Consider the following 57011-nt stretch of genomic DNA (forward strand, 5'->3'; position numbering starts at 1 on the left):
CGCGGTGGTCCTGTTCTTCCGCGGCGGCATCGTCGGCGCGCTGGCCGGGAAGCCCCGCGATGGCTGAGCCTGCGCACGCCCCCGCCCTCGCCGTCCACGGCCTGCGCAAGGCCTTCGGCGGGCTGACCGCCACCGACGACGTGTCGCTGGACCTTCGCCCGGGCGAGATCCATGCGCTGATCGGGCCCAACGGCGCGGGCAAGTCGACGCTGATCGGGCAGATCGCCGGCTGGATCGCCCCGGACGCGGGACGGGTGGAGCTGGGGGGCGAGGACGTCACCGCGCTCGACGTCGCCGCCCGCGCCCGGCTGGGGCTCGGGCGCAGCTTCCAGGTGTCCTCGCTGGCCGCCCCCCTCTCGGCCCGGCGCAACGCGATGATCGCGGCGCAGGCGCGCCAGGGCTCCAGCTTCCGCTTCCTGCGCCCCGTCGCCTGGGATCGCGGGCTGCGCGAGGCCGCCGACGCAGCCCTCGCCCGCGTGGGCCTCTCGCCCCGCGCCCAGGTCCCCGCCGCCGAGCTCTCCCACGGCGAGCGCCGCCTGCTGGAGGTCGCCTGCGCCCTCGCGCTCGGCCCGAAGGCGCTGCTGCTGGACGAGCCGATGGCGGGTCTGGGCATGGAGGGCTCCGCCCGGCTCGGCGACCTGCTGGAGGCGCTGAAGGCCGAGGCGCCGATCCTGCTGGTCGAGCACGACATGGACGCGGTCTTCCGCCTCGCCGACCGGATCTCGGTGCTGGTGGCGGGGCGGGTGATCGCCTCGGGCTCGGTCGAGGAGATCCGCGGCGACGCCGAGGTGCGCCGCGCCTACCTGGGCGAGGACTGAGCCCGCCCGAAGCCGCGCGCGGGGTCTGGCCCGGGGCCTGGCCCGGCGCCGGCGGCGGCGCCTACTCCGGCAGCTCCGCCGAGGGGATCACCGGGAAGAACTCCCCGCGCGAGCGGACGCCGAACCAGCTTTCGCCGTCGATCTCGCGATGCTCGCAGATCTCCACCAGCCGGTAGAAGCTCTTGCGGTCGATCAGCGCCTCTAGGTCGGCGCGCACCAGCACGTAGGGGCTCGGCTCTCCGGTCTCGGGGTCGCGGGCGACGCGGATCGGGTGCTCGGGGCCCGCCGCGGCCTCGTCCTCGACGTTGGTCACGAAGGTCAGGGCCTGGTCGGGTCCGCCCGGATCCTCGACCCGGAAGTCGACCGCAACGAACGGCGCGTCGTCGACGGCGATGCCGACCTTCTCCACCGGGGTGACGAGGAAATACTTGTCGCCGTCCTTGCGCAGCACGCCCGCGAACAGCCGCACCAGCGCCGGCCGCCCGATGGGCGTGCCGAGATACCACCAGGTCCCGTCGCGGGCGATGCGCATGTCGAGATCGCCGCAGAACGGCGGATTCCACAGGTGCACCGGGGCCGGTCCGCGCTTCTTGCCGAGCGTCTGGATCGATTTCGCCAGCCCGTCGGCGTCGGGCGCCCCCGATTTGGCGTCGGATGACGGACGCCTCGCGAGGTCTTGATCCGTCTCGGCCATGGTTCTCCTCCCGTTCGCGGCGCCGCGGCGCCGGCGCTCTTGGACAAGCTAGGTCCGGCGCTTACTCTTTTCAAAGGAAGTCGCGGTCAGGATGCCGAATCCACCGCGGCGCAAGGACGACGCGGTTCGCGCTCGCCCCCCAGAACGGAGAGGCCCCATGACCGACGCTCCCGCCCCCGAGCCGACCGGCGACCTCCTTGCCGAGATCGAGGCGCTGGGCGCCACCCTCTCCCGCGCGCGGGAGCAGATCGGGCGGCGCGTCATCGGGCAGGAGACGGTGGTCGATCTCGCGCTGAACGCGCTGCTCTCGGGCGGCCACGCGCTGCTGGTGGGCGCGCCGGGCCTCGCCAAGACACGCCTGGTCGAGGCGCTGGGGACGGTGATGGGCCTCGACGCCGCGCGCGTGCAGTTCACCCCCGACCTGATGCCCGCCGACATCCTCGGGGCCGAGGTGCTGGAGCAGGACGCCCACGGCGGGCGCGCCTTCCGCTTCATCCAGGGCCCGATCTTCTGCCAGCTGCTGATGGCCGACGAGATCAACCGCGCCTCGCCCCGCACCCAGTCCGCCCTGCTGCAGGCGATGCAGGAGAAGGAGGTGACGGTCGCCGGCGCCAACCGCCCCCTTCCGAAGCCCTTCCACGTCCTCGCCACCCAGAACCCGATCGAGCAGGAGGGCACTTATCCGCTGCCCGAGGCGCAGCTCGACCGGTTCCTGCTGCAGATCGACGTGGACTATCCCAAGCTCGACGCCGAGCGGGCGATCCTGATGGCGACCACCGGCCTCGACGACGCGGAGGCGGAGCCGGTGTTCGACGCCCCCTCCCTGATCGCCGCGCAGAAGCTGATCCGCCGGATGCCGGTGGGCGAGAGCGTGGTGGACGCGATCCTGACGCTGGTGCGCTGCGCCCGCCCGGGCGAGCCGGAGGCGACGCAGGCGGTGAACCGCTCGGTCGCCTGGGGCCCCGGCCCGCGCGCGGCGCAGGCGCTGATGATGGCGGTGCGCGCCAAGGCGGTGCTCGAGCAGCGGCTGGTGCCCTCCGTCGCCGACGTGGTCGCGCTCGCCCGCCCGACCCTGAAGCACCGCATGGCGCTGACCTTCGCCGCCAAGGCCGAGGGCCAGACGATCGAGGCGGTGATCGACGGCCTCGTCGCCCACGCCGCAGAGCGTGAGGCGGCCGCGTGAGCCGCGCCCCCCAGGCCACGACGATCCCCGACCGGGGCAGCCCCGCCTGGCTCCGGCGCGACGCCGAGCAGATCTCGGGCGCCCTCCCGCCCCTGCTGGCGGAGGCCGAGCGGCTGGCCGCCTCGGTGGTGCCCGGCGTGCACGGGCGCCGGCGCTCCGGGCCGGGGGAGACCTTCTGGCAGTATCGCCAGGCGATGCCCGGCGATCCCGCGACGGCGATCGACTGGCGCAGGTCCGGGCGGTCCGACGTCCATTACATCCGGGAGATGGAGTGGGAGGCGGCGCAGACCGTCTCGATCTGGGCCGATCCGGCGCGCTCGATGGACTATGTCTCCGACCACGCGCCCCGCACCAAGGGCGAACGCGCGCGGCTGCTGGCGCTGGCGCTGGGCGTGCTGCTGATCCGCGGGGGCGAGCGCACCAGCCTGCTGGGCACGCTCGCCGAGCGTCCCGCCACCGGGGAGCCGCAGCTCCTGCGCATGGCCATGGAGCTCGCCAAGACCGCGCCCGAGCCCGAGCGCCCCGACTTCGGCGCCCCGCCGCGCACCGCGCTGGCCGCGGGCGGCAAGGCGGTGTTCCTGTCGGATTTCATGGGCCCGCGCGAGGAGATCTTCCCGGCCCTGATCCACGCGGCCGAGCGCGGCGTCTCGGGCGCCTACGTGCAGATCGTCGACCCGGCGGAGGAGACCTTTCCCTTCGACGGCCGGCTGGTGCTGCGCTCCCTCGGCGGGACCGTGGAGTTCGAGACCCACAGGGCGCGCGGCCTGCGCGAGGCCTATCTCGAGAAGCTGGCCGCCCGGCGCGCGGACCTGATGGACACGGCGCGAAGCTGCGGCTGGCGCTGCCTGATCCATCGCACCGACGAAAGCCCGCGCAAGGCGCTGCTGTGGCTCTACGCCGCCATCGGGGCCTCGTGACCGCGGCGTCCTTCCCCGCGCGGGCGGACGCTCCGCCCACGCGGGGGAGGACGCCGCGACGGCGGGCCCCTGCGCCGGCGGCGGCCGGGCAGGGCGCCCCGCCCGAGGCGAAGGCCGGGGCGAAGGACGGGGCGAAGGCCGGGGCCCGACGGGGCCGGCCGTGATAGGATGCCGGCGGCCGGCCGCGGCCGACCCGGGCGCGCCGCGCAGGGCGGAGCGCCCCAGGCCCGCCCCCCAAGGCGGTGCAACACGACGCGCGGACCCCCGCGCAAGAGGTGACGTGGAATGCTGAGCATCGGCTCGATCGCTTTCCTGAACCCCTGGCTGCTGCTGGCGCTGGCCGCGCTGCCGGCGCTGTGGTGGCTGCTGCGCGCGACCCCGCCCGCGCCGCGCCGGATCAGCTTCCCCGGCGTGCGCCTGCTGCTGGGCCTGCAGGACCCCGAGCGGATGCCGGACCGCACGCCCTGGTGGCTGCTGCTGCTGCGCCTGCTGGCGGTCGCCGCCGCCATCCTCGCCTTCGCCCGCCCCGTCGAGAACCCGCAGCGGGAGTTCGGCGGCGACGGCGCGCTGGTGCTCGCCATGGACGGCGGCTGGGCCTCGGCCCCCGACTGGGAGGCGCGGCGCGAACGCGCGCTGGAGGCGCTGGAGCAGGCCGAGCGCGCCGGCCGCCCCGTGGTCGTGGTGAACCTCGCCGAGCCGCTGCCGGGCGGAGAGCCCCCCGCCGCGCGCCCCGCCGGCGACTGGCGCGGCGCGCTCGAGGCGATGGCCCCCCGCCCCTGGGCGCCCGACCGCGACGCCTTCGCCGACGCCGTCGAGGGCCTGGACGAGACGCTGGGCGGGTTCGAGACCCTGTGGCTGACCGACGGCCTCTCCCACGGCGACATCGGCGACCTGGGCGAGCTGCTGGCCGACGCGGGTCCTCTGACCGTGGTCGGCCCCGACCGCCTGGCGCTGGCCCTTCGCCCGCCGCGGCTCGAGGGCGGCGCCCTGGTCGCGACGGCGCTGCGCGCCGACCCCGCCGCCGGCCCCCGCACCGTGACCGCCGCCGCCATCGGCCGCGGTCCCGAAGGGGCCGACCGCCGCCTCGCCGTGGCCGAGGCCGAGTTTCGCGAGGGCGCGGAGACCGTGGACCTCGCCTTCGACCTGCCGCTGGAGCTGCGCAACCAGGTCGAGCGGGTCTCGATCCTGGGCGAGACCTCGGCCGGGGGCGTGGCGCTCGCCGACGACGCGGTGCGCCGCAAGCGCGTGGGGCTGATCTCGGGCGAGGACGACGCGGGCTCGCGGCCGCTGACCTCCTCGCTGCACTTCCTGCGCAAGGCGCTGCAGCCGACCGCCGAGGTGGTCGAGGGCACGCTGAGCGAGATCATCGAGGCCCGCCCCGACGCGATCATCCTCGCCGACCTGGGCGTGATGACGGACGAGCAGCGCACGGCGCTGACCGCCTGGATGGAGGAGGGGGGCCTGCTGGTCCGCTTCGCCGGCGCCCGCACCGCGCGGGCCGAGACCGAGGCGCTGCGCGACGCGGCCTCGGGCGGCCCGACCGGCGAGGATCCGCTGCTGCCCGTGCGCCTGCGCGCCGGCGGCCGGGCCGTGGGCGGCGCGATGTCGTGGGAGGCGCCGCAGGGCATCCGCCCCTTCGCCGACTCGTCCGTCTTCGCGGGCCTGCCGGTTCCCGCCGACATCGACGTCCGCCGCCAGGTGCTGGCCCAGCCCGGCCCCGACCTCGCCGAGCGCACCCAGGCCGCGCTCGCCGACGGCACGCCTCTGGTCACCGCCGCCGACCGCGGCGACGGCCGGGTGGTGCTGTTCCACGTCACGGCGAACGCCGAATGGTCCTCGCTGCCCCTCTCCGGCCTCTTCGTGCAGATGCTGGAGCGTCTGGCGCTGGCCGCCTCCGTCTCGCCGGAGGCGACGCTCGAGCAGCTCGAAGGCGCGATCTGGACGCCGGTCACGGTGCTCGACGGCTACGGCCGTCCCGCCGACCCGGGCCGCCTGCGCGGCGTTCAGGGCGCGCGGCTGGCCGAGGTCCGGCCCGGCCCCGACGCCCCCCCGGGCGTCTGGCGCTCGGGCGAGCGGACGGTGGCGATCAACCTCTCCGACGCCGAGAGCGAGCTGGTCCCCGCCGGCGCCCCCCCCGCCTCGGCGCGGGTGGAAAGCATGACCCGGGCGGTGGAGCGCGACTACAAGGGCGCGCTGCTCGCCGCGGCGCTGCTGCTGCTCGCCCTCGACGCGGTCGCGGCGCTCGCCGTCGCCGGCCGCCTGCGCCTGCCGCGCCGGGCGGCGGCGGGGCTCGCGCTGGCCCTGGCCGCGGGTCTGGCCGCGGCCCCCCCCGGCGCGCTCGCCCAGTCGGCGGGGGAGCGGGCGGTGCGCGCCCCCGGCTCGGCCGCCGACGAGAAGGCGCTGGCGGCCACGGTCGACACCGTGCTCGCCTATGTGATGACCGGCGACCCGGAGGTCGACCGGATCTCCGAGGCCGGGCTGCGGGGCCTGTCGCGCGTGCTGACCTCGCGCACGGCGGTGGAGCCGGCGGAGCCGATCGGCGTGGACCTGGAAAGCGACGAGCTCGCCTTCTACCCGCTGCTCTACTGGCCGATCTCGGCCGACATGCCCACGCCCTCGGACGCGGCCTACGCCAAGCTCAACCAGTTCACCCGAACCGGGGGCATGATCGTCTTCGACACCCGCGACGCGCATCTCGCCTCGGGCTTCGGGACCGGCACGCCGGAGGGGCGGGCGCTGCGCCGGCTCGCGGCGCCGCTGGACCTGCCGCCGCTGGAGCCGGCGCCCGCCGACCACGTGCTGACCCGCACCTTCTACCTCCTGCAGTCCTACCCCGGCCGCTGGCGCGGCGGAGAGGTCTGGCTGGAGGCCGCCGCCGACGCGTCCGAGACCGACGGAACCCCCTTCCGGCACCTCAACGACGGCGTCTCGCCGGTGGTGATCGGGGCGGCGGACTGGGCCTCGGCCTGGGCGGTGGACGACGACGGGCAGTTCGTGGTCCCCGTCGGCCGCGACGGCGGGCGCCAGCGCGAGATGGCCTTCCGCTTCGGCGTCAACCTGGTGATGTACGTGCTGACCGGCAGCTACAAGTCCGACCAGGTCCACGTCCCCGCCCTGCTCGAGAGGCTCGGCAACTGATGCGCCCCGCCCCCCGGACGCCCGCGACCCGGACCCCTGCGACCCGGAGCCAGGAGACGACCCGAGCATGAACGCCGAGATCGACTTCGCCCCCCTGCTGCCGCTGGAATGGCTCGCGGTCCTCGCCGCGATCTCCGCCGCGGCGGTTGTGCTGTCGCTGGTCCTGCGCTCGCCGGGCTGGGCGCTGCGGGGGCTGGCGGCGCTGGCGCTGCTGACCGCGCTCGGCAACCCCTCCCTGACGCAGGAACTGCGCGACCCGCTGCCCGACGTCGCCATCGTGGTGATCGACGAGAGCGCCTCGAACGCCATCGACGGCCGCGACGCGCAGACCGAGGCGGCGGAGACGGAGCTCGCCGCAGCCCTCGACGCGCTGGCCCGCGACCCCGACGCCCCGATGGAGGTGCGCACGGTGCGCGTCGACCGCCGCTCCGAGAGCGTGGAGGACGCCGACCAGGGCACCCGCCTGCTGACCGCGCTGGAGGGGGCCGCGGCCGAGATCGCCCCCGACCGCATCGCCGGCGCGATCCTGGTCACCGACGGCCAGGCTCACGATCCGGAGGTGTTCTCGAACTTCCCCGCCCCGGTCCACGTCCTGCTGACCGGGCGCGAGGGCGAGTGGGACCGCCGCCTCGCCCTGCAGACCGCCCCCGCCTTCGGCATCGTGGGCGAGGAGGTCGACGTCGCCTTCCGCGTCGAGGCGCTGGGCGACGCGCCCGAGGAGGCGACCCGCTTCGCCCGGGTGGAAGTCCGTCTCGACGGCGAGATCCACACCGTCGTCGACGCCCCCGTCGGGCGCACCGCCACCCTGCCGATCCCGATCGAGCACGGCGGCTCCAACGTCGTCTCGCTGTCGGTGGCGATGCGCGAGGGGGAGCTTACGGACCGCAACAACGCCGCCGTCTTCTCGGTCAACGGCGTGCGCGACCGGCTGCGGGTGCTGCTGGTCTCGGGCGAGCCGCATCCGGGGGAGCGGACCTGGCGCAACCTGCTCAAGGCCGACCCCTCGGTCGACCTGGTGCATTTCACCATTCTCCGCCCGCCGACCAAGCAGGACGGCGTGCCGGTCTTCGAGCTGTCGCTGATCTCGTTCCCGACTCGCGAGCTCTTCATGCAGAAGATCGACGAGTTCGACCTGATCATCTTCGACCGCTACCGCCGCCGCGGGGTGCTGCCCAACGCCTATATCGAGAACGTGGCGCGCTACGTGCGCGACGGGGGCGCGATCCTGATCGCCTCGGGCCCGGCCTTCGCGGGGGTCGAGAGCCTCTATCGCACGCCGCTGCGCTCGGTCCTGCCCGGCCGTCCCACCGCCCGGATCTTCGAGCAGGGCTACCGACCCGAAGTGACCGAGCTCGGCGAACGTCACCCCGTCACCGCCGGCCTCGTGCACGAGAACGCCGTGCAGGCTGCGCCGTCGGCCGAGGACGCCGACCCGGGCGAGGGTCCGACTTGGGGCCGCTGGTTCCGCCAGATCGAGCTGGAGGCGACCTCGGGCCAGACGGTGATGTCGGGCGCCTCCGCCGCGCCGCTGCTGATCCTCGACCGGGTGGGGGAGGGGCGGGTCGCCTCGCTCGCCTCCGACCACGCGTGGCTGTGGTCGCGCGGCTTCGAGGGCGGCGGCCCGCAGGCGGAGCTGCTGCGCCGCCTCGCCCACTGGCTGATGAAGGAGCCGGAGCTGGAGGAGGAGGCGCTGACCGCCGAGGTCGCCGGCGCCGAGGTCACCGTCACCCGCCGCTCGGTCGAGACCACGCCCGGCCGCCTGACCGCCGCCTCGCCCTCGGGCGAGACGCTGGAGGCGGAGTTCGTCGAGGTCGGCCCCGGCCGCTGGCAGGCCACGATCCGGGCCGAGGAGCCGGGCCTGTGGACCCTGACCGACGGGGTGCTGGAGGGCGTCGCCGCCGTCGGCCCGCCCGCGCCCAAGGAGTTCGAGAACCCCGTCTCCACCGGCGCGGTGCTGGCGGCGCTCGCCGATGCGTCGAACGGCGGGGTGATGCGGCTCGCCGACGGGATGCCGGACCTCCGCCGGGTGCGCCCGGGGCGCACGGCGGCGGGGCGCGGCTGGATCGGCATGGCCCGGCAGGAGGCCTACTCGGTGCGCGACATCACCCTGACGCCGCTGGCGCCGGGCTGGCTGATGCTGCTGCTGGCGGCGGGGCTGGCGCTGGGGGCCTGGCGGATCGAGGGGCGCTGAGGCCGGACCGGCGGTCTACAGGCGCCCTGCGGGCGGGCTTGGCTGCGTCGCGCCTGTCGGGAGGCTGCGCGGGATGGCAGAGGGGGGCCTCCGGCGGGCTCCTGACTCACCCAAGAACAGGCCCCGCGCCTGTTCTCCGGATCCGTCTCTCGCTCGGGCTGCCTGAGCGACTCGCCCCCTCCGGTCAAGGACGAGCCGCGCAAGCGCGGTCGCTTCGCGATCCTTGACCGGAGGGGGCGAGTCGCTCGGACGGCTGCCCGCGAGAGACGGCTCCGGAGAACAGGCGCTTTGCGGGGGCGGCCGGCGCTGCGCCGGGGCGCCCCGGGGCGGGCGGTCAGAGGATCTTCTGCATCAGGACGAGGTCGTGGAAGACGCCGAACTTCCAGCCGGCCTGCGGGATGCGGCCGACCTCGGAGAAGCCGAGGCGGGCGTGCAGCGCGATCGAGGCGGCGTTGGTCGCGGTGATCGCGCCGATCAGGCTGTGGACCTCGGTCGGGCGCAGGACCTCGAACAGCGCCTCCATCAGCGGTCGGCCGAGGCCGCGGCCGCGGGCCTCGGGCGCGAGGTTGATCGAGTGCTCGTAGGTGCGCCGGTAGCCCAGCCCCCCGCGGAACTGGTGGGCGGAGGCGAAGCCGATCAGCGCCCCGCCCTCGAAGGCGCCCAGCGCGGGGCCGGGGGCGGCGAGCCACTCGCGCAGGTCGTCGAGCGTCTTCTCGACCGGGTTGAAGGTGATCGTGGTCTCCCGGATGAGCGGGTTCCACAGGTCCGCCACCGCATCCAGATCGTCCTTCGTCAGCGCCCTGATTTCCATTCGCCCCGCCCAGCCCCGGTTGCCTCCGTCCGAAACCCCCTTTACGCCTGCGGGGTGGGCTGGTGAAGGAGGCATGGATGAGCCGGTGGGACTTCTGGATCGACCGCGGCGGCACCTTCACCGACGTCGTGGCCCGCGACCCCGACGGCGCCATCCACACCGCCAAGCTGCTCTCGGAGAACCCCGACCAGTATCCGGACGCGGCGCTCGAAGGCATCCGGCGCTTCCTGGGCCTGGGCTCGGACGAGGCGATCCCCGCCGCGCGCATCAACGCCGTGAAGATGGGCACCACGGTCGCCACCAACGCGCTGCTCGAGCGCAAGGGCGACCGCACGCTGCTGGTGACCACGAAGGGCCTGCGCGACCAGCTGCGGCTGGGCTACCAGAACCGCCCGCGCCTCTTCGACCGCCACATCGTGCTGCCCGAACTGCTCTACGAGCAGGTGATCGAGGCGGACGAGCGGCTGCTGCCCGACGGCTCGGTCGAGACCCCGTTGGACGAGGACGCCCTGCGCGAGGGCCTGAAAGCCGCCAAGGCCGAGGGCATAGACGCGGTCGCCATCGTCTTCGTGCACGCCTACCGCCATCCCCAGCACGAGAAGCGCGCGGCGCAGATCGCGCGCGAGGCGGGCTTCGGGCAGGTCTCGGCTTCCCACGAAGTCAGCCCGCTGATGAAGATGGTCAGCCGCGGCGACACCACCGTGGTGGACGCCTACCTCAGCCCCATCCTGCGCCGCTACGTGGACCGGGTCGCCTCGGCCTTCGACCGGGTCGGAGAGGACGAGGGCGCCGAGGCGCTGGGCGGAAAACTGATGTTCATGATGAGCTCCGGCGGGCTGACCGACGCGACGCTCTTCCAGGGCAAGGACGCGATCCTCTCGGGCCCCGCCGGGGGCGTGGTGGGCGCGGTGCGCACCTCCGAGATCGCGGACGAGCGAAAGATCATCGGCTTCGACATGGGCGGCACCTCCACGGACGTGTGCCACTACGCCGGCGAGTTCGAGCGGGTGCTGCACACCGAGGTCGCCGGCGTGCGCCTGCGCGCCCCGATGATGCACATCCACACGGTGGCCGCCGGCGGCGGCAGCCTGCTGCAATACAAGGACGGCCGCCTCCAGGTCGGGCCGGAGAGCGCCGGGGCCTGGCCCGGCCCCGCCTGCTACGGCAACGGCGGCCCGCTGGCCGTCACCGACGCCAACGTCATGGTCGGCAAGCTGAAACCGGAGTTCTTCCCCTCGATCTTCGGGCCCAATGCGGACCAGCCTCTGGATGCCGCCGCCACCCGGGCGAAGTTCGAGGAGATGGCCGAGAAGGTCGGCCGGGCGCCCGAGGAGCTGGCGGACGGCTTCCTGCGCATCGCCTGCGAGAACATGGCGAACGCGGTGAAGACGATCTCGGTCCAGCGGGGCCATGACGTCTCGAAATATTGCCTGACGGTGTTCGGGGGGGCGGGCGCGCAGCATGCCTGCCGCATCGCCGACCTGCTGGGGATGGAGCGGGCGCTGATCCACCCGCTGGCCTCGCTGCTGTCGGCCTATGGCATGGGGCTCGCGGACATCCGCGCCTCGCGCCAGCAGGCGGTCGAGGCGCGCCTGACCCGCGAGAGCCGCCTGCAGGCCGCCGCCGATCTCGACCGCATGTCGATGATCGTGGGGGGCGAGGTCGAGAAGCAGGGCGTGAACCCCAAGGAGATCACCTACCACCCCCGCCTGCTGCTGAAGGTCGAGGGCACGGACACGGCTCTGGAAATCCCGCTCTCGACCGAAGGCGACATGCGCGAGGCCTTCGCCGAGGCCCACCGCCAGCGCTTCGGCTTCGATCCCGGCGACAAGCCGCTGGTGATCGAAGCGATCAGCCAGGAAGCCGTGGGCCGCGCCGCCGACCTCTCCGAGCCCGCCCACGAGACCGCCGAGCGGGCGGAGACCGACTTCCCCACCGCGCTGGAGGGCGACTTCTTCTCGGAAGGCGAATGGCGAAAAGCCCGCTACGTGAAGCGCGCCGAGATGCGCCCCGGCGACGTGCTCACCGGCCCCGCGGTGCTGGTCGAGCCCCACACCTCGATCGTGATCGAGGACGGCTGGCAGGCGCGTATCACCGCCCATGACCACGTGAAGCTCCACCGCATCAAGGCGAAGGCCCGCTCCGAGGCCGCCGGCACCACCGCCGACCCGGTGCTGCTGGAGGTGTTCAACAACCTCTTCATGTCGATCGCCGAGCAGATGGGCGCGGTGCTGGAAAACACCGCCGCCTCGGTGACGATCAAGGAGCGGCTGGACTTCTCCTGCGCCGTCTTCGACGCCGAGGGCGACCTGATCGCCAACGCGCCGCACATGCCGGTGCATCTGGGCTCGATGGGCGCGTCGGTGAAGTCGATCATCGCGCAGAACCCGGTGATGAAGCCGGGCGACGTCTACGTGCTGAACGCGCCCTACAACGGCGGCACCCACCTGCCGGACGTGACCGTGGTCACGCCCGTCTGGGACGAGACCGGGACCGAGATCGTCTTCTACACCTCCGCCCGCGGCCACCACACCGACATCGGCGGGCTGACGCCGGGCTCGATGCCCCCCGACAGCCGCCGGGTGGAAGAGGAAGGCGTGCTGATCGACAACTGGAAGCTGGTCGATCAGGGCGTGTTCCGGGAGGCGGAGACGCGCGCCCTGCTGACCTCGGGCGACTGGCCGTGCCGGGCGCCGGACACCAACATCGCCGACCTCAAGGCGCAGGTCGCGTCGTGCGAGAAGGGCGCGCGCGAGCTGCGCAAGATGGTCGCCCAGTTCGGCCGCGACGTGGTCGACGCCTACATGCGCCACGTCCAGGACAACGCCGAGGAATGCGTCAGGCGGGCCATCGCGACGCTGAAGGACGCCGAATACGTCTACCCGATGGACCCCGACTACGACGGCGAGGCTCGCGAGATCCGGGTGAAGATCACCGTCGACCAGGAGAAGCGCGAGGCGACGGTGGACTTCACCGGCACCACGCACCAGCTCGGCACCAACTACAACGCGCCTGAGCCGGTGACCCGCGCCGCGGTCCTCTACGTCTTCCGCCTGCTGGTCGAGGACGGGATTCCGATGAACGAGGGGGTGATGAAGCCCCTCAACGTCATCGTGCCGCCCCGCTCGATGATCGCGCCGGAGTATCCGGCGGCGGTGATCGCGGGCAATGTCGAGGTCAGCCAGGCCGTCACCTCCTGCCTGCTGCTGGCGCTGGGGGTGCAGGCTGCGGCCCAGTCGACGATGAACAACGTCACCTGGGGCAACGCGAAGTATCAGTACTACGAGACGGTCTGCGGCGGCTCCGGCGCGGGGCTGCTGCATGACGGGACGGGGCATCCCGGGACCTCGGGCGTGCACACGCATATGACCAACTCGCGCCTCACCGACCCCGAGGTGCTGGAGTGGCGGTTCCCGGTGCTGCTGGAGGAATTCTCCATTCGCCGCGGCTCCGGCGGCGTCGGCAAATTCCATGGCGGCGACGGGACGCGCCGGCGGATCCGGTTCCTGGAACCGATGACGGCCTCGATCCTCTCGGGCCACCGGGTGACGCCGCCGCCGGGACTGCTGGGCGGCGGGCCGGGGGCGCTGGGGCGCACGCGGATCGAGCGGGCGGACGGGTCGGTCGACGAGCTGAGGTCCGCGGACAAGACCGAGATGGCGGCCGGGGACGTGTTCTGGCTCGACACGCCCTCGGGCGGCGGCTGCCTGCCGGAAGAGTGACAGGAGGCGCCCTGCGGGCGGGCCTGGCCTGCGCGCGTGCCGCGCGCGCGGGCGGGCGCCCGCGGGGCGCTTCTGAACTCACCAAAGAACAGGCCCGCGCCTGTCCTTCGCAGCCGTCCGTCGCTGAAGATGCCTGAGCGACTCGCCCGCAGGGGTCAAGGACAAGCCCCGCTTCGCGGGGTCGCTTCGCGATCCCTGACCCCTGCGGGCGAGTCGCTCTGATCGGCATCAGCGACGGACGGCTCCGAAGAACAGGCGCTCGCGGCGGGGCCGGGGGCGCCGGCGTCCGGGGCGGGCGGCGTGCGTCAGGGGCGCAGGGAGGGCAGGGGGCCGAGGTCGATGTCCCAGCTCGACAGTACCAGCTCGCGGCAGCGGTGCGCGATGGTCAGGGCCGGGACGCGCAGGGCGGTCGGATCCTCGCCCGCCGTCCACTTGCGGCGGAAGGCGACCATCGCCTGCTCGACCGGGGCGTCCTCGACGATGGCGAGCTCGCCCCAGTAGAGCTCCTCGAACCGCGCGCCGGCCTTGGCGCGGGCGGCGGCGTCGGGAGAGGTGGCGAGCTGGGCCGCGAGGCGCGAGGCCTCGAAGCAGAGCGTCATCTGCCGCTCGAGGAACGGGCGGCGCGCGGCGAGCTCCTGCGTGGCGGCGTAGTTCCAGGCGCTGACCGCGATGCCCCCCAGCCCGACCGCCGCGGTCACCATCAGGCCCAGCGACTTCAGAACCGGCTCCATCCCCGGACCCTCCCCCACGCGCGCGACCCCCTGACCATAGCACGGAACCGCCCGCTCTGGTAACGCGGGACCCCAAGGCCGAACGCCGGAGGGAGGGAGACCATGCACGCCAGGAACGAGCGGCGCGACCGCGCCGAGGCCGCGCTGCTGGGCGCGCTGGTCGCCGATGCGGCGGCGCTGGGGCTGCACTGGCTCTACGATCCCGTGCGCATCGCCTCGCTGCAGGGGCCGATCGTCTTCCGCACCCCCGACGCCGCCGATTTCGAGGGCGCGGCCGGCGTCTTCGTGCATGCGGGCAAGCGGGCGGGGGAGCTGTCGCACTACGGCGCCGCCCTGCGCACCGCCCTGCAGGCGGTGGGCGCGAAAGGCGGCGACCTGGCCGAGGCGCAGGCCCGCTTCGCCGCCGCCTTCGGGGCGGGCGGCTGGTGGGTCGGCTACATCGACAAGCCCACCCGCGGCACGCTGGCGAACCTGGCCGCGGGGCGGCTCGATCCCTCGGGCGTCGAGGACGACCAGATCCCCGGTTTCGCCCGCCTGCCGGCGCTGGTCTGCCGGCCGGGGGGCGCGGCCGACGCGGTGCAGCTCGCCGCCGCCGTCGCCATGACCTCCACCGGGGCCGCGGCGCGCGACTGGGCGCTGGCCGGGGCGCGCATCCTCGCCGCCGCCCTGATCGGGGCGAGCCCGGCCGAGGCCGTCGCCGCCGGCGAGACCGGCGCCCCCGAGGCCGTGGCCCAGGGGCTGGCGCGCGCCCGCGCCGCCGGACCCGACCCGGTCGCCTTCGCTGGCGAGGTCGGGCGGGCCTGCCCGATGTCGATGTCGGTTCCCGTCTCCGCCCACATCCTGCTGCACGCGCGCTCCTTCGCCGAGGCGGCGGAGATGAACATCCGCGCGGGCGGCGATTCCTGCGGGCGCGCGATCCTCATCGGCGCCGTGGAAGGGGCCATACATGGCCTCGGCGGCGCCGGCGTTCCGGCGCCGTGGCTGATGAAACTGACCGACGGCGCGACGCTCGCCGCCGAGGTCGCGGGCGTGATCGGAGAGGATTGAACGGATGCAGGCATTGATCTGGGCAGGGGCGATCCTGGCCGTGCTGGGGCTCGGCGGGCTGGCCTGGTGCATCCGCGAGGGGCTGCGCCTGCGCGCCCCAGACCGCAAGCCCGAGGAGGTTCGCTCCCGCCTGCGCAAGCTCAACGTGATCAACCTCGCCTCGGTCAGCACCGGCTTCCTGGGTCTGGCGGTGGTCGCCGCCGGCGTGATCCTGAGCTGAGGGCGTCCGACAGGCGCGGTCGGTGGCGGCGGATTCCACGCTTCGGAAATACTTCTGGCGAATCCGTTCAGAAACGTTAACGATACGATCGGGGTTCATTCGACCGTCCCGCGATCTCTCCTGTCGCCGGACGTCGACAGGGGGAGGTGCGTATCATGCCTCGGGGAATCGGGAGCGTCTTCGGACTGGCGATCAGCGGCCTGCACGGCCGCGGCGGGTCGATCTTCGGGATCGATTTCGCCTTCGGGAGCGACGGCGTCGACGCGCTTTACGGGGACGGCGCCGCGCCGGTCGCGGCCGGCTCGCCGCTGGGCGACGACGTGCTGGCGGGCTTCGGCGGGGACGACCTGATCGTGGGCGACGCCGCGGGGCTGGTTCCCGCGGCCGGGCTGACGCCCGCGACGTCGCCCGCCACCTTCGCCGGCGACGACCTGATCTACGGCGGCGACGGGGACGACGTGATCTACGGCGATTTCCAGGCCGACCCGTCCTCGCTCTACGCGGTTCACCTGGGCGACGACGTGATCTACGGCGGCGCAGGCGACGACACGATCTACACCGACGCGGTGGGCGTGCTGGCCGACGCCGTCGGCGACAACCTCGCCTACGGCGGCGCGGGCGACGACCGGCTCCGGGGCGGCGAGGGGATCGACCTGCTCTACGGCGGCGACGGCGACGACGTGATCTACGCCGACGGCCAGTCGGGCACGGCGCCCGGCGCCGCGCCGACCTTCAACCTGCTCGACGGCGGCGACGGGGCGGACCGGCTCTACGGCGGCGCCGGCGAGGACGCGCTCTACGGCGGCAAGGGCGACGACGTGCTCGGCGGCGAGGGCGGCGACGACCTGCTGGTCGGCGGCAAGGGCGCGGACGAGTTCGAGTATTTCATGGGCGGCGGCGCCGACCTGATCCTCGACTTCACGCCCGGCGAGGACCGGCTGGTGCTGATCTCCGACTTCGGCGCGCCGCTGCCGGCGAGCGACTTCGCGGGCATCCTGGCGCTGAGCGTGGACCTCGGGCGCGACCTGCGCATCGACCTCGGCGGCGGCGCCGGCGTGACGCTGGCGCGCATCGACGCGGACGACCTCTCGGCTTCGGACTTCCTGATCGTCGCCTGACCGGCGCGCCCGCGGGGCGGGGGCGCCGCGCCTCTTAGCCGCGCAGCAGGGCGAGCGTGGCGTGGGCGATCTCGCCCGCCTCGTCGGCCACGATCACGTGGCTCGCGGTCTCGTCCAGCCCCGTCCAGCGCAGCCCGTCGAGGATCTTCGCGCGCACCGGCTCGGCATGCTCGCCGATGCCGCCGGTGAAGCAGATCGCGTCCACCCCCCCCATGCAGGCGATCAGCGAGCCCGCGTGGCGCAGCGCCCAGTGGCAGTAGTGCTCGACCGCGAAGCGGGCGGCGGGGTCGTCCCGCTCCAGCAGTTCCTTCATCGAGGGCGTGCCGCCCAGGGCCTTCAGCCCGCTCTCGCGGTTCAGGGCGTGCTCCAGGCTCTCCGGGCTCTCGCCGCCGCGCAGCAGGTGGAAGATCACGCCGGGGTCCAGCTCCCCGCAGCGCGAGGCCATCACCAGCCCCTCCATCGGCGAGAAGCCCATGGTGGTGGCGACGGAGCGGCCCTCGAGGATCGCGGCCATCGAGGAGCCCGCGCCAGGTGGCAGGCCAGCAGCCGGCGGGGCAGGGGGGCGCCGAGCTGCGCGGGCAGCCGGCGGACCATCGAGGCGTAGCTGAGCCCGTGGAACCCGTAGCGGCGCAGGCCGGCGGCGCGCCAGCGCTCCGGGATCGGGAAGGTGGTCTCCTCGGGGGGCTGGGTGGCGTGGAAGGCGGTGTCGAAGCAGGCGATGCGCCGCGCCTGCGGGTAGAGCTCGGCGGCCGCATCGATCACGTGCAGGGCCGGCGGATTGTGCAGGGGGGCGAAGGCGCAGGCCTTCTCGAGCGCGACGCGCATCGCGGGGGTCAGCTCGCCCGGCGCGCGGAACTCGACGCCATGGGCGACGCGGTGCCCGACGGCGAGCGGGGCGGGGGCGAGCCCGCGGCCCTGCGCCATCCCCGCGACCGCCTCGGCGAGGCGGCCGGCGGCCACGGTCATCACGTCGAGCTCGGACATCTGTCCGGCGGCGAGCGCCGCCCCCTCCAGGTCGTAGAGGGCGAGCTTGAGCGAGGACGACCCGGCGTTGAGCGTCAGGATCCAGTGGCGGGCGGAAGAATCGGTCATGGCAAGCCTCGCGGGGGCCGCTTCGAATGCGCCCGCACCCTACCGCGCCCGCCCGCCCGGGGGGGCGCGGCATGGCGTCGGGATCGTCGCGCCTGAAACCGTTCCCCCCGGCGCCGCGCGCCCCGCCTCCACGCGCCGTCCGCGCCAGGACCCGGCCCGCCCCGATCCTGCCGGGAGCGCCTGTTCTCCGGAGCCGTCCGTCGCTGATGCCGATCAGAGCGACTCGTCCCAAGGGGTCAAGGATCGCGAAGCGACCCGGCGAAGCCGGGCTTGTCCTTGACCCCTTGGGGCGAGTCGCTCAGGCATCTTCAGCGACGGAGGGCTGCGGAGGACAGGCGCGGCTTGTTCTCGGGTGAGTTCAGAAGCGCCCTCCCCCTCGGCCTCCCGCGCGCCCGTCGGATGGCCGCGGCATCTGCGGGTCCTGGACCAAGCCCGCCCGCAGGGCGCCCGGCTCCCCGACTGCCCGTTCATCGGACCGGAGCGCAGCGCGTCCTGGCGGCGCCGAGGCCGTCCGGTCCTCGTTCCAGCTCCCCCCTTCGTCTCCCCGACCGTCGTCACCCTGCCGCGGGGCCCTGCACGGCCTCGCCCAGCGCCTGCATCGACATGCGCGCCTTGGTCAGCACCATGCCGACGTTGGCCGTGCGCCGGGTGACGAAGACGGCCGCGTGGTCGGGATGCGAGGGCGCGCGGAGGAACACGTGGATCAGGTTCTCCGACAGCACCAGCATCTCCTTGAAATATCGGATCTCCCGGTTCGGGGGCAGGCCGCGCTCGCGTTTGAAGCGCCGCTCGATCTCCGAGACGGTGGGGCCCTGGAACAGGTCGGCGGTGGCGGCCGCCACCATGTCCAGCACCTCCTGGGGATGGGTCTCCAGCGTGCGCACCGACATCAGCATGCCGGTGCTCATGTCGACGTAGCCGGCCGCGATGCACTCGGGCACCGAGGCCATCGCGGCGGTGATCTGGGCGTCCAGCGACAATTCCGAGCCTCCTGCCCGGCGGGGCGATGCGCGCACCATCGCGGGGCAGGGTTGAGGAAGCGTTACCGTCGCTCCGCCGTCTATTGAACGGCCGGTCGGTCAGGCCCATGATGACCCCGGCGCGCAGACGCCGCGGCGGCCCGGCCGCCGGGAACCAGCCTGTGGGAGGAGCTCCATGTCCGATTCCAGTCCTGCGCGATTCGACGTCGTCGTGGTCGGCGCCGGTTTCGCCGGCCTCTACCTGCTGCACCGCCTGCGCGGCATGGGCCTCTCGGCCCGGGTCTACGAGCGCGCCGAGGGCGTGGGCGGCACCTGGTGGTGGAACCGCTACCCCGGCGCGCGCTGCGACGTGGAATCGCTGCAGTATTCCTACTCCTGGGACCCGGAGCTGGAGCGCGACTGGACCTGGTCCGAGAAATACGCCGCCCAGCCCGAGATCCAGGCCTACGCCGAGTTCGTGGCCGAGCGGCATGACCTGAAGCGCGACATCCGGTTCGAGACCTCGGTGGATGGCGCGGAGTGGGACGAGGCCGCAGGCCTCTGGCGCATCGCCACCAGCCGGGGCCCGGCCGAGGCGACCCACCTGGTGCTGGCCACCGGCTGCCTCAGCTCGACCTCGCTGCCCGACATCCCGGGGCGGGACGATTTCCGGGGCGAGACCTACCACACCGGCCTCTGGCCCCATGAGGGGGTGGACTTCACCGGCAAGCGGGTGGCGGTGATCGGCACCGGTTCTTCTGCGATCCAGTCGATCCCGATCATCGCGGCCCAGGCGGCGGAGCTGGCGGTGCATCAGCGCACGCCCAACTTCTCGATCCCCGCGCGCAACGCCCCCCTGACCGACGCGCAGCGCGCGGAGTGGCTGGCGCGCTCGGCCGAGCGGCGGGAATGGGCGCGCGCCAACACCCGCAACGCCATCGTCACCACGCTGCCGCAGAAGCCGGTGCTGGAGGCCACGCCCGAGGAGCGCGAGGCCGAGTTCTCGCGCCGCTGGGAGAGCGGGGGGATCACCTTCTCGGCCGCCTTCAACGACCTGGCGCTGGACCCGGAGGCCAACGAATACGCCGCCGAGTTCGTGCGCGAGCGGATCCGCGAGATCGTGAAGGACCCCGCCACGGCCGAGGCGCTGTGCCCGCGCGACCACCCGATCTTCACCAAGCGGATCTGCGTGGACACCGACTATTTCGAGACCTTCAACCTCCCCCACGTGCGCCTGGTGAACCTGCGCGAGACCCCGCTGGAGACGGTGACCGAGACCGGGATCCGCACCTCGGCGGGCGAGACCCCCTACGACGCCATCGTCTACGCCACCGGCTTCGACGCGATGACCGGCTCGATCCTGGCGATCGACCCGGTGGGCAAGGGGGGGCGGCGGATGTCGCAGGCCTGGGCCGAGGGGCCGAAGGCCTTCCTCGGGCTTCTGACGGCGGGGTTCCCGAACCTGTTCCTGGTGACGGGGCCGGGCAGCCCCTCGGTGCTGACCAACATGATCGTCTCGATCGAGCACCACGTGGACATGATCTGCGAGCAGCTCTCCCGCCTCGCGGCCCGCGGCGCGACCCGGATCGAGGCCGATCCGCAGGCGCAGGAGGAGTGGGTCGCCCATGTCAACGCGCGCGCCGCGGCGACGCTCTATCCCCGGGCGGCGAGCTGGTACATGGGCGCGAACATCCCCGGCAAGCCGCGGGTGTTCATGCCCTACATCGGCCAGGACGAGTACCGCCGCCAGGTCGACGCGCTGGCCGCGCAGGACTGGCCCGGTCTGAAGCTGAGCGCCGGCCGCACGGCCTCCGACGCCGCCGCCGGCTGAGCCCCGCCCGAGGGCCAGGTGGGCGTCCTCGGGGGCATCGAGCCCCCTCGGCCGCCCGCCGCCTTCCGGCGGCGGCGCCTGCGGCGGGCGCTGCGCCTCTTCCCTTCGGCATGGCCTACGTTCCGCGTGGGGCGGGGGGCGTCCTCGGGGGCGTCGAGCCCCCTCGGCCGCCCGTCGCCTTGCGGCGACGGCGCCTGCGGCGGGCGTTCCGGCCCTGAGCCCGGCCGGGGCGTCCGCGCGACGCGAGCCGCCGCGCCCGCCCCGTCGGAGCGGGGTGGGCGGGCGGGAGCTCCGACGGGGCGGGCGCGGGGGCGGTCGAGGGCGCGGCGGGCGCCGGCGAGGCGGGGCAGGGCGGATCGGGACGGGGCGGAAAACGGTAGGGCCCCGACCTTGCGGTCGGGGCCCTCGTTCTGTCCCTCGAAAGTCCGTGCGGCGCGTCGGCCTCAGGCGGCCTTCTTCTTCTTCACCGTCGCCCAGAGCTTCTTGTTGGTCAGGTACAGCAGCACCGCCAGCAGGCCCACGAAGATGAAGTTGCGCGCGCCCGCGGCCTTGCGGTCCGCCAGCTTCGGCTCGGCCGTCCACATCAGGAAGGCCGAGACGTCCTTGGCCATCTGCTCGACCGTCGCGGGGGTGCCGTCGGCATATTCCACGATGTCGTCGGACAGCGGCGGCGCCATCGAGATCAGGCCGCCGGCCATGGTCTCGTTCTCGTAGAGCGTGACGCCGGCCACGTCCTGGGTCTCGCCCGTGTAGTGGGTGAGGATCGAGTAGATGTACTCGGGCCCGCCGATGCCGTTCACCAGCTGGCTGATGCCGGTGCCGTAGGGCCCGTGGAAGCCGGCGCGGGCCTTGGCCATCAGGCTCAGGTCCGGGGCGCCCACCGCGTCGTTCGGCGGGAACTTGTCCGAGGCCACCGCCGTGCGGGTGTCGCCCGGCAGCGCCTCGTCCGAGGTGTCGGCCACCTGGTAGAGGCCGGCCATCGCCGCCACCTGGGCGTCGTCGTAGCCGGGGCCCGTGGGATCGCCGAGCGTCCGGAAGGCCACGAACTTCAGGCCGTGACAGGCCGAGCAGACCTCGTTGTAGACCTGGAGGCCGCGCTGCAGCTGCGCCTGGTCGAAGGAGCCCAGCGGCCCCTCGAAGGAGTAGCTGACGTCGGTGATGTGGCCGCCGCCCTCCGCCGCCGAAGCGGCGAGGGGCAGGGCGAGGGCGCCCGCGGCGACAAGGCCTGCGAAGCGGGCTGCGGTCAGGATGCGCATCTTATGTCTCTCCCTTCCCCGGCTCACTCGGCGGGCGTGGCGGCGGCGCCGCTCTTCTTCGCGTGCTTCTCGGCCATCATCCGATCGAAGTCCTCCTCGATCGTGGCGGGGACGGGCTTGGGCGTCTCCACCAGCCCCAGCAGGGGCAGGATCACCAGGAAGTAGCCGAACCAGTAGATCGTGCCGATCAGCGAGATCGTCGGGATCAGCCCCTCGGCCGGCTGGCCGCCGCACCACATCAGGACGAAGAAGTTCACGACGAACACCCAGAACCAGACCTTGAACTTGGGCCGGTAGCGGCCCGAGCGGGTCCGCGAGGTGTCCAGCCACGGCACCAGCGCCAGCACCGCGATCGAGCCGAACATGGCGATGACGCCGCCCAGCTTCGAGTCGATGAACCAGATGTCGAAGGTGATGGCGCGCAGGATCGCGTAGAAGGGCAGGAAGTACCACTCGGGCACGATGTGCGCCGGCGTCGAGAGCGGGTTGGCCTCGATGTAGTTGTCCGGGTGGCCCAGCCAGTTGGGCATGTAGAACACCAGGACGACGAAGACCAGCAGCACCACGGCGAGCGCGAACAGGTCCTTGATCACGTAGTACGGCCAGAACGGCAGGGTGTCCTTCTTGGCCTCGTCGATCGAGCCGCGGCGAACCTCGACCCCGGTGGGGTTGTTGTTGCCGGTCGAGTGGAAGGCCCAGATGTGCACCGCCACCAGGCCCGCGATCACGAAGGGCAGCAGGTAGTGCAGCGAGAAGAACCGGTTCAGCGTCGGGTTGTCGACGGCGAAGCCGCCCCACAGCCAGTTCACGATCGGCTCGCCGACCAGCGGCAGGGCCGAGAACAGGTTGGTGATCACGGTCGCGCCCCAGAAGGACATCTGGCCCCAGGGCAGCACGTAGCCCATGAAGGCCGTGGCCATCATCGCCAGGTAGATCAGCACGCCGATGATCCAGGTGATCTCGCGCGGGGCCTTGTACGATCCGTAGTAGAGGCCGCGGAAGATGTGGAAGTAGACGGCGATGAAGAACAGCGAGGCGCCGTTCATGTGCACGTAGCGGATCAGCCAGCCGCCGTTCACGTCGCGCATGATGTGCTCGACCGAGGCGAAGGCGAGGTCCACGTGGGGGGTGTAGTGCATCACCAGAATGATGCCGGTGACGATCTGCAGGACGAGGCAGAAGGTCAGGATGATGCCCCAGATCCACATCCAGTTCAGGTTCTTGGGCGTGGGGATCATCAGGGTGTCGTAGATCATTCCGCCGATCGGCAGGCGGGAATGAAGCCACTTCTCGAAGCCCGACTTGGGCTCGTAATGCTCGTGCGGGATGCCAGCCATCAGGGTCGTCTCCTCAGCCCAGCGTCACGACGCCGTCGGCCAGCACGGCGACCGGCACGGGAAGGTTCTCGGGGGCGGGGCCGCGGCGGATGCGGCCGGCCGTGTCGTAATGCGACCCGTGGCAGGGGCAGAACCAGCCGCCGAAGTCGCCGGCGCCGTCGCCCAGCGGCACGCAGCCCAGGTGGGTGCAGACGCCCAGCATGACCAGGTACTTGCCTTCCTCGTCGAGCGCGCGGTCCGCATCGGTCGCGGGCGCGTCGCCGGGCAGGTTGTCGTTGCGCGCGATCGGATCCTTCAGATCGCTCATCGGCACCTCGCGCGCCGCTTCGATCTCATCGGCGGTGCGGTGACGGATGAAGACCGGCTTGCCGCGCCACTTCACCGTGAGCTGGCTGCCTTCCTCGAGACCCGAGATGTCGACGTCGATCGAGGCGAGCGCCAGGACGTCGGCCGACGGGTTCATCTGGTCGATGGCAGGCCAGACCGCGGCGCCGACGCCGACGGCGCCGGCTGCAGCCGTGGCGATGTAGAGGAAATCCCGGCGCGTCGGTTCGGAGTCCGATTCTGCGTGGGCCACGTGGCAACCCCCTTCGCGTTCCTTCCCCGGCCCGTCCGCGTCGGCTCTCCGGCTGGCGCTCTCGCGGCTGGCGGGACGATATGTATCAGGCGGTCCCCGCCGCGAGACGGAGACCATTCCGCCGCCCGATTAGCCGCCCCCGCCCGACAGGTCCAGAGACAGGGCGACGCAGAGACGCCGCATTTCGGCCGGACCGTCGCCGTTCCGCATCGGGGCGCCGGCGCCGCCGCTCGCCTGCCGGAGGTCGGCGCCGGCCCGCGGACGCGGGGCTCCTGCGGCGGGCGGCGAGGGCCGCTCCGGGCCCCGCGCCGGCGGCGAAGACGGCGAACCGGCGTCGCCTCGCGCGGAACTCACGCGAAGGTCACGTTGCGTCGAGATTGACCGTGACCTGCCGAATCGAGAACCCTTGACGCAAAGGGAAAGCGCGGACCCATCCGCCTCCCGGGGAGGACGACATGACCCAAGCCACCGCCCCGACGTCCGGAGAGGGCGTCGAGAGGCCCAGCCCCGTCGCCATCCGCGACCTGCCGCGGTTCGAGAAGCGGCCCGAGGGCTGGAGCGACCACGACTTCATCGCCCACTGGCGCGCGCAGGGGCCCGCGGCGGTCGACCGCTTCGGCATCGTCACCCTGTTCGGCCACGACGACCTGTGGCGCGCGGTCGATCCGCGCTTCACCCGCCAGGTGGGGATCGAGGCGATGCAGATGCAGGGGCGGACCGAGGGGGCGGTCTACGACTTCTTCGACCGTTCGCTGCTGTTCGCCAACGACGCCCGCCACCGCGCCCGCCGCGGCCCGCTGGCGCGCGCCTTCGCCCACCCGCTGATGAACGCCCTGCGCGGCGAGATCGCCGGCCAGATGCGCGACCTGGTGCGCGGCCTGAAGGGTCGCGAGGTCGATTTCGGGGCCGAGGTCTCGGGCCAGCTCGCCGCGCGCATGATCGCCTCGGTCCTCGGCCTGCCGGAGGCCGACATCCCGCATTTCACCCAGGTCGTCTACGGCGCCTCGCGCGGGCTCTCCTTCCGTTCGAAGGAGGTGCTGGACGAGGCCGACGTCGACATGGCCGAGCTGGTCGCCTACGCGGCCCGCCTGCTCGACGACCGGTGCGCGCGCCCGCGGGAGGATTTCCTGACCGAGTTCCTGGCCAAGGTGGAGGGCGCCGACCTCTCGGAGGACGAGATCCGCACCCAGGTCGCGACCGTGGTGCTCGGCGGCGCCGACACCACGCGCATGGCGCTCGCCTCCGGCTTCGCCCAGATTCTCTCCCGGCCCGCGCAATGGGCGGCGCTGAAGGCGGATCCCGAGGGGCTGAAGGTCTCGGCCGCCGCGGAATGCCTGCGCTTCGACCCCGTCGTCGGCTCGATCCCCCGGCTCGCGATCGAGGATTTCGAGATCGCGGGCGTGGCGATCCCCAGGGGGACCTACATGGCGGCCTCCCTGCTGGGCGCCCTGCGCGACCCCGCGGTCTATGCCCGGCCCGAGGTCTTCGACATCGCCCGCGACGACCACCCGAAACTTCACCCGGTCTTCGGCGCCGGCGCCCACCGCTGCCTCGGCGAGGCGCTGGCCCGGGCCGAGCTGGAGGAGGCCCTGGCGGTCCTCGCCCAGGAGGCGCCCGACGCCGAGCTGGTCGGCGCGCCGCCGGTCCTGCGCGGCCTCGGCGGCACCCGCGGCCTGCCGGAGACGCGCATCCGGCTGTGAGGCCGGGCCCCGGGCGGCGGCCCGCCTCCGTCTGGGGCGGGCCGCCTCACTCCCCGAACAGCACCGCGTGCATCACCCGCCCCGGCAGCAGGGTGAAGGCGCCGGTGAGGACCAATGCCAGGGCGTAGAGCGAGAGCATCGTCCACCGGTGCGCCCGCAGGTTCCCCCGCCGCGCCGCGCGCACCGCGTAGACCAGCGCGCCAAGGGTCGTCGGGATCAGCAGGTGGATGGGCGAGAACGGCCCCCAGACCCGGATCGAGGAGATGAACAGGGCCGAGAGCGCCGTCCACGCCATCAACGCCACGAAGGCCCAGCCGATCCAGCGATGCCCCCGCCCGCCCTTGGGCCGCAGCAGCTGCGCGCCCCCCAGCGCCGCCGCCGCCAGCGCCGCGAACGCGTGCGAGGGGATCGGCGAGGCCGCCGCCAGCAGGGGATCGAGGGTCATCGCGGCCTCCGCCTCTCCGGATCCCCGTCACCTTACGGCGCGAGGCCGGCCCGTCCAGCGCGGCCGCGTCGCGGGCCGGCGCCCCCGGCGTCGCGCCGGACGCGGCCGGGCGCCGGCGCCGGCGGCGCGCCGCGGCGCGCGGGGCCGGCGGGCGCCGCGGGGCGGAGGGGGCGCGGCAGGGCGAAGCGGGGGCCGGGGGGGCTGCGCGCGCGCTCAGGCGCCGGCGCCGGGAAGGTCCGCTGCGGTCAGCACGTGGCGAAGGTGGTCCGGGTCCGGGCTCTCCTCGGGGCGGGGGCGCATGCCGATCTTCTCCGCCACCCGGCGCGAGCCGGCGTTGCCCGGCATGATGTCGGCCACGATCCGCGCCAGTCCCAGCGTCTCGACGGCGTGGCGGGCGACGGGCAGGGCGGCCTCGGTCGCGACGCCCCCGCCCCGCGCGGCGCGCGAGAGCCGCCAGCCGATCTCGATCTCGCCGGCGCCGTCGGGGGTCAGCATGACCCAGCCCAGGAACCGCTCCGGCGCCTCGCGCGGGACGACGACCCAGTAGCCCAGCCCCTCGCCATGCTCGGCCTCGATCCGTGCGCGCAGGAAGGCGGCGTGGGCCTCGGGGTCGGCCCAGGGGCCGGCGATCCAGCGCGTCGTCTCCGGCTCGCGGTCCATGGCGAGGCAGGCCGTCAAGTCCTGCGGCCCGCGCGGGCGCAGCCGCAGGCGCGCTGTCTCGAAGATCGGCCCGCGGCTGCCGGGTCCCATCAGGCCCCCGTCACTCGGCGGCGTCGAGGCCCATGAAGCCGCCCGACTGGCGGCCCCAGAGCTCGGCGTAGATGCCGCCGCGCTTGAGCAGGACGTCGTGGGGCCCTTCCTCGGCGATGCGCCCCTCGTCCATCACCACGATCCGGTCCATCGAGGCGATGGTCGACAGCCGGTGCGCGATGGCCACGACCGTGCGGCCCTGCATCAGCCGCTCCAGCGCCGCCTGCACCTCGGCCTCGGTCTCGGAATCGAGCGCCGAGGTCGCCTCGTCCAGCATCAGGATCGGCGCGTCCTTCAGGATCGCGCGGGCGATGGCGACCCGCTGGCGCTGCCCGCCAGAGAGCTTCACGCCCCGCTCCCCCAGCCGCGCCTCGTAGCCGACGCGGCCGCGGAAATCCTCCAGCTCCTCGATGAACTCGTGGGCGGCGGCCATGCGGGCGGCCTCCATCGCCTCCTCGACGCCGGCGTCGGGACGGCCGTAGAGGATGTTCTCCATCGCCGAGCGGTTGAACATCGCCGTGTCCTGGGTGACGAAGGCGATCTGCCGGCGCAGGGCGTCCTGGTCGAGCGTGCGGATGTCGCGCCCGTCCAGCAGGATCCGCCCCGCCTCGGGATCGTAGAGCCTCAGCGCCAGCTTCATCGCCGTGGACTTGCCCGCGCCCGAGCGGCCGACGAGGGCCACCTTCTCCCCCGGCGTCACGTCGAGCGAGAAGCCGGTCAGCCCGCCGCCGGCGCGCTCGCGCTCCTGCCCGTACTTGAAGGTCACGCCCTCGAAGGTCAGCCGCCCCTCGGCGCGCGCCATCGGGGCGGCGTCGGGGGCGTCGCGCATGCGGTGGGGCGGGGTCAGGGTGCGGATCCCGTCCTCGACCACGCCGGCGTTGGCGAACATGCCCATGGCGGTGAAGCTGATCCAGCCCGACATCTGCCCGATGCGCAGCGACAGCAGCCCCGAGAGCGCCACCGCGCCGGGCGAGCCGCTCCCCCCGGCCCAGAGCCACAGCGCGGTTCCCACCAGCGCCACCGGCAGGGCCCCGGCCAGCACCGCGATGACCACCCGGTAGACCCAGGCGGTGCGCCCGAAGTCGAGCTTGGCGCGCCGCAGCCGCTCCAGCGCCTCGCGGGCATGGGTCTCCTCCCGCCCGGCATGGGCGAAGAGCTTCACCGTCTCCATGTGCGAGATCGTGTCGACGAGCTGGCCGGAGAGGCCCGACTGCGCGTCGGCCCGCGCCCGGGCCTTGGCCCTCAGCCGCGGCAGCATCCAGGCGATCCAGGCGAGGTAGACCGCGAGCCAGCCCAGCAGCCCCAGCGTCAGCCGCCAGTCCGCGGCCCCGAGCGCGGCGAGCGCGGCCAGCATGGTGGCGAGCGCGAAGGCCACCGCCTGCACGACCTCGGAGGCGAGCTCGGTCAGCGCGTTCCCGGTCTGCAGCTGCTTGGCCGAGATGCGGCCGGCGTAGTCGTCCTCGAAATAGGACATCGCCTGGCCCAGCGTGTGCCGGTGCAGGCGGAACACCGTCTGCTGGAACATCCCGGGCTGGATCGAGAACTGCATCAGCGCCGAGCTGACCGCCATGCACAGCGGCCGGGCGGCGAAGATGAAGACGGCGAGCAGGGCGACCTCCCACCCCCGCTCGGCGAGGAAGGCGGCGCGCGCGCCGGGCTCGGTCAGGCTCGGCCCGGCCTCGGCCACCACGTCCACCAGCCAGGACACGGCCCAGGAGACCCCGACCTCGGCCCAGGCCAGCGCCACGTTGGCGGCGATGGCGGCGAAGAAGACGGGAAACGCGCCGCTCAGCGCCCACCGGCAGAAGGCGAGGAATTCCTGGGGCGGCGACCCGGCCGCGGGCGCGTTCGGATCGAAGAGGCCGGCGGTGCGGCGGGTCAGGGCGGTCAGCATGGGCAGGCAGGATAGGTCACGAACGGCTCCGGTCGAGCGGAAGGGCCCTCTGCAGATAGGGTCTCGACCTATGTCGAGGTCAACCCTCGTCCCCGACAATTCCCGCCGCCCCTCGCCGCAGCCCCCGGATCGAGCCCCTCGCCTCCCGCCCCTCCCGACGTCCGTCCAGGCGCCCCAGGGCGCGCCGCCGGCCATGCCTCGCAAAGCGCCTGTTCTCCGGAGCCGTCTCTCGCGGATGCCGAAAAGAGCGACTCGCCCGAAGGGGTCAAGGATCGCGCAGCGACCCCGCGAAGCGGGGCTTGTCCTTGACCCCTTCGGGCGAGTCGCTCAGGCATCGCAAGCGAGAGACGGATCCGGAGAACAGGCGCGGGCTTGTTCTTGGGTGAGTCAGGAGCCCGCCGGAGGCTCCCTCCCTCGCCAGTCCCTCGCAACGCCGCGCCGGGGCGCAGCCCCGCCAAGCCCGCCCGCAGGGCGCCTGCGGCCCGCTTCGCCCGCAGCCCGGCTGCGGGCGGCCCCGGCTGCGTCGCGACCGTCGCCGTGTCCGGACGGTCGTCGCGCGGGTCAGCCCAGCGGCCCGAGACTTTCGCCGGGCTGCGCGCCCGTCTGGCCGCGGTTCAGCAGGATGTGGTCGAGCAGCACGCAGGCCATCATCGCCTCGCCCACCGGCGCCGCGCGGATGCCCACGCAGGGGTCGTGGCGGCCCTTGGTGACGACCTCGGCCGGCTGGCCCGCGAGGTCGATGGAGGCGCGCGGCGACAGGATCGAGGAGGTGGGCTTCACCGCGAAGCGCACCACCACGTCCTGGCCCGAGGAGATCCCGCCCAGCACCCCGCCCGCATGGTTCGAGGCGAAGGTCGGCCGGCCGTCGTTGCCCATGAAGATCTCGTCGGCGTTCTCGACCCCGGTCAGCTCCGCCGCGGCCATGCCGGCGCCGATCTCCACGCCCTTGACCGCGTTGATCGACATCATCGCCGAGGCGAGGTCCTGGTCGAGCTTGGCGTAGACCGGCGCCCCCAGCCCCTCGGGCACGCCGGAGGCCACGACCTCGATCACCGCGCCGACCGAGTTGCCGGACTTGCGCAACCCGTCGAGATACTCGCTCCACTCGCCCGCCGCCTGCGCGTCGGGCGACCAGAACGGGTTGCGCGCGCACTCGTCCCAGTCCCAGCGGGCGCGGTCGACGGCGATCTTGCCGATGCGCACCAGCGCCGCGCGGATGGTCAGCTGCGGCAGCATCTGCGCCAGCACGGCGCGCGCGATCCCCCCCGCCGCGACCCGCGCCGCCGTCTCGCGGGCCGAGGAGCGTCCGCCGCCGCGATAGTCCCGCACCCCGTACTTGCGCCAGTAGGCCAGGTCCGCGTGCCCGGGGCGGAAGGTCTTCGCGATCTCGGAATAGTCCTTCGAGCGCTGGTCGGTGTTCTCGATCATCAGGCTGACCGGGGTGCCGGTGGTCACGCCCTCGAAGACGCCCGAGAGGATGCGCACCTCGTCCGCCTCGCGCCGCTGGGTGGTGAAGCGGCTCTGCCCGGGCTTGCGACGGTCGAGCCAGACCTGCAGGTCCGCCTCGCTCACCGGCGCGCCCGGCGGCACGCCGTCCACCACGCAGCCCAGCGCCGGCCCGTGGCTTTCGCCCCAGGTGGTGAAGCGGAACAGGCGGCCGAAGCTGTTGAAGGGCATGGGGCAGGCTCCCGGCTGGACGTGTCGGGCGCCCGTGTAGCCGACGCGGCGGCCCGGCGGAAGGGGGGCGAGCGGCGCGCGGGCGCCGCGCGCGACCGGGCGCGGGCTGCGAGGGCGCGCCGCGCGGCGCGGTCGACCGGGGCGCCCGGCGGGGGCGTCGACCGCCGCGCGGCAGGGACGGGCCGGCGGGCCGAGGGGCCCGGGGCTCGCTTCGGCGGGCGCCCGGGAGGGCGGGCGCGCGTCCGCCGGGCAGCGGCGCCGGACGCTCCGGAACCCACCAGAGAACATGCCCCGCGCCCGTCCTCCGGATCCGTCCATCGCAGAAGATGCCTGAGCCGCGCGGGGCGCCGGGTCAAGGACCAGCCGCCTTCGGCGGTCGCTGCGCGATCCTTGACCCGGCGCCCCGCGCAGCTCTGATCGGCATCAGCGATGGACGGCTCCGGAGAACAGGCGCTCCCGAACGGGGCGGTCGTCGCGCCCTCGGCCCGGGGCTGGCGTGAGGGAAGGATTTGGGAGGGCGCGCACGGGGGCGCGCGCGGGGGGGGCTCCGGCAGGCCGGGGCGAAGGGCGCCAAGGGGGGGCGCGTGGGCTTCGTGGACGGGAGACGTCCGGCATCGGCGGGCCGAGGCCGCGTTCGCAGCGGTCGGATCGGACCGGCGACGGGCCGCGGTCTGCGGGGGTCGACCGGCGCCGGGCGGCTGAGCCGCCCGGAGCAGGAGCGGGACTGCGGCGGCGCGCGCATCGAGGGGCGGGGAGGTCGGCCGGAAGCGTTTGCGCGCCGTTCCGGGGCCGGGGCCGGGGCCGGGGATCGGGACGAGGGCGCGGGCGTCCGGCAGGCAGCTCGCCGCCGGGCCGCGCCCGCCCGCAGGGCGCCTCCGGGCCCAAGAGCAGGCCGCGCTGCGCCGCCGCGCGCACTGGCGGCCGCGGCGGGGGGCGCGTAGGGAAAGGCGATGACCGCGCCCGCTTCGCCCCCGCCTTCTCCCCGGGCCGCCCCCGGCCCCGCTTCCGGCCCCGCCGAGACGCCCAATCCGTTCACCGGGATCCTGCTGAAGGTGATCTCGGTGGCGGTGCTGATGGGGCTGACCTCCTCGGTCAAGGCGCTGGACGGCTCGATCCCGACCATCGAGGTGCTGTTCTTCCGCTCCTTCTTCGCGCTGCCGCCCATCGTGATCTGGCTGGCGCTGCGCCGCGACCTGCCGGGCGGGCTGCGCACGCCCAACCCGATGGGGCACGTCTGGCGCTCGCTCGCCGGCGCGGCGGCGATGAGCTGCATGTTCCTCGCGCTCACCATGCTGCCGCTGACCGAGGTGGTGGCGATCACCTACGCCGCCCCCCTGTTCATCACCGTCTTCGCGGCGATGTTCCTGGGCGAACGCGTGCGCCTCTACCGTCTCGCCGCCGTGGCGCTGGGTTTCATGGGCGTGCTGCTGGTGATGGCCCCGCGCCTGCTGGGGGACGACTCGGGCGGCCTGACCGCCACGGGCGTCGAGCCGGGGGACGAGGACGTCGGCTGGGGCTCGCCCGCCGTCGGCGCGACGATCGCGCTGGTCGCGGCGGTGCTGATGGGCCTCGCGCAGACCTTCGTGCGGGGCCTGTCGAAGACCGAGACCACGGCGGCCATCGTGTTCTGGTTCACCGCCGCCTGCACGGTGATGACCGGCCTCGCCCTGCCGTTCTTCTGGCAGACGCCCGACGCGACCCAGTGGCTGCTGCTGCTGACCGCGGGCACGGCGGGGGGCGTGGGGCAGATCCTGCTCACCTCCTCCTACCGCTATGCCGAGGCGGCGGTGATCGCGCCCTTCGAATACGTCTCGATGATCCTCGCGGTCGCCATCGGCTGGTTCGTCTTCGGCGAGGCGCCGGCGCTGGTGGTGCTGGGCGGCGCGGCGCTGGTCACCCTCTCGGGCATCCTGATCATCTGGCGCGAGCGGCGGCTGGGGATCGAGCGGCGCGCCTCCAAGTCCGCCCGCCAGGCGCCGCTGGGCTGAGCGGCCGGCCCCCCGGGGCCCGGGGGGTTGGAACGCCGCGTCATCCCCCGTAGGACTCCGCGCCGACCCCCCCCTTCGCGCAGGAGACCGCCATGCTGACCAACGACCTGCTTTCGCAGTGGGACCGAGAGAGCTTCCTGCACCCCTCCACCGCCGCCGGCGCCCACGCCCGCGGCGAGACCCCCGCCCGGATCATCGAGGGCGGGCAGGGCGTGCGCATCCGCGACCGCGACGGGCGCGAGAGCCTCGACGGCTTCGCCGGCCTCTACTGCGTCAACGTCGGCTACGGGCGCCCCGAGATCGCCGAGGCCATCGCCGAGCAGGCCCGCAAGCTCGCCTACTACCACGCCTATGCCGGCCACGGCTCGGAGGCCGCCATCGAGCTGGCGCACATGGTGCTGGACCGCGCGCCGGACCACATGTCCAAGGTCTACTTCGGCCTCTCCGGCTCGGATGCGAACGAGACCAACGTCAAGCTGATCTGGTATGCGATGAACGCGACCGGGCGGCCGGCGAAGAAGAAGATCATCTCGCGCTGGCGGGGCTATCACGGCTCGGGGCTGATGACCGGCTCGTTGACGGGGCTCGAGCTGTTCCACAATGCCTTCGACCTGCCCCTGAACCCGATCCTGCACACCGAGGCGCCCTACTTTTACCGCCGCCCCGACCCGGCGATGTCGGAGGAGGCGTTCTCGACGTATTGCGCCGAGAAGCTCGACGCCCTGATCCGCGCCGAGGGCGCCGACACCGTCGCCGCCTTCATCGGCGAGCCGATCCTGGGCACGGGCGGCATCGTGCCCCCGCCCGCCGGCTACTGGGAGAAGATCCAGGCGGTGCTGGCCGAGCACGACGTGCTGCTGATCGCCGACGAGGTGGTCACCGGCTTCGGGCGCCTGGGCTCGATGTTCGGCTCGGACCACTACGGGATGAAGCCGGACCTGATCACCATCGCCAAGGGGCTGACCTCGGCCTACGCGCCGCTGTCGGGCTCGATCCTGTCGCAGCGGCTGTTCGAGATGGTGGCCAAGGGAACCGACGACATGGGCCCGCTGGGGCACGGCTGGACCTACTCGGCCCACCCGCTGTGCGCCGCGGCGGGGGTGGCGAACCTGAAGCTGATCGACGAGCTGAAGATCGTGGAGAACGCCCGCGACACCGGCGCCGTCTTCCAGAGGCTCCTGCACGAGGCCTTCGACGGCCACCCGATCGTGGGCGAGGTCCGCGGCGAGGGCCTGATGGCCGCCGTGGAGTTCGTGAAGGACCCCGGGACCCGCACCTTCTTCGACGCCTCCGAGAAGGTCGGCGCCCGCGTCGCCGCCGCGGCGCTCGAGCGCGGCCTGATCGCGCGGGCCATGCCCCAGGGCGACATCCTCGGCATGGCCCCGCCGCTCTGCCTGACGCCGGCCGAGGCCGAGGAGATGGTCGGCATCGCCAGGGCCGCCGCCGACGACGTGGCGAAGGCGCTCGGCGCCGCCTGAGCGGCCCCGCCCCAGCCGAATGCACGGCGCCCGTCGTCCCCCCCGGGGCGGCGGGCGTTCGCGTTTCCGCCGGGTCCCCCTCGCCCTCGCCGCGCGACGCGAGCCCCGAGCTCGACCCGGGGCCGCCGGCCCCGCCTCACCGCCGGCGCGCAGGCTGCGCCAAGCCGGGAGTGGTTGGGCGGCCGGATCAGGCCGGTCTCGCGATGTTGGAGAGGTGGTGACCCCGACAGGATTCGAACCTGTAACCTGCCCCTTAGGAGGGGGCTGCTCTATCCAGTTGAGCCACGGGGCCGCCAGAGCGGGGTCTAGACCGCCGCGCCCCGCCGGTCAACGCGGCGCGCGCCCGGGGCCGTGGCGCCGCTTCGCCGCGCCGCGATCCACCGGCGAGAGAGCTGGATGACTCCGCCGATTGCATGCTATTCGATGAATGGAAGGGGTTCCTCAAGGCAACGACAGGGGGGGTGGTCGATGAACCTGAGCGCCAATGTCCGGCGCGCGCGAAGCGTCGCGCGCAAGGCGGTGCAGGATCTCGCGCCGCCCGCGGTGCGCGGCGCCGTGGTGCGGGCGGTGGATCCCAGGGGCAGCCCGATCCCCGCCGCCTTCCGCGACAGCGGCTCGATCTTCATCCACATCCCCAAGTCGGCCGGCTCCTCGGTCAAGACCGAGCTCTACGGCCGTCCGATGTACGGCCACATCCGCATCGCCGACTGCTGGGCCTACGAGCCGGAGACCACCCGCGCCGCCTTCAAGTTCTGCTTCGTGCGCAACCCATGGGACCGGTTCCTGTCGGCCTATTCCTACCTCCGTCAGCGCCGGGGCACGACGGCGGGCGACGACGCCTTCGCCGAGGCCTGGCTGGCCGACGTCCCGACCTTCGAGGCGTTCCTGCGCCGCATGGAGGATGCGCGCTATCGCCGCCGGGTCCTGCGCTGGAAGCACTTCCGCCCGTTGGCCTGGTGGGTCGGCGTGCCGGGCGTCACGCCCAACGCGATGGACTTCGTCGGCCGCTACGAGACCCTGCACGACGACATGGCGACGGTGAGGGAGCGGTTCGACCTGCCCCCCCAGCCCCTGTCCAAGATCCGGCCCTCCGAGCACCCGCCCTACGCCGAGGCCTACGACCGGCGCGGGCGGGAGCTGGTGGGCGAGCTCTACGCCGGGGACTGCGCCCTGTTCGGCTACGCGTTCTGACGTCGGGCGGGACGGCGGGGACCGGGGGCCTCAGGCCTCGTCGGTCTTGCACTCCAGCGCGTCGAGACGGGCCTGCAACGCCTCGTTCTCCTCGCGCGCCCTCACGGCCATCTCGCGCACCGCCTCGAACTCCTCGCGGGTGACGAAGTTGTTCTCGGCCATCCAGCGCTCGACGAAGCCGCGGAAGGCGGTCTCGGCTTCGGTGCGCGCGCCCTGGGCCACGCCGGCGGCCGAGGTCATCAGGCGGCTGAGGTCGTCGAAAAACGGGCTGCGGGTCTGCATGGCGATCTCCTTCGCGATTGGAGGAAACATGGGGCGGCGGCGCCCGATTCGCCACCCGTCGCGCCGCCGCGGGGGAGGCGCAAGGCGCGCCCGCGGCAGGGCTTCCGCGCCCGGCGCCTTGCGCCCGCCCGCCGGCCCGCTAGGCTGCGGCGGCCGAACGAGAGGAACCTCATGACCGACCCCGCCCCCCTTCCGCGCGCCGACCGCCTCGTCGTCGGCGAGGCCTCCGACGCCCGCCCCCTGCGCCTGGTCGCCGCCGACGGGCTGGATCGGGCGCTGGGCGCGCTCGATCCCGCCCAGCGCGCCTGGGTCGAGGCCACGGGCTTCCGCGCGCGTCTGGGCCAGCTGTGCCTGGTCCCGGGGCCCGGCGGCGCGCCGGGGCTGGCGCTGTTCGGCCATGGCGACGCCGCCGCGCGCGCCCGCTCGCGCTTCGACCTCGGCCGCGCCGCCGCCGAGCTGCCCGAGGGAACCTGGCGGCTGGAGGCCCCCGAGGAGCACCAGGCCGAGGCCGCCCTGGGCTGGCTGCTGTCGCGCACCCGCTTCGACCGCTACCGCAAGGGGGCCGAGGCGAAGGACGTCCGCCTCGCCGTCCCCGAGACGCTGGACGCCGAGCGCCTGCACCGCATCGCCGACGGCGTCGCCCTGACCCGCTGGCTGATCGACACGCCCGCCAACGACATGGGCCCCGCCGAGATCGAGGCCGCCGCCCGGGCGCTGGCGGCCGAGCAGGGGGCCGAGGTCTCCTCCATCGTCGGCGACGCCCTGCTGGAGGCGAACTTCCCGCTGGTCCACGCCGTCGGCCGCGCCGCCGCCCCCGGCCGCGAGCCCAGGGTGATCGACCTGACCTGGGGCGATCCGGACGCGCCGAAGGTGACGCTAGTGGGCAAGGGCATCGCCTTCGACACAGGCGGTCTGAACCTCAAGCCCGGCGCCTCGATGGGGCTGATGAAGAAGGACATGGGGGGTGCGGCCAACGTGCTGGGCCTCGCCCGGATGGTGATGGCCCAGGGGCTGCCGGTGCGGCTGCGGGTGCTGGTCGCCTCGGCCGAGAACGCGGTCTCGTCGGCCTCGTTCCGGCCGGGCGACATCCTGACCTCGCGCAAGGGCCTGACGGTCGAGATCAACAACACCGACGCCGAAGGGCGCCTGGTGCTGGCCGACGCCCTGGCGCTGGCGGATGAGGAGTCCCCCGACGTGCTGCTCTGCTGGGCCACCCTCACCGGCGCCGCGCGGGTGGCGCTGGGCCCCGAGCTTCCGCCCTTCTTCACCGACGACCAGATCCTGGCGATGGAGCTGACCGACGCCTCCCACCGGGTGCGCGACCCGCTGTGGCGGATGCCCTTCTGGCCCGGCTACGAGGAGAAGATCGAGCCGGGCATCGCCGACCTCGACAACGCCCCCTCCGGCGGCATGGCGGGCGCGATCACCGCGGCCCTGTTCCTGCGCCGCTTCGTCGAGAACGCCCGCGCCTTCGCCCATTTCGACATCTACGGCTGGACCCAGAGCACCAGGCCCGGCCGCCCCAAGGGCGGCGAGGCGATGGGGGCCCGCGCCGCCTTCGCCGTGCTGAGCGACCGCCACAAGGCCTGATCCCGGGCCGCCGGCGGGGCGCGCCGAACCCGGCGCCCCCGCCCGGCCGCCCGGGCAGGCGCCGCCGCCTCGCCCTCCCGCGCGGGGCGGCTCCCCCAGGATCGCCGGGCCTCCCGCCCGGCCGGATGCGAGAGACGCCATGGCCGCCTACGATCCCCGGCTGACCCCCGCCCGCCCCGACCTCGCCGCCGAGGCCCTGCGCGGCCGCGTCGAGGCCGAGCGTTTCGCCGCCCCCACGCCGATGCAGGTCGCGGCCGCCTCCACCCCGCTGTTCTCGCGCCCCGGCGCGAAGGGCTACGCCTCCGAGCTGCTGATGGGCGCGGGTTTCGACGTCTACGAGACCGCCGACGGGCTCGCCTGGGGGCAGGCTGCGCGCGACGGCTACGTGGGCTACGTGGCGGCCGGGGCGCTGGCGCCCGCCGGCCCCGCGCCCACCCACCGGGTCCGCGCGGTGCGCTCGACCCTCTACCCCGCGCCGGACATCAAGACGGTTCCGCGCGCCACGCTGTCGATGAACGCCCGCCTGCGCGGCCGGATCGAGGGCGAGTTCCTGGTCTGCGCCGAGGGCTGCGTGCCCGCCGTGCATGTCTGCGCGGTCGACGCCGCCCAGGCCGACTGGGTCGCGGCGGCCGAGTCCTTCACGGGCACGCCCTACCTGTGGGGCGGGGGCACGGCGGCGGGCATCGACTGCTCGGGGCTGGTGCAGGCGGCGCGCTGGGCGGCGGGGTTCGACTGCCCGCGGGATTCCGACATGCAGGCGGCGCTGGGCCAGCCCGTCGCGCCCCAGACCCTGATGCGCGGGGATCTCGTGTTCTGGAAGGGCCACGTCGGGATCATGCTTGACTCCGAGACGCTTCTGCATGCCAACGCCCATCACATGGCCTGCGCGGTGGAGCCGCTCGCCCAGGCCGTCTCCCGGATCGGGGCGGGCGACGCGGGCCCCCCCACCGGCTTCCGGCGGCTGGACTGAAAGCGATGTTCGAGACCCTTCCCAAGGCCGAGCCCGACGCCATCCTGGCCCTGATGGCCCGGTTCCGCGAGGACCCCAGGACCGACAAGATCGACCTCGGCGTCGGCGTCTACCGCGACGAGACCGGCGCCACCCCGATCTTCCGCGCGGTGCAGGCCGCCGAAGAACGCCTGGTCGCCGCCCAGACCACCAAGACCTACGTCGGTCTTCCCGGCGACCTCAAGTTCTGCCGCCTGCTGGGCGAGGAGCTGCTGGGCCGGCCCCTGGCGTCCGAAAGCGCCATGGTGCAGGCGGCCGGCGGCTCCGGCGCGCTCTACATCCTCGCGGCCTTCATCCGGCGCGCGGCGCCGGCGACGCGGGTGTGGCTGCCCACGCCCACCTGGCCCAACCACCCCAACCTGTTCCGGGGCGCGGGGCTGGCCCTGGGCGACTACCCCTGGCTCGACCGCGCCGGCCGGGCGCTGGACTTCGCCGCCGCCGCCGAGGCGCTGGAGAAACTGGGGCCGGGCGACGCGGTCCTGCTGCACGCCTGCTGCCACAACCCAACCGGCGTCGACCCGACGCCCGAGCAGTGGGCCGAGATAGGCGCCATCGCCGCGCGCCGCGGCTGGCTGCCGGTCTTCGACATGGCCTACGCCGGCTTCGGCGACGACTGGGAGCGGGACTGCGCCGGAATGCGCACCGTGATCGGACGGGTCCCCGAGGCGCTGATGGCCGCGTCCTGCTCGAAGAACTTCGGCCTCTACCGGGAGCGGGCGGGCGCGGTCTACGCCCACACCGCCGAGCCCTCGCGCCGGCAGGCGGCGCAGGACGGGCTCGAGGCGGTCACCCGCATGGTCTACTCGATGCCCCCCGACCACGGCGGCGCCCTGGTGCGCGCGGTGCTGGAGGACGCGGACCTCGCCGCCGACTGGCGGGCCGAGCTGACCGCGATGCGCGAGCGCATCAACGCCAACCGCCGGGCGCTGGCCGAGGCGCTCGCCGCCCGTCCCGGCGGCCAGGGCTGGGGCTTCATCGCCGAGCAGCGGGGGATCTTCTCCCTGCTGGGCCTCGACCGCGCCCAGGTGGATCGCCTGCGCGAGGTGCACGGCGTCTACGCCGTGGCCGGCGGCCGGGTGAACGTGGCCGGCATGCGGATCGGGGACGCCGACCGCGTCGCCGCCGCGCTTCTCGACGTCGCAGGCAGCCCGGCCGGCTGAGGGCGCAGGCGCCGCGTCGGGCGTCCCGCCTGCGGGCACGTCCGGCCCGCGGCGCGGCGGCGGGCGCGGCGCCTCCGGGCGCCGTCTCCTGCGGCGGGGGGCAGGGCGGTCCCTGCAGGCGGGCCTTGGGACGGCGTTTCGCCCGCCGCCGGCCCGCGCGCGGGCTCGGGGGGCGGGTTCGGCGCCCGCGTCGGCGCCGCGCGGCGCTCGGGCGCGAGCCGGGCGCCGCGAGAGCGGCCGGGGGCGAGGCGTCGTCGCCCCGCCCCCGGCCGGCGTCGCCTTACAGGAAGCGCAGCCACTCATCGGTGGGCGCGCGATCCGCGCGGAGCCGGTTCACCGGATGCGCCTGGTCGATCTTGCCGATCGACAGGCCGCAGAACAGCATCGTCTGCGGATCCGCGTCCACGAACCTGTCGATCAGCGTGTAGAACCGCCCCCAGGCCTCCTGCGCGCAGGTGTCGTAGCCCTCCTCCTGGAAGAGCAGCATCGCGGTCTGCAGGTACATGCCCAGGTCCGACCACTGCGGCGCGCCCATCTTGCGGTCGACGTGCACGAACAGCGCCGCCGGCGCCCCGAAGAAGCGGTAGTTGTTGGCGAACCACTCCAGCCGGCCGGCCTTGTCCGCCCGCTCGATCCCCAGGAGGTTGTACATCGCCTCGCCCACCCCGAAGCGGCGCGAGCGGTAGGGCTCGTGCAGGTTCGGCGGGTAGACGTCGTATTCCATCTCGTCGGGGCCCTCGCTCTCCATCTTCGCGGCCACCCGGGCGCGCAGATCGTCGAGCTTGTCGTCCTGCACCACCGTGATGATCCAGGGCTGGAGATTGCCGCCCGAGGGCGCGCGCGCGGCGCGGGTCAGCACCCGCTCGATCACCTCGCGCGGGACCGGGTCCTTGAGGAAGGCGCGGGCCGAAATCCGCCGCTCCACCGCTTCGCTGACTTTCATGGACGTCTCCTCCAATCGCTGCGCGCCGTCCCGATTCCGCTGGGCGGTCGCGCTTGTCCCGCGCACCCTCGCCTTTTTTCGGCCCCCGGCTCAAGATACCGTTCGCGGGACGAGAGCAGATGCGCGGCGACGCCCCTCACGACGAAGGGACGCCCGCGCGGCAGGCGGAGGCATGATGTCCCGAACCCGAACCCCGCGAATCCTCACGGGCGCGATCCTGGCGGCCGCCGTGGGCGGCTGCGCCTCGGCCGAAGGGCCGCGGAGCGTCGAGAGCCAGCCCCCCTCGCGCCCCTCGGCGCAGGCGGCGGCGCCCACGCCCGCCCCGACCCCGGCCGATTTCGAGAGCTGGAAGCGCGGCTTCCGCGGCAAGGCCCTGGCCCAGGGCATCCGCCCGGACGTCTTCGACGCCGCCTTCCGGGGCGTGGGCGTCAACGCCCGGGTGCTGGAGCTCGACGCCTACCAGCCCGAGTTCTCCCGCCCGATCTGGGAATATCTCGACAGCGCCGTCTCCGACACCCGCGTCGCCACCGGGCGCGAGAAGCTGGCCGAGAAGCGCGCCATGCTCGACGGGATCGAGGCGCGCTACAACGTCGACCGCCAGTACGTCCTGGCGATCTGGGGGCTGGAGAGCGCCTTCGGCGCCAACTACGGCTCGATCCCGGTGATCGAATCGCTCGCGACCCTGGCCTACGAGGGCCGCCGCCGCGACTTCGCCGAGGAGCAGCTGATCTCCGCGCTGCGCATCCTGCAGGCGGGCGACATCACGCCCCAGCGGATGGTCGGCTCCTGGGCCGGCGCGATGGGCCACACCCAGTTCATCCCCACCAGCTTCGAGGCCTATGCCGTCGACCATGCCGGCGACGGGCGGCGCGACCTGTGGTCGGCGGACGCCGAGGACGCGCTGGCCTCGACCGCCAACTACCTCGCCCGCTTCGGCTGGACCATGGGCCAGCCCTGGGGGATGGAGGTGCGCCTGCCCTCGGGCTTCGACTTCGCGCAGACCGGCGCGACCCGCCCGACCTCGGCCTGGGCCGCGATGGGCGTCGCGCCCTACGGCGGCGGGTCGCTTCCCGACCATGGCGAGGCGGTGATCGAGGCGCCGGCGGGCGCGAAGGGCCCCGCCTTCATCACCTGGAAGAACTTCAGGGTGATCAAGCGCTACAACAACTCGACCTCCTACGCGCTGGCCGTCGGGCTGCTGGGCGACCGGATCACCGGCAAGCCCGGTGTGCAGGCTCCCTGGCCGCGGGGCGACAAGCCCCTGTCGCGCAGCCAGAAGATCGAGATGCAGGAGCGGCTGACGGCGATGGGCTTCGACACCAAGGGCGTCGACGGCATCATCGGCCCCGACACCCGCGACGCGATCCGCGCCTTCCAGCGCACCCGGGGCATGACCCCCGACGGCTACGAGAACGCGGCCCTCCTCGACGCCCTGCGCGCCGCCGGAGGCTGATCCCGGCCCGGCCCGCCGCCCCCTTCGGGCGGCGGGCCCGGAGCCGTGGCCCGGTCCGCCCCTCTCGCCTGCGCCCTTGAACGCCCCGCCGCCGCGTGTCTTTGCTGCCGCGAGGCGGATCGGGAGAACGGGCGATGGATCTCGGAGTTTGGCTGGCCTTCGCGGCCGCGAGCGCGGTGCTGGTGGCGATCCCCGGCCCCACGGTGCTGCTGGTGGTGGGCTTCGCGCTGGGCGAGGGCCGGCGCTCGGTCCCTCCGGCGACGGCGGGCGTGGCGCTGGGCGACCTGATCGCGACCTCGGTCTCGCTGGCGGGAATGGGGGCGGTGCTGGCGGCCTCCGTCACGCTCTACACGGCGGTGAAATGGGTCGGCGCGGCCTATCTCGTCTGGCTCGGCGTGAAGATGTGGCGCGGGGCCGGAGGCGCCGAGGCGGGCCGGGCGCTCGCCCGACGCGCGCCCACCCGCGCGCGCATGTTCCGCCAAGCCTTCCTGGTGACGCTCCTGAACCCCAAGGGCCTGGTGTTCTTCGTGGCCTTCGCCCCGCAGTTCATCGACCCCGCCGCCGGCTACGCCCGCCAGGCCGCGATCCTGGTCGCGACCTTCACCGTGCTGGGCGCGGTCAACGCCGTGCTCTGGGGCCTCGCCGCCGGCGAGATGCGCGCCCGCGTCGCCCGCCCCGGGGTGATGGCCTGGATGGCGCGCATCGGCGGCGCCGGCCTGGTCGGCGCCGGGGCGCTGACGGCGCTGAGCCGTCGCGCCTGAGGCGCGCCGAGGCGTCGCGCCTGAGGCGCGCAAAGGCGTCGCGCCTGAGGCGCGCCGAGGCATATCCGGCCTGAGGCGCGCGACGTCGTGGGGCGCCTGAGGTCGGCTCACCCCATCCCGAACCGCTCCTCCAGCCGACGCGTCACCTGGTCGGCGAAGCGGGCGGCGGCGACCGACAGGGTGCGGCCCTTGAGCTGGCCGAAGTAGAGCGAGCCCGCGTGCACGTCGCGCGCCGCGACGGGGACGCTGGTCACGCCCTCGCCGGCGCCGGCGCGCGGCGCGCCCACGTCGATCTGGAAGGCGATGGTTCGGCTGCGGGCGACGTGGGCCTTGAGATACTCGAAACTGTTGCTCTCCAGCTCCGGCGTCGCCGAGAAGCCCCGCGCGGCCAGCGAGCGCTCGATCAGCATCCGCCCGCCGAAGGCGCGGGTGGGGAGCGCCAGCGGGTATTCCAGGCACTCGCGCAGGCGAAGCTCGCCGCGCCCGGCCAGCGGGTGGTCGGCGGCCATCATCGCCCGGATCGGCTGGGGCACGGCGATCAGGATCTCGAACGGCGGCGGGCCGGCGGCGTCGAAGACCAGCGCGAGGTCCACCAGGTACGCCTCCAGCGCGCCCGAGGCCGCGCCATGCTCCTGCACCATCACCTCGAATCTCACCGCGGGATAGAGCGCCGAGTAGCGCCCGATCTCTTCGGGCAGGAAATAGGGCGTCAGCGCCTGGGAGCAGGCGACCGAGACATGCCCCCGCCGCACCCCCGTCAGGTCCGCCAGCCGCGAGCGCAGCCGGTCGGTCTCGGCGAGCTGCTGGCGCACGTGGTGGATGGCGAGCTCCCCGGCCGCGTTCAGCCGCACGCCGTGGGGGAGCCGCTCGAAGATCGGCTCGCCCAGCTCCTCCTCGAAGGCGATCAGCCGGCGCTGCACGGCCGAGGCGGTGATCGCCATCGCCTCCGCCGCGCGCCGGATCGAGCCGAGCCGCGCGACCTCGTCGATCAGGCGGAAGGTGGTCAGGTGCTTCATGAGGTCCTCCGGACGGAACGGGCGCGGGCGGAGCCGCCGACCTGCGCCCGCGGCAGGCGGCGAGAGGCCCCGGGTCAAGCCCGGGGCATGGGGCGCCCAGGGTCGCCTGCGGCGCGTTTTCGGCAACGGCCTCCCGCAAAATGAGCACGAGACGGCAACGCCCTGCAACGGCAGACTGCGCCCCGATCAGAAGGCCGGAGCCCGCCGGCCCCTCCCTCGCAGCATTCCGACAGACGGAGCCCCCGATGACCCTCACCCGCCGGACCCTCCTTCGCCGCACGGCCGCCCTCGGCGGCGCCGCCGCGGCCGCCTCGCTGTTCTCGCCCGCCCTCGTCCGCGCCCAGACGCCTGTGCGCATGGTGCTCAACTGGCGCTACCAGGGCCCGCAGGCCTGGTTCTTCCTCGCCCAGGACCGCGGCTACTTCGCCGACGCGGGCATCGAGATGATCATCGACCAGGGCAACGGCTCGGGCGCCGCGGTGGGCGCGGTCGCCTCGGGCTCTTACGACGTGGGCTTCGGCGACGTGAACGCGCTGATCCAGCTCGCGGCGACCAAGCCCGAGGAGGCGCCGATCTGCGTCTACCAGATGTACAACAAGCCCCCCTTCACCGTCGGCGTGATGGCCGACAGCGGCATCGAGACGGCGAAGGACCTCGAAGGCAAGGTGCTGGGCGGCGCCGCGAACGACGGCGCGCTGAAGCTGTGGCCGGCCTTCGTGAAGCTGGCGGGGATCGACGATTCGGGCGTCGAGATCACCAACTTCGCCCCCAACCTGCGCGAGCAGATGCTCAAGGGCCGCCAGGTCGACGGCGTCTTCGGCTACGTCAACACCATCCGCTTCTCGGCCAAGCTCTCGGGCATGGATCCCGACAAGGAGATCCGGTTCATCAACTACGGCGACTACGGGATGGACCTCTATTCCAACGGCATGATCGTGCCCAAGAAGATGGCGCAGGAGCAGCCCGAGCTGGTCGCCGGCATGGTGGCCGCCATCAACAAGGGCATCGCCGACACGCTGGCGGACATGGACGCCGGCATCGACGCGGTGGCCGAGCGCGAGCCCCTGATCAACAAGGCGATCGAGAAGGAGCGCCTGATCGCCACCCTGCAGGACGAGATGAACCACCCCGAGATCGCCACCGTCGGCCTCGGCGACGTGGACACGGCGCGCTTCGACACCGCCATCGGCATCGTGGTCGACGCCAACGGCCTGCCGCGCACGCCGGACCGCTCGGAGATCTTCACCGACGCGTTCCTGCCGCCGATGTCCGAGCGGATCACGAAGCTGCTCTGATGGACCTGATGCTGAACGGCCTGCGGGTCGCGATCACCGGCCCCGCCAAGGGCATGGGCGCCGCGATCACGCTGGCCTTCGCGGAGGAGGGGGCGGACCTCGCCCTCTTCGCCCGCGACGTCGCCGCCGTGGCGCCCGTCGCCGAAGCCGCCCGCGCCAAGGGCGTGCGGGCCGAGATCCTCCCCTGCGACGTCACCGACGCCGCCCGGGTGGAAGCCGCGGTGGCCGAGGCGCAGGAGGCGCTGGGCGGCGCCTTCGACGTTCTGGTCAACGTCGCCGGCGGCTCCGGCCCCATCGGCAAGACCGGGGTGGAGACCTCCGCCGCCGAGTTCGACGAGATCGTGCATCTCAACATGCGCGGCCCCTTCAACATGATCCACGCCGTGGCGCCGGGCATGATCGCGCGGGGCTCCGGCCGGATCGTCAACGTCGGCGGCACCTTCGGAATGCGCGGCCGGGCGATGCGGCTGGCCTATTCGTCCTCGAAATGGGGGCTCCGCGGCATCACCAAGAGCTTCGCCCTCGAACTCGGCCCCCACGGCATCGCCGTGAACACGGTCGCGCCCGGCATGGTCGACGGCCCGCGCTTCCGCGACAAGGTGGTCCCCGACGTCGCCGCCCGCCATGGCATCTCCGAAGACGAGGCCTTTGCCCTGCACGCCTCCGACTACGCCCTTCGCCGGATCTCCACCGACCGCGACGTGGCCGACGCCGTCCTGTTCCTCGCCTCCGACCGGGCCCGCCAGATCACCGGCGCGGACCTCGCCGTCGACGGCGGCTGGGCGGCCCTGTGAGCAAGAGAATGACCGCTGACCTGATCCTGACCGGGGGCCTCGTCGTCTCCGAGACCGCCGTCGACCGCGCCGACGTGGCCATCAAGGACGGCGAGATCCTCGCCGTCGGCGCCCCCTCGGCGATGCCCGAGGCCGCCGAGACCGTGGACGTGAGCGGCCTCCACCTCCTCCCCGGCGCCATCGACGTGCACGTGCACTTCCGCGACCCCGGCTACACCCACAAGGAGGACTGGGAGAGCGGCGCCGCCGCCGCCGCCATGGGCGGCGTGACCACGGTCTTCGAGATGCCCAATACGGTCCCCTCGACCTCCACCCCCGAGGCGCTCTTCGACAAGGCGACCATCGCCGGCTCCAAGTCCTGCGTCGACTTCGGCCTCTACGCCCTGCTGGGCGAGGAGACCCTGGACCGCGTCCAGGCCCTCGCCGACGCCGGCGCCAACGCCTTCAAGCTCTACATGGGCAACACGTTCGGCAATCTCCCCAGCCCCTCGACGGGCGCGATGCTGGAGTGCTTCGAGAAGGCGGCGCTGACCGGCCTGCGCGTCTCGCTCCACGCCGAGACCGCCTCGATCATGGCCCGCCGTGAGGCCGCCCTGTCGGCCGCCGGCCGCACCGCCCCCCTCGACCACATCCTCGCGAGGCCGGAAGTCGTCGCCATCGAGGCCGTCGCCCGCGCCGCCATCCTCGCCGAGTGGACCGGCGCCCGCATCCACATCCTGCACATCTCGTCCAGCGGCGAACTCCGCCCCCTCGCCGAGGCCAAGGCCCGCGGCGTGGACGTCACCGGCGAGACCTGCCCCTGCTACCTGTTCCTCGACTCCTCGGACTACGAGCGGCTGCAGGGCGCGATCCGCGTGAACCCCCCGGTGCGCGAGAAGAAGGACAGCCTCGGCATCCTCGCCGCCCTCAAAGCGGGCGTCGTCGACATGATCGCCACCGACCACGCCCCGCATACGCCGGAAGAAAAGCTGCGCCCCAACATCTGGGACGTCGACTGCGGCTTCCCGGGCGTCGAGACCCAGATGCCCCTGATGCTGACCCGGGTGGCGGCGGGCGACTACTCGATCATGGACTACGTGCGCATGTCCGCCGGCGCCCCCGCCCGCAGCTTCGGCCTGTGGCCGACGAAGGGCCGCATCGCCCCCGGCGCCCATGCCGACATCGCCTGCGTCGACCTCTCCCGCCGCGAGACGATCCGCGCCGCCGACCTGCACTCCCGCTCCCGCATCACCCCCTTCGAAGGGACCGAGACCGTGGGCGCCCCCGTTCACACCCTGGTCCGCGGCGCCTTCGTCCAGCGCGATCGCAAGCTGGTCCCCGGGATGCAGGGCCACGGCCGCCAGGTCACCGACATCCAGCGCATGCCCGCGCCCGCGCCGCGCAACGTCGAGCTCTCGCTCGCCCACCTGACCGGAGGCGCCCCATGACCCCCCTGGTGCATTTCGACGAGGTCTGCGTCGAATACGACGCGGGCAGGGAAAAGACCCTCGCCCTCCAGCCCACCACGCTCGAAGTCGCCAAGGGCGACTTCATCGCGCTGGTCGGCCCATCGGGCTGCGGCAAGTCCACGATCCTGAAGCTGGCCTCCGAGCTCCTCGCCCCCACCGCCGGCCACATCTTCTTCGCCGGCCGCGAGCTGGGCGCCGAGCCGGTGCGCGTCGGCATGGCCTTCCAGTCGGCCAGCCTCCTGCCGTGGCTCTCGATCCGCGACAACGTCATGCTGCCGCTGAAGATCGTGCCCCCGTTCCGCGAGCACTACCGCGCGAAACGCAAGGGCGAATACCGCGACCGGGTCGACGCCCTGCTGGCCCAGGTCGGCCTGCTGGACTTCGCCGACAAGAACCCCTGGCAGCTTTCGGGCGGCATGCAGCAGCGGGCCAACCTGTGCCGCGCGCTGGTCCACGACCCCGACCTGCTGCTGCTGGACGAGCCCTTCGGCGCCCTCGACCAGTTCACCCGCGAGGAGCTGTGGTCCACCCTGCAGGACCTGTGGATGGCCCGCGGCTCGACGGTCCTGCTGGTCACCCACGACCTGCGCGAGGCGGCGTTCCTCGCCAACCGCATCTGCGTGATGTCCGCCCGCCCCGGCCGGATCATCGAGGACCGCCAGGTCACCACCCCGCGCCCCCGCCAGATCTCCCAGACCTTCCGCCCCGAGTTCGTCTCGATCGTCGAGCAGCTGCGCGAACTGATCGTGCACGCCCCCGCCGCTCCGCAGATCCCGGAGGCCGCCCAGTGACCCCCCTGCAGAGAAAATTCGCCTCCGCCGCCCTGATCGTCGGCGTCTTCGCGTTCTGGGAGCTGGTCTGCCTGATCTTCGGCATCTCCGACCTGGTGCTGCCGCGCCCGAGCCAGATCCTCTCGACCTTCATCGAGTACGCTCCGGCCATCTGGCCCCACGCCTGGCAGACGCTCTACACCACCATGGTCGGCTTCGTCTTCGGCGTGGCGATCGGGCTGGCGCTGGGGGTGCTGATCGGCTCCTCGAAACTGGCCTTCGACACCGCCTACCCCCTGCTGGTGGGCATTTCCTCGATCCCCAAGGTCGCCGTGGTCCCGATCTTCGTGCTGTGGTTCGGCGCGGGCACGGTCCCCGCCATCCTCACCGCCATGATCATCTGCATTTTTCCAATTGTGGTGAACGTGGCGACCGGCATCGCCACGGTCGAACCCGAGCTGGAAGACGTGATGAAGGCGATGAAGGCCTCGAAACGCGACATCCTGTGGAACGTCGGGCTGCCGCGCTCGATGCCCTACTTCTTCGCTTCGCTGAAGGTGGCGATCACGCTGGCCTTCGTGGGCTCGGTCATCGCCGAGACGGTCGCCTCCAACAAGGGCATCGGCAACATGATGATGATCGCCTCCTCGATGTTCAACGTGCCGATGGTCTTCGCTGGGCTCCTGGTGCTGTCGGTGCTGGGCGTCGCCCTCTATGCCATCTTCTCCCTGATCGAGCGCCGGGTCGCCGGCTGGGCGATGCGGAAGGGCTCCTGATGGCGCGCGAGACCCGCATCCACCGCTTGTCCATGTCGGGCCCCGAGGACGTCTCGGCGATCCTCGCCCGCATCGGCCGGGGCGAGATCGCCCCCGCCGCCATCCGCGCGATCCTCGGCAAGACCGAGGGCAACGGCTGCGTCAACGATTTCACCCGCGGCTACGCGGTGGCCTCCCTGAAAGCGGCCCTCGCGCCCCTCGTCCCCCCGGGCGCGCTGGACCGGATCTCGATGGTCATGTCGGGGGGCACCGAGGGCGGCCTCTCCCCCCACTGGCTGGTCTTCGAGGAGATCGCGACCGACGCCCCGGCCGGCCCCCCCGCGCTCGCCATCGGCGTGGCGCGCACGAGGGCGCTGGCGCCCGCCGAGATCGGCCGCGTCGCCCAGGCGGAGCTGGTGCGCGAGGCGACGCTGGAGGCCATGGCCGAGGCGGGGATCGCCGACACCGCCGCCGTGCACTACGTGCAGGTCAAATGCCCCCTGCTGACCGCCGAGCGGGTGGCGCACGCCGGCGGGCCGTCTGCGGTGGCGACCACCTCGATGATCAAGAGCATGGGCCTCTCGCGCGGAGCCTCGGCGCTGGGCATCGCCCTGGCGCTGGGCGAGATCGAGCCGCAGGTCCTGACCGACGCCGCCATCGGCGACGACTGGTCCTTGTGGAGCGGTCGGGCCAGCTGCTCCGCCGGGGTGGAGCTGGAGGACTGCGAGGTCGCGGTGCTGGGCCTCTCCGACGCCTGGTCCGGGCCGCTGCGCATCGCTCACGGGGTGATGGCCGACGCAATCGACGCGCCGGCGGTGGCCGACCTGCTGGCGGGGTTCGACCCCGCCTTCCGCGCCCAGCTGAGCCCTGCGGGCCGCGACCGCTTCGTGGCCCTGCTGGCGAAGGCCGAGGCCTCGACCGCCGGGACGATCCGGGGGGCGCGGCACACAATGCTGGACGACAGCGACATTTCTTCGACGCGCCATGCGCGGGGCTTTGTCGGCGGGATGCTGGCGGGGCTGACCGGGACGACGGAGCTGTTCGTCTCGGGCGGCGCCGAGCACCAGGGCCCGGACGGCGGCGGCCCCTGCGCGGCGATCTGGCGCGAGGGCTGAACGGCCTTTCCACGAGCGGACGACAGGCGCCCTGCGGGCGGGCTTGGCTGGGTCGGCGCCCGGGGCGGGCCTTCGGGAGGTTTCCGGGCCGCCGGCTGCGCGGCGGCCGGGGGAGCGCCGCGTCGGGCGGCGCGCCCGTGGCGCGGCTCCGCCCGCGGCGCGGGGCGGGCGGCGGCGCCTGGGGCCAAGGGGCGCCCGGCGTCGGCGCTGCAGAGGACCCGTGCCGCAGGCGCCTGGCGGCGGCCGCCCTCGGGACCGCGCCGGCGGGGAGACGGTCCCGCCAGGCGCCTGCGGCGACCGCGCCGCGCAGCGCGACGGCGCAGCCGGGCGCCCGGTTGCGTGCGGCGCCTGCGCGGCGGCCGCGGCCGGCGCAGGGCCGGCCGCTTCGGGCGCGTCAGGCCTCGCGGGCGATGAAGACCGGCGGGTCGAAGACCTCGACGCGGGGGACCGGACCCGTGAACGCCTCGACCTCCACCAGGCACGACTGGGCCGAGCAGCCCTGGCCGAGGCGCGAGGTGCCCTCGTCGCGGGTCAGCACGTTGGGGTTGCCATGGCGCTCCAGCCCGTCGGGCCCCGGGTCGAACATCGCCCCGGTGGGCAGGCGCACCACGCCCGGCATGATCTCGTCCGAGACCCGCAGCCCCGCGAGGCAGGCGCCGCGGGCGTTGAAGACGCGCACCACCGAGCCGTCCTCGAGCCCCCGCGCGGCGGCGTCGGCGGGGTTCATCAGGAGCTCCGCCCGGTCGTGGATCTTGGCCTTCTGCGAGACCGAAGAGCCGTCGAGCTGGCTGTGCAGCTTGTCCGCAGGCTGGTTGGAGAGCATGTGCAGGGGCCAGTCCCCCGCCTTGCCCAGCCACTCCTTCGGCTCGATCCACACCGGGTGGCCCGGGCAGTCGTCGTAGCCGAAGCCGGCGATGGTCTCGGAGAAGAGCTCGATCTTCCCCGACGGCGTGCCCAGCTTGTTGGCCCGCGGATTGTGCCGGAAGTCGGCGTAGAGGTCGAAGACGTCCGCGGGCTCGGGCACCTTGAAGTAGCCCATCTCGCGGAACGTGTCCCAGTCGGGCGTATTCACCCCGCGCACGGCCAGCGCCGCCGAGGTCTGGCCCCAGAGCTTGCGCAGCCAGCCCTCGACGTCGAGGCCCTGGTGGAAGTCCTCGCCCCCGCCCAGCCGGTCGGCGAGGTCGGAGAAGATCGCGAAGTCGTCGCGCGCCTCGCCCACGCTCACGGCCTTGGCGACCGAGAGGATCCACGGATCGCGCGAGGAGCCCGCGTAATCGTCCCGCTCCAGCGGCGTGGTGGCGGGCAGGACGATGTCGGCGTGGCGCGCGGTGCCGGTCCACCAGGGCTCGTGCACGATCACCGTCTCGGGGCGCTGGAAGGCCTTTCGCAGGCGGTTGAGGTCCTGGTGATGGTGGAACGGGTTGCCGCCGGCCCAGTAGACGAGGCGGATGTCGGGGAAGGTCATCTCCTGCCCGTCGTACTCGAAGGTCCCGCCAGGGGTCAGCAGGCAGTCGGCGACGCGGGCGACGGGGATGCCGAGGCTCCCCTCCGAGCGCGGCGTGGGCATCCCGAAGAGCGGCGTCGAGACCTTGGGTTGGCCGAAGCCCCCCGTCGAGCCGTAGCCGAAGAACACGCCCCCGCCGGGCAGCCCCACCTGGCCCAGCACCGAGGCGAGCGCCACCAGCGCCCAGAACGGCTGCTCGCCATGGTCCTGGCGCTGCAGGGACCAGGTGGCGGTCAGCATCACCCGCTTGCCGATCAGGTCCTCGCCCAGCGCCTGGATCTCGGCGGCCGGAACGCCGGTCTTCTCCGCGGCCCAGGCGGGGGTTTTCGCAATCCCGTCCACGTCGCCGCGCACGTAGGCGAGCACGCGGTCCGCGCCGACGGTGTACTTGTCGAGGAAAGCCCGGTCCTCGGCGCCCTTGTCCTGCACCACCCAGATCAGCGCCAGGATCAGCGCGCAGTCGGAGTTGGGGCGCACCGGCAGCCACTCGGCCTCGATCGGCGCCACGTCCGAGCGCAGCGGCGAGACGTTGATCACCTTGGTCTTCGCCTGGCCGAGGATGCGCACCACGTTCTCGAACCCGTGCGCGCCGAAGCCGCCCGACTGCACCTTCCAGTTCTTGCGGCAGAGCCCGCCGAAGGCCACCAGCCGGTCGCAGTTGGCCGCGATCGAGCGCCAGTCGCTCCCCGCCCCCCAGATCGCCTCGTTCGAGCCCAGCACGTGGGGCAGCAGGGTCATCCCCGCGCCGTAGGAGTAGTTGGTGACCTGCGTCGTGCAGCCCCCGATCGACCACATGAACCGCCGGGTGAGGTTCTGCGCGTTGTGCAGCCGCCCGCCCGAGGCCCAGCCGTAGGAGCCGCCGAACAGCGCCTCGTTGCCATGGGTCTTGCGGATGCGGTCGAGCTCGCCCGCCACCATCTCCAGCGCCTCGTCCCAGGGCACCTCGTGGAACACGTCCTCGCCCCGCACGCCCTCGGGAACCATCCGGCCGTCCCGCTCGGCCCGCTTCAGCCAGCCCCGGCGGACCGAGGGGCGCATGACGCGGGAGCCGGCGTGCACCATCTCCGGCCAGGCGTGGATCGACTCGTCGGGGTGGGGGTCATGCTCGAACGGGGTCACCGAGACGAGCTTTCCGTCCTCCACATGCGCGGTGAAGGCGCCGGTGTGGAAGGCGGATCGGAAGCTCTGGCGGACGGTCATTCGGGGGCTCCATCGAGGGGGGCGGATGCGGGGGCGAGGTCGTGGCGGGAGATCGACTCGGCCGCCTCGGCCAGCAGCCACTCCCTTACCGCGCGGATGCCGGGCTTGTCGCCCAGCTCCGGCGAGGAGAGGACGTGATAGCCCTCGTCGACCCGGATCGCGGTGGGATGCGCGCGCGCGAGGCGGCCGGAGCGGATGTCCCGCTCGACCAGGAAATGCGAGGCGAGGCAGATGCCCTGGCCGTGGGCCACCGCCTCGAGCATCAGGGCGGCGTCGTTGTAGAGCTGCCGGGGCCCGAGCGCGTCGAGCGGCAGGCCCGCGCTCTCCAGCCAGTAGGTCATGGGGATGAACTGGCGCACGTGCAGGAAGGGCACCGAGGCGAGCCGGCGGCGCGAGATCCGCTCGCCCCCCTCCAGCAGCTCCGGCGCGCAGACCAGGCAGTGGGGCTCGGAGCCCAGCAGCTCCGCCCGCATCCCCGGGAAATCGGCGCCCCAGCGGATCGCGACGTCGACGTCCTGGCGGGCGAAATCGACGGGCTCGTCGGAGGCGAGGAGCGTGATCTTCACCCGCTCCTCCCGCGCCATGAAGTCCCGCAGCCGCGGCGTCAGCCAGCGCATGGCGATGGCGGGCGTGGCCGAGATCGTCACCACCGCCGGCTTGTCGGGGTCCGAGACCTGGGCGCAGGCGGAGGTGAGGATGAACAGCGCCTCGCGCACCTGGCCCGCCAGCTCCGCGCCTTCGCGGGTCAGCTCCACCCGCCGGGTCAGGCGGCGGAACAGGCGGATCTCGAGGAACTCCTCCAGGTGGCGGATCTGCTGGGAGACGGCCGAGGGCGTCACGCACAGCTCCTCCGCCGCCAGGCGGAAGGAGGCGTGGCGGGCCGCGGCCTCGAACACCCGGAACAGGTTGAGCGGAGGCAGGCGGGGGCTCGGCGCGCCCCGCTCGGGGCCGCCGTCCGCGCCGGAGGAGCCGCCGCTCAGCCCCGCCACGCCGCGAGCGCGGGCGCGTGGCCCGGCAGGGGGGCGGGCTCGCCGGCGTCGACGAGCGGGGCGAGCAGGGGCAGGACCTCGGTCCCGAAGCGTTCCAGCGAGGCGAGGGTCTCCTGCCGCCCGATCCCGGCCAGGCCCATCATGCAGCACAGGTGGGTCGGGCGCAGGGCGGTCAGTTCGGTCGCCAGTCTCTCGGCGCAATGCTCGGCGGGGCCGATCACGGCGGTCTCCAGGAAGTCGTCCAGCGGCGGTTCGTCGTTCAGGGGCATCAGACGCACGAACGCCCCATCCTTGTCCAGCGCCGCGGCGCCCAATGTGTGATAGGCCCGCGCGAAATCGCGCACGCAGGCGGCAGCGAGCTCGGCCTGCGCCCGATCTTCGGTCACATAGACGAAGCGTTGCACCGCCAGCGGCATCGTCGCCGGATCGCCGCCGCCCTCGGCCCAGGCGGCTTCCAGCCCCGCGCGGGCGGCCAGCGCCGGCGCCAGCCCCCGGTGCCCGAAGCCGATGAAGGGCGTGTGCCCGCCCCGCGCCGCGCGGCGCACCACCTCCGGCGCGCGGGAGGCGACGAAGATCTCGGGCGGGGCGAGGCCGAAGGGGCGCATCGAGAGCTCGGTGGGCTTCACCGCGTAGTGGACGCCCGAGTGCTCGACCCGCCCCGTGGTCAGCCCCTGTTCGAGGATGTCCCAGATCTCCAGCATCCGGGCGTGCTTCTCGGCCGGGTCGATCCCGAAGCGGTCGAACTCGTAGGGCTGGTAGCCCGCCCCCAGCCCCAGCGCCAGCCGGCCGGAGGCGAGCAGGTCGGCCAGCGCCACCTCCTGCACCAGCCGCAGCGGGTTGTGGAACGGCAGCGCCAGCACCGCCGGCCCCAGCCTTATGCGCGCGGTCTGGCCCGCCAGATGGCTGACCATCATCAGCGCATTGGGGCAGATCGAGTGGTTGGTGAAATGGTGTTCGGCGAACCAGGCGATGTCGAAGCCGAAGTCCTCGGCCATCTTCACCGCGTCGACGGTGGTGCGCAGGACCGCCACCGGGGCCGAGGTCCGGTCCCGCAGTCCCATCAGGTTGAAGAGGCCCAGCTTCGCCCGTCTCATTCGCGCCTCATCCGCGTCTCCGCCGCATCGCCGTCCGTCCCCGCCCCGCCGCGCTCGCCCTCGCCCGGGGTCCGCGCGTCCCTCGCCCTCCGCGGGCGCCCCGGACCTGATCCGGGGCCTCTCGCGGCCCGCCCCCCGCGCCTGCGCCGGCGGCGAGCGCCGCGCCCGCCGTCGCGCCGGCGGCCAGGAGGCCCCGGGTCAAGCCCGGGGCGCCCGTGGGGCCGGCCGCGTCGCGTCGCCTCCGCCGGGGGCGTCAGGCGGCGGGCGCCAGCCCCTCGGCGGTCAGCGCGTCGAGCGTCTGGTCGAGGGTCCGGCGGAACAGGCCGGCCATCTCCTCGACCTGCGAGGGCGTGATGATCAGCGGCGGCGTGAAGCAGATGCGGTCGCCCGAGGCGCGCACCAGCAGGCCGTTCGCCATCGCCCGCTCCTGCACCCGCGTCCCCACCTTCGCCTCCGGCGCGAACTGGACCCGCCGCGCGCGATCGGCCATCAGCTCGACCCCCGCGATCAGGCCCACGCCGCGCACGTCGCCGACCAGCGGATGATCCATCAGCCCCTCCAGCGCGCCCAGGAAGGCGGGCGAGACCTCGGCCGCGTGCTCGAACACGCGGTCCTCCTCGTAGATCTCCAGCGTGCGCCGCGCGACCGCGCAGGCCACCGGATGGGCGGCGAAGGTGAAGCCCATGGAGAAATTCCCCAGCCGCGCCGACTGCTCCAGCAACGCCTGGTGGATCTCCTCGGAGATCATCAGCGCCGAGATCGGCTGGTAGCTCGCCGACAGCGCCTTGCCGCAGCTCACCATGTCCGGCCGGATCGCGTAGGTGTCCGAGCCCCAGGGGTTCCCGGTGCGCCCGAAGCCGCAGATCACCTCGTCGGCGATGAACAGGACGTCGTACTTGCGCAGCACCGCCTGGATCTTCTCGAAGTAGGTCCGCGGCGGCGTCAGCGCCCCGCCGCCGCCCTGCACCGGCTCTGCGAAGAAGGCCGCCACCGTCTCCGGCCCCTCGGCCAGGATCAGGGTCTCCAGGTCCTCGGCCATGCGGGTGGCGAAATCCTCCTCGCTCTCGCCCTCCTCATGGAAGCGATACCAGTGGGGGAAGGAGGTGTGCAGGAAGCGGTCCGAGATCGGCAGGTCGAACTCGCGATGCATCCCCGGCATCCCGGTCAGCGAGGCCGCCGCGATGGTGCAGCCATGATACCCCATCTGCCGGCCGATGATCTTCTTCTTCTCCGGCCGCCCGCGCAGGTTGTTCACGTACCACGCCAGCTTGATCGCGGTGTCGTTGCACTCCGACCCCGAGCAATGGAACAGCACTTTCGACAGCGGGTTCCCCGGCCGCCCGGCAGGCGCCATCGCCAAGAGCTTCTCCGCCAGGTCCACCGCCGCCAGATGGCCCCGCGAATGGAACGTGTGGTAATAAGGAAGATCCTGCATCTGGGCGTAGGCCGCCTCGGCCAGCCGCTTCTCGGAGAAGCCCAGCGAGGCGGACCACATCCCCGCCATCCCCTCCAGATACCGCTTCCCGTCCTCGTCGAAGACATAGACGCCGTCGCCGCCGGTCATCAGCGTCGCCCCCGTCTCGCGCATCCCCGAGAGCTCGGTCTGCTGGTGGACGATGGTCGCGAGATCGCGGGCGCGGTTCGAGTTGGGCAGCATGGGGCCTCCGTCAGTCGTCCTTCAGCGCGTCCAGCGAGGGGACGGCCGCCAGCAGGGATCGGGTGTAGGGATGGTCGGGCGCGGTGAAGAGCTTTTCCGTGGGCGCCGCCTCGACGATGCGGCCCGACTTCATCACCAGCGTGTCGGCGCACATCATGCGCACCACGTTCAGGTCGTGGCTGACGAAGAGATACGCCATGCCCAGCTCCCGCCGCAGCCGCTCCAGCAGGTGCAGCACGACGGCCTGCACCGAGACGTCCAGCGCCGCCGTCGGCTCGTCCAGCACCATCAGCTTCGGCTCGAGGCACACCGCCCGGCCGATGCCCACGCGCGCCTTCTGGCCGCCCGAGAGCTGATGCGGCAACCGGTCCAGCAGCGCCTGCGGGAAGCTGACCAGGTCGGCGGTCTCGCGCACCTTGGCCTCCAGCGCGCGGCCCCGCAGGCCGCCGAGGCGGCGCAGGGGGTCCGCGATGCACTCGCGGGCGGTGAACCGGGGGTTGAGGCTGTCGGTCGGGTCCTGGAACACCAGCTGGATGTCCGAGCGGCGGGGCGAGCGGTGGAAATCCTTCTCCGCCGTCGCCGCCAGGTCCTGCCCGTCGAAGACGATCGCGCCGGCGTCCGCATCCAGCAGCCGGCACACCAGCCGCGATGTCGTGGATTTTCCGGATCCGCTCTCCCCCACCAGCCCCAGGCTCTGCCCCGCGTTCAGCGTGAACGAGACCCCGTCGACGGCCTTGGCGCCATTCCCAAAGTCCTTCTGGAGGCCGACGACCTCCAGCAGGTGCGGCCGCCCGATGGTGGGCGCGGGCGCCGCGGGCAGGGCGGGCAGGGCGCCCGGCGGGACCAGGTCCTCGATCCGCGCGCCGCGCGTCGGCGAGGCGGCCACCAGCCGCTGGGTGTAGGGATGCCGCGGGGCCAGGAAGATCCGCCTGGGCAGGCCGGTTTCCACCAGCAGCCCCTGCTCCATCACCGCGACGCGCCCGCAGTATTCCGCGGCCATGGCGAGGTCGTGGGTGATCAGGACCATGGCCATGCCCCGCTCGGCGATCAGGCCGGCCAGCAGGTCCATCACCGACTTCTGCGTGGTGGGGTCGAGGCCGGTGGTCGGCTCGTCCGCGATCAGAAGCTTCGGGTTGCAGGCCAGCGCCACCGCGATCATCGCGCGCTGGCACATGCCGCCCGAAAGCTCGTGGGGGTAGGCGCGGGCCTGCGCCTCGGGCCGGGGGAATTTTACATCGGCCAGCAGGGCGATCGCCCGCTCGCGCGCCTGCGCCTTCGACACCCGCTCATGCGCCCGGATCGCGTCCGCGATCTGGTCCCCGACCGCCCGGATCGGGTTCAGCGCCGCCCGCGGATTCTGAAAGATCATCGAGATCACCGCGCCCCGGATCGGCCGCAGCATCCCGCGCGA

General features: G+C 73.4%; 45 protein-coding genes, 1 tRNA gene and 1 pseudogene (2 of these 47 only partly in view). 26 read left to right on the forward strand and 21 right to left on the reverse strand.

The window, feature by feature from the left end; all coding sequences use genetic code 11:
- Both BM064_RS01585 and BM064_RS01590 read left to right on the forward strand, forming a co-directional pair.
- Window positions 1-67, forward strand: partial view of a branched-chain amino acid ABC transporter permease gene (locus BM064_RS01585; RefSeq protein WP_092857139.1) — the 3' portion only. Its footprint begins 983 nt before the window's first position; the window shows 67 of its 1050 coding nt (coding positions 984-1050); its start codon lies off the left edge, out of view; the stop codon is at window positions 65-67.
- Complete coding sequence (locus BM064_RS01590) at window positions 60-818, forward strand: ABC transporter ATP-binding protein (protein WP_092857141.1); 759 nt, start codon at window positions 60-62, stop codon at window positions 816-818. Before BM064_RS01585 ends, BM064_RS01590 begins: the two co-directional genes overlap by 8 nt.
- 61 nt (window positions 819-879) lie before the next feature.
- Here the strand turns inward: BM064_RS01590 and BM064_RS01595 are convergent, their stop codons facing one another.
- Window positions 880-1512, reverse strand: a complete 633-nt coding sequence (locus tag BM064_RS01595; protein ID WP_092857143.1) for a DUF1285 domain-containing protein — start codon at window positions 1510-1512, stop codon at window positions 880-882.
- A gap of 157 nt (window positions 1513-1669) precedes the next feature.
- On the opposite strand from BM064_RS01595, the gene BM064_RS01600 reads away from it, so the two are divergent.
- From BM064_RS01600 to BM064_RS01615, 4 genes are all read left to right on the forward strand, one after another.
- Window positions 1670-2695 carry an AAA family ATPase gene (locus BM064_RS01600; RefSeq protein ID WP_092857145.1) on the forward strand — a complete coding sequence of 342 codons (1026 nt, stop codon included), beginning with the start codon at window positions 1670-1672 and terminating at the stop codon, window positions 2693-2695.
- Window positions 2692-3612 carry a DUF58 domain-containing protein gene (locus BM064_RS01605; protein WP_245779016.1) on the forward strand — a complete coding sequence of 307 codons (921 nt, stop codon included), beginning with the start codon at window positions 2692-2694 and terminating at the stop codon, window positions 3610-3612. Before BM064_RS01600 ends, BM064_RS01605 begins: the two co-directional genes overlap by 4 nt.
- Window positions 3613-3897: 285 nt before the next feature.
- Window positions 3898-6750, forward strand: a complete 2853-nt coding sequence (locus BM064_RS01610) for a DUF4159 domain-containing protein (protein WP_092857147.1) — start codon at window positions 3898-3900, stop codon at window positions 6748-6750.
- Window positions 6751-6817: 67 nt separating this feature from the next.
- Window positions 6818-8941: a hypothetical protein gene (locus tag BM064_RS01615; protein WP_092857149.1), complete on the forward strand. Its 2124-nt coding sequence runs from the start codon at window positions 6818-6820 to the stop codon at window positions 8939-8941.
- A 334-nt stretch (window positions 8942-9275) separates the two neighbouring features.
- Here BM064_RS01615 and BM064_RS01620 read toward each other — a convergent pair whose 3' ends face one another.
- Window positions 9276-9752, reverse strand: a complete 477-nt coding sequence (locus BM064_RS01620; protein ID WP_092857151.1) for a GNAT family N-acetyltransferase — start codon at window positions 9750-9752, stop codon at window positions 9276-9278.
- A 77-nt stretch (window positions 9753-9829) separates the two neighbouring features.
- On the opposite strand from BM064_RS01620, the gene BM064_RS01625 reads away from it, so the two are divergent.
- Window positions 9830-13474: a hydantoinase B/oxoprolinase family protein gene (locus BM064_RS01625; RefSeq protein WP_092857153.1), complete on the forward strand. Its 3645-nt coding sequence runs from the start codon at window positions 9830-9832 to the stop codon at window positions 13472-13474.
- A 305-nt stretch (window positions 13475-13779) separates the two neighbouring features.
- On the opposite strand, the gene BM064_RS01630 is transcribed toward BM064_RS01625, so the two are convergent.
- Window positions 13780-14205 carry a hypothetical protein gene (locus tag BM064_RS01630; protein WP_092857155.1) on the reverse strand — a complete coding sequence of 142 codons (426 nt, stop codon included), beginning with the start codon at window positions 14203-14205 and terminating at the stop codon, window positions 13780-13782.
- A gap of 102 nt (window positions 14206-14307) precedes the next feature.
- Between BM064_RS01630 and BM064_RS01635 the strand changes: the two genes are divergently transcribed.
- From BM064_RS01635 to BM064_RS01645, 3 genes are all read left to right on the forward strand, one after another.
- Window positions 14308-15252: an ADP-ribosylglycohydrolase family protein gene (locus tag BM064_RS01635; RefSeq protein WP_092857157.1), complete on the forward strand. Its 945-nt coding sequence runs from the start codon at window positions 14308-14310 to the stop codon at window positions 15250-15252.
- Between the two features lie 4 nt (window positions 15253-15256).
- Window positions 15257-15472: a hypothetical protein gene (locus BM064_RS01640; RefSeq protein ID WP_143103236.1), complete on the forward strand. Its 216-nt coding sequence runs from the start codon at window positions 15257-15259 to the stop codon at window positions 15470-15472.
- A 155-nt stretch (window positions 15473-15627) separates the two neighbouring features.
- Window positions 15628-16590 (forward strand): calcium-binding protein, encoded by a 963-nt coding sequence (locus BM064_RS01645; protein ID WP_092857161.1) that lies wholly within the window; start codon window positions 15628-15630, stop codon window positions 16588-16590.
- A gap of 34 nt (window positions 16591-16624) precedes the next feature.
- On the opposite strand, the pseudogene BM064_RS27920 reads toward BM064_RS01645, so the two are convergent.
- Window positions 16625-17682 (reverse strand): annotated as a pseudogene (locus tag BM064_RS27920) (acetate/propionate family kinase).
- A gap of 554 nt (window positions 17683-18236) precedes the next feature.
- Window positions 18237-18662 carry a hypothetical protein gene (locus BM064_RS01660; RefSeq protein ID WP_092857166.1) on the reverse strand — a complete coding sequence of 142 codons (426 nt, stop codon included), beginning with the start codon at window positions 18660-18662 and terminating at the stop codon, window positions 18237-18239.
- A 175-nt stretch (window positions 18663-18837) separates the two neighbouring features.
- Between BM064_RS01660 and BM064_RS01665 the strand changes: the two genes are divergently transcribed.
- A complete protein-coding gene (locus tag BM064_RS01665) occupies window positions 18838-20472 on the forward strand; it encodes a flavin-containing monooxygenase (RefSeq protein WP_092857168.1) in 1635 nt (544 codons plus the stop codon).
- A 443-nt stretch (window positions 20473-20915) separates the two neighbouring features.
- Here the strand turns inward: BM064_RS01665 and BM064_RS01670 are convergent, their stop codons facing one another.
- Genes BM064_RS01670 through petA form a run of 3 tightly spaced genes read right to left on the reverse strand, consistent with a single transcriptional unit; the run spans window position 20916 to window position 23642 of the window.
- Complete coding sequence (locus tag BM064_RS01670) at window positions 20916-21728, reverse strand: cytochrome c1 (protein ID WP_092857170.1); 813 nt, start codon at window positions 21726-21728, stop codon at window positions 20916-20918.
- Window positions 21729-21751: 23 nt separating this feature from the next.
- On the reverse strand, window positions 21752-23065 hold the full coding sequence (locus tag BM064_RS01675; RefSeq protein WP_092857172.1) for a cytochrome b: 1314 nt from the start codon (window positions 23063-23065) through the stop codon (window positions 21752-21754).
- Between the two features lie 13 nt (window positions 23066-23078).
- Window positions 23079-23642 (reverse strand): ubiquinol-cytochrome c reductase iron-sulfur subunit, encoded by a 564-nt coding sequence (gene petA / locus BM064_RS01680; RefSeq protein ID WP_092857174.1) that lies wholly within the window; start codon window positions 23640-23642, stop codon window positions 23079-23081.
- Window positions 23643-24097: 455 nt separating this feature from the next.
- Here petA and BM064_RS01685 point away from each other — a divergent pair, with 455 nt between their 5' ends.
- Complete coding sequence (locus BM064_RS01685; RefSeq protein ID WP_092857176.1) at window positions 24098-25342, forward strand: cytochrome P450; 1245 nt, start codon at window positions 24098-24100, stop codon at window positions 25340-25342.
- A 46-nt stretch (window positions 25343-25388) separates the two neighbouring features.
- Here the strand turns inward: BM064_RS01685 and BM064_RS01690 are convergent, their stop codons facing one another.
- From BM064_RS01690 to aroC, 4 genes are all read right to left on the reverse strand, one after another.
- Window positions 25389-25787, reverse strand: coding sequence for a DUF2306 domain-containing protein (locus tag BM064_RS01690; protein WP_092857178.1), 399 nt, complete (start codon window positions 25785-25787; stop codon window positions 25389-25391).
- Between the two features lie 213 nt (window positions 25788-26000).
- Window positions 26001-26537 carry a GNAT family N-acetyltransferase gene (locus BM064_RS01695; protein WP_092857180.1) on the reverse strand — a complete coding sequence of 179 codons (537 nt, stop codon included), beginning with the start codon at window positions 26535-26537 and terminating at the stop codon, window positions 26001-26003.
- A gap of 10 nt (window positions 26538-26547) precedes the next feature.
- The gene (locus BM064_RS01700) at window positions 26548-28431 is read right to left on the reverse strand and encodes an ABC transporter ATP-binding protein (protein ID WP_092857182.1); all 1884 of its coding nucleotides are present in this window, start codon (window positions 28429-28431) and stop codon (window positions 26548-26550) included.
- Window positions 28432-28992: 561 nt separating this feature from the next.
- Entirely contained in the window at window positions 28993-30108 is a 1116-nt protein-coding gene (aroC, locus tag BM064_RS01705) for a chorismate synthase (protein WP_092857184.1), read from the reverse strand.
- A 950-nt stretch (window positions 30109-31058) separates the two neighbouring features.
- Here aroC and BM064_RS01710 point away from each other — a divergent pair.
- Together BM064_RS01710 and BM064_RS01715 are read left to right on the forward strand one after the other, a co-directional pair.
- Window positions 31059-32096, forward strand: coding sequence for a DMT family transporter (locus tag BM064_RS01710; RefSeq protein WP_092857186.1), 1038 nt, complete (start codon window positions 31059-31061; stop codon window positions 32094-32096).
- Window positions 32097-32188: 92 nt separating this feature from the next.
- Window positions 32189-33574: an aspartate aminotransferase family protein gene (locus BM064_RS01715; protein ID WP_092857188.1), complete on the forward strand. Its 1386-nt coding sequence runs from the start codon at window positions 32189-32191 to the stop codon at window positions 33572-33574.
- A gap of 215 nt (window positions 33575-33789) precedes the next feature.
- Here BM064_RS01715 and BM064_RS01720 read toward each other — a convergent pair.
- Window positions 33790-33866 (reverse strand) — tRNA-Arg (locus BM064_RS01720).
- Between the two features lie 176 nt (window positions 33867-34042).
- On the opposite strand from BM064_RS01720, the gene BM064_RS01725 reads away from it, so the two are divergent.
- The gene (locus BM064_RS01725) at window positions 34043-34765 is read left to right on the forward strand and encodes a sulfotransferase family 2 domain-containing protein (RefSeq protein ID WP_177236111.1); all 723 of its coding nucleotides are present in this window, start codon (window positions 34043-34045) and stop codon (window positions 34763-34765) included.
- A gap of 30 nt (window positions 34766-34795) precedes the next feature.
- Here BM064_RS01725 and BM064_RS01730 read toward each other — a convergent pair whose 3' ends face one another.
- A complete protein-coding gene (locus tag BM064_RS01730) occupies window positions 34796-35047 on the reverse strand; it encodes an accessory factor UbiK family protein (protein ID WP_092857192.1) in 252 nt (83 codons plus the stop codon).
- Between the two features lie 171 nt (window positions 35048-35218).
- On the opposite strand from BM064_RS01730, the gene BM064_RS01735 reads away from it, so the two are divergent.
- From BM064_RS01735 to BM064_RS01745, 3 genes are all read left to right on the forward strand, one after another.
- Entirely contained in the window at window positions 35219-36637 is a 1419-nt protein-coding gene (locus tag BM064_RS01735; protein ID WP_092857194.1) for a leucyl aminopeptidase family protein, read from the forward strand.
- A gap of 139 nt (window positions 36638-36776) precedes the next feature.
- The gene (locus BM064_RS01740) at window positions 36777-37607 is read left to right on the forward strand and encodes a C40 family peptidase (protein ID WP_092857196.1); all 831 of its coding nucleotides are present in this window, start codon (window positions 36777-36779) and stop codon (window positions 37605-37607) included.
- A 5-nt stretch (window positions 37608-37612) separates the two neighbouring features.
- A complete protein-coding gene (locus BM064_RS01745) occupies window positions 37613-38806 on the forward strand; it encodes an aromatic amino acid transaminase (protein ID WP_092857198.1) in 1194 nt (397 codons plus the stop codon).
- A 280-nt stretch (window positions 38807-39086) separates the two neighbouring features.
- On the opposite strand, the gene BM064_RS01750 is transcribed toward BM064_RS01745, so the two are convergent.
- Window positions 39087-39749 (reverse strand): nitroreductase, encoded by a 663-nt coding sequence (locus BM064_RS01750; protein ID WP_092857200.1) that lies wholly within the window; start codon window positions 39747-39749, stop codon window positions 39087-39089.
- A 175-nt stretch (window positions 39750-39924) separates the two neighbouring features.
- Between BM064_RS01750 and BM064_RS01755 the strand changes: the two genes are divergently transcribed.
- Window positions 39925-41202 (forward strand): lytic murein transglycosylase, encoded by a 1278-nt coding sequence (locus BM064_RS01755; protein ID WP_218160918.1) that lies wholly within the window; start codon window positions 39925-39927, stop codon window positions 41200-41202.
- A gap of 134 nt (window positions 41203-41336) precedes the next feature.
- On the forward strand, window positions 41337-41963 hold the full coding sequence (locus tag BM064_RS01760; protein ID WP_092857204.1) for a LysE family translocator: 627 nt from the start codon (window positions 41337-41339) through the stop codon (window positions 41961-41963).
- A gap of 107 nt (window positions 41964-42070) precedes the next feature.
- Here BM064_RS01760 and BM064_RS01765 read toward each other — a convergent pair whose 3' ends face one another.
- A complete protein-coding gene (locus BM064_RS01765; RefSeq protein ID WP_092857206.1) occupies window positions 42071-42979 on the reverse strand; it encodes a LysR family transcriptional regulator in 909 nt (302 codons plus the stop codon).
- A 245-nt stretch (window positions 42980-43224) separates the two neighbouring features.
- On the opposite strand from BM064_RS01765, the gene BM064_RS01770 reads away from it, so the two are divergent.
- The 6 genes from BM064_RS01770 to atzD are packed head-to-tail and all read left to right on the forward strand — an operon-like array spanning window position 43225 to window position 49156.
- Window positions 43225-44274: an ABC transporter substrate-binding protein gene (locus tag BM064_RS01770; RefSeq protein ID WP_092857208.1), complete on the forward strand. Its 1050-nt coding sequence runs from the start codon at window positions 43225-43227 to the stop codon at window positions 44272-44274.
- Window positions 44274-45068 (forward strand): SDR family NAD(P)-dependent oxidoreductase, encoded by a 795-nt coding sequence (locus BM064_RS01775; RefSeq protein WP_092857210.1) that lies wholly within the window; start codon window positions 44274-44276, stop codon window positions 45066-45068. Before BM064_RS01770 ends, BM064_RS01775 begins: the two co-directional genes overlap by 1 nt.
- An 8-nt stretch (window positions 45069-45076) precedes the next feature.
- Window positions 45077-46495 carry a dihydroorotase gene (locus tag BM064_RS01780; RefSeq protein WP_092857212.1) on the forward strand — a complete coding sequence of 473 codons (1419 nt, stop codon included), beginning with the start codon at window positions 45077-45079 and terminating at the stop codon, window positions 46493-46495.
- Entirely contained in the window at window positions 46492-47307 is an 816-nt protein-coding gene (locus BM064_RS01785; RefSeq protein ID WP_092857214.1) for an ABC transporter ATP-binding protein, read from the forward strand. Before BM064_RS01780 ends, BM064_RS01785 begins: the two co-directional genes overlap by 4 nt.
- Complete coding sequence (locus BM064_RS01790; protein WP_092857216.1) at window positions 47304-48062, forward strand: ABC transporter permease; 759 nt, start codon at window positions 47304-47306, stop codon at window positions 48060-48062. The genes BM064_RS01785 and BM064_RS01790 overlap by 4 nt, the downstream gene beginning before the upstream one ends.
- Complete coding sequence (gene atzD, locus BM064_RS01795; RefSeq protein WP_092857218.1) at window positions 48062-49156, forward strand: cyanuric acid amidohydrolase; 1095 nt, start codon at window positions 48062-48064, stop codon at window positions 49154-49156. Before BM064_RS01790 ends, atzD begins: the two co-directional genes overlap by 1 nt.
- A gap of 394 nt (window positions 49157-49550) precedes the next feature.
- On the opposite strand, the gene BM064_RS01800 is transcribed toward atzD, so the two are convergent.
- From BM064_RS01800 to BM064_RS28275, 5 genes are all read right to left on the reverse strand, one after another.
- Window positions 49551-51860: a molybdopterin-dependent oxidoreductase gene (locus tag BM064_RS01800; protein WP_092857220.1), complete on the reverse strand. Its 2310-nt coding sequence runs from the start codon at window positions 51858-51860 to the stop codon at window positions 49551-49553.
- Complete coding sequence (locus tag BM064_RS01805; protein ID WP_177236112.1) at window positions 51857-52849, reverse strand: LysR substrate-binding domain-containing protein; 993 nt, start codon at window positions 52847-52849, stop codon at window positions 51857-51859. The genes BM064_RS01800 and BM064_RS01805 overlap by 4 nt, the downstream gene beginning before the upstream one ends.
- A complete protein-coding gene (locus tag BM064_RS01810; protein ID WP_092857224.1) occupies window positions 52837-53943 on the reverse strand; it encodes an LLM class flavin-dependent oxidoreductase in 1107 nt (368 codons plus the stop codon). Before BM064_RS01810 ends, BM064_RS01805 begins: the two co-directional genes overlap by 13 nt.
- Before the next feature lie 253 nt (window positions 53944-54196).
- Entirely contained in the window at window positions 54197-55600 is a 1404-nt protein-coding gene (locus tag BM064_RS01815) for an aminotransferase (RefSeq protein ID WP_092857226.1), read from the reverse strand.
- Between the two features lie 10 nt (window positions 55601-55610).
- Window positions 55611-57011 carry the 3' portion of a dipeptide ABC transporter ATP-binding protein gene (locus BM064_RS28275; RefSeq protein WP_092857228.1) on the reverse strand. It continues 267 nt past the right edge of the window, so the window shows 1401 of its 1668 coding nt (coding positions 268-1668); the start codon falls outside the window, past its right edge — the gene reads right to left on this strand; its stop codon occupies window positions 55611-55613.

Source organism: Albimonas pacifica, assembly GCF_900113695.1.
Taxonomy (GTDB): domain Bacteria; phylum Pseudomonadota; class Alphaproteobacteria; order Rhodobacterales; family Rhodobacteraceae; genus Albimonas; species Albimonas pacifica.

Bases quoted from the DNA above. Each gene is read 5' to 3' on its own strand.
- BM064_RS01590 (WP_092857141.1), top strand. From the start codon at position 60: ATGGCTGAGCCTGCGCACGCCCCCGCCCTCGCCGTCCACGGCCTGCGC.
- BM064_RS01595 (WP_092857143.1), bottom strand. From the start codon at position 1,512: ATGGCCGAGACGGATCAAGACCTCGCGAGGCGTCCGTCATCCGACGCC.
- BM064_RS01600 (WP_092857145.1), top strand. From the start codon at position 1,670: ATGACCGACGCTCCCGCCCCCGAGCCGACCGGCGACCTCCTTGCCGAG.
- BM064_RS01610 (WP_092857147.1), top strand. From the start codon at position 3,898: ATGCTGAGCATCGGCTCGATCGCTTTCCTGAACCCCTGGCTGCTGCTG.
- BM064_RS01615 (WP_092857149.1), top strand. From the start codon at position 6,818: ATGAACGCCGAGATCGACTTCGCCCCCCTGCTGCCGCTGGAATGGCTC.
- BM064_RS01620 (WP_092857151.1), bottom strand. From the start codon at position 9,752: ATGGAAATCAGGGCGCTGACGAAGGACGATCTGGATGCGGTGGCGGAC.
- BM064_RS01625 (WP_092857153.1), top strand. From the start codon at position 9,830: ATGAGCCGGTGGGACTTCTGGATCGACCGCGGCGGCACCTTCACCGAC.
- BM064_RS01630 (WP_092857155.1), bottom strand. From the start codon at position 14,205: ATGGAGCCGGTTCTGAAGTCGCTGGGCCTGATGGTGACCGCGGCGGTC.
- BM064_RS01635 (WP_092857157.1), top strand. From the start codon at position 14,308: ATGCACGCCAGGAACGAGCGGCGCGACCGCGCCGAGGCCGCGCTGCTG.
- BM064_RS01640 (WP_143103236.1), top strand. From the start codon at position 15,257: ATGCAGGCATTGATCTGGGCAGGGGCGATCCTGGCCGTGCTGGGGCTC.
- BM064_RS01645 (WP_092857161.1), top strand. From the start codon at position 15,628: ATGCCTCGGGGAATCGGGAGCGTCTTCGGACTGGCGATCAGCGGCCTG.
- BM064_RS01665 (WP_092857168.1), top strand. From the start codon at position 18,838: ATGTCCGATTCCAGTCCTGCGCGATTCGACGTCGTCGTGGTCGGCGCC.
- BM064_RS01670 (WP_092857170.1), bottom strand. From the start codon at position 21,728: ATGCGCATCCTGACCGCAGCCCGCTTCGCAGGCCTTGTCGCCGCGGGC.
- BM064_RS01675 (WP_092857172.1), bottom strand. From the start codon at position 23,065: ATGGCTGGCATCCCGCACGAGCATTACGAGCCCAAGTCGGGCTTCGAG.
- BM064_RS01685 (WP_092857176.1), top strand. From the start codon at position 24,098: ATGACCCAAGCCACCGCCCCGACGTCCGGAGAGGGCGTCGAGAGGCCC.
- BM064_RS01690 (WP_092857178.1), bottom strand. From the start codon at position 25,787: ATGACCCTCGATCCCCTGCTGGCGGCGGCCTCGCCGATCCCCTCGCAC.
- BM064_RS01695 (WP_092857180.1), bottom strand. From the start codon at position 26,537: ATGGGACCCGGCAGCCGCGGGCCGATCTTCGAGACAGCGCGCCTGCGG.
- BM064_RS01700 (WP_092857182.1), bottom strand. From the start codon at position 28,431: ATGCTGACCGCCCTGACCCGCCGCACCGCCGGCCTCTTCGATCCGAAC.
- aroC (WP_092857184.1), bottom strand. From the start codon at position 30,108: ATGCCCTTCAACAGCTTCGGCCGCCTGTTCCGCTTCACCACCTGGGGC.
- BM064_RS01710 (WP_092857186.1), top strand. From the start codon at position 31,059: ATGACCGCGCCCGCTTCGCCCCCGCCTTCTCCCCGGGCCGCCCCCGGC.
- BM064_RS01715 (WP_092857188.1), top strand. From the start codon at position 32,189: ATGCTGACCAACGACCTGCTTTCGCAGTGGGACCGAGAGAGCTTCCTG.
- BM064_RS01725 (WP_177236111.1), top strand. From the start codon at position 34,043: ATGAACCTGAGCGCCAATGTCCGGCGCGCGCGAAGCGTCGCGCGCAAG.
- BM064_RS01730 (WP_092857192.1), bottom strand. From the start codon at position 35,047: ATGCAGACCCGCAGCCCGTTTTTCGACGACCTCAGCCGCCTGATGACC.
- BM064_RS01735 (WP_092857194.1), top strand. From the start codon at position 35,219: ATGACCGACCCCGCCCCCCTTCCGCGCGCCGACCGCCTCGTCGTCGGC.
- BM064_RS01740 (WP_092857196.1), top strand. From the start codon at position 36,777: ATGGCCGCCTACGATCCCCGGCTGACCCCCGCCCGCCCCGACCTCGCC.
- BM064_RS01745 (WP_092857198.1), top strand. From the start codon at position 37,613: ATGTTCGAGACCCTTCCCAAGGCCGAGCCCGACGCCATCCTGGCCCTG.
- BM064_RS01750 (WP_092857200.1), bottom strand. From the start codon at position 39,749: ATGAAAGTCAGCGAAGCGGTGGAGCGGCGGATTTCGGCCCGCGCCTTC.
- BM064_RS01755 (WP_218160918.1), top strand. From the start codon at position 39,925: ATGTCCCGAACCCGAACCCCGCGAATCCTCACGGGCGCGATCCTGGCG.
- BM064_RS01760 (WP_092857204.1), top strand. From the start codon at position 41,337: ATGGATCTCGGAGTTTGGCTGGCCTTCGCGGCCGCGAGCGCGGTGCTG.
- BM064_RS01765 (WP_092857206.1), bottom strand. From the start codon at position 42,979: ATGAAGCACCTGACCACCTTCCGCCTGATCGACGAGGTCGCGCGGCTC.
- BM064_RS01770 (WP_092857208.1), top strand. From the start codon at position 43,225: ATGACCCTCACCCGCCGGACCCTCCTTCGCCGCACGGCCGCCCTCGGC.
- BM064_RS01775 (WP_092857210.1), top strand. From the start codon at position 44,274: ATGGACCTGATGCTGAACGGCCTGCGGGTCGCGATCACCGGCCCCGCC.
- BM064_RS01780 (WP_092857212.1), top strand. From the start codon at position 45,077: ATGACCGCTGACCTGATCCTGACCGGGGGCCTCGTCGTCTCCGAGACC.
- BM064_RS01785 (WP_092857214.1), top strand. From the start codon at position 46,492: ATGACCCCCCTGGTGCATTTCGACGAGGTCTGCGTCGAATACGACGCG.
- atzD (WP_092857218.1), top strand. From the start codon at position 48,062: ATGGCGCGCGAGACCCGCATCCACCGCTTGTCCATGTCGGGCCCCGAG.
- BM064_RS01800 (WP_092857220.1), bottom strand. From the start codon at position 51,860: ATGACCGTCCGCCAGAGCTTCCGATCCGCCTTCCACACCGGCGCCTTC.
- BM064_RS01810 (WP_092857224.1), bottom strand. From the start codon at position 53,943: ATGAGACGGGCGAAGCTGGGCCTCTTCAACCTGATGGGACTGCGGGAC.
- BM064_RS01815 (WP_092857226.1), bottom strand. From the start codon at position 55,600: ATGCTGCCCAACTCGAACCGCGCCCGCGATCTCGCGACCATCGTCCAC.